The sequence below is a fragment of the Massilia sp. Bi118 genome (assembly GCF_918697865.1).
GTDB lineage: Bacteria > Pseudomonadota > Gammaproteobacteria > Burkholderiales > Burkholderiaceae_D > Telluria.
The window spans coordinates 55626-109071 of record NZ_CAKKMV010000017.1 but is presented as its reverse complement, the minus strand read 5'-3'; the positions used below and the strand labels follow the sequence as shown (position 1 = coordinate 109071).

Genomic DNA, 53446 nt, shown 5'->3' with positions numbered 1-53446 from the left:
TCACCTGGGCCTGGATGAAGATGGTCCAGACGGACGGGGCGCTGCAGCGCACGCCCACCGTCGTCTTGCCCCAGGCGCGCGCGCCCGGCTGCAGAAATGCTTCCGGCGCAGGGCAGCCCGCCAGCGCGGTGCGCGGATCGACCGCGCCGACTTTCACCGACACCTCGCCCGGCAGGCCGGCCGCCTGGGTCAGGAGGAACTGTTCGGCCACGGCGCGCAGCGCGTTCGCGTCCTGGCGTGCCGGCACGCCAGGCGCCGCCTGCGTCAGCAGCGGAATGAGCGAGAAAGCGGCAAAAAGAGTACGGATAAGGCGTTTCATAAATGGGAAATCCTGTTCGACCCTGCCATCTTAGGCTTCTTGAATCCGTACTGAAACTTGGAATAGCCCTGTTTTGGGTCCCTTTATTGCCCGATTGGAAGAGTCGGTGGGCCCGTATGATCGATCCTGTCCAATAAGACCTTAGCCTCTGGAGGCGACATGATCGGCAAACTCGACGACTACCTGCGTTTCAACGAAACCGCGCTGAGCCTGCGCTCGCAGCGCCAGGAGCTGCTCGCCTCGAACATCGCCAACGCCGACACGCCTAATTACAAGGCGCGCGACATCGACTTTTCGAATGCCCTGCAGGGCGCGCTGGCGCGCGGCACCCAGCAGCAGGGCGGCATGGCGACCACCAACCAGGGCCATATCGCCAACGGCCCGGTGGCCGCGGACGGCAAGGCGCTGGCGGACGGCACTCCGGTCCTGTACCGCAACGTGTCCCAGGGCGCGGTCGACGGCAACACGGTCGACATGGATACCGAACGCACCCAGTTCGCCGACAACGCGCTGCGCTACGAAGCCGGCATCACGATGATCAACCACCAGATTCATAACCTGCTCGCCGCCATCCAGGGAGGCCAGTAATACATGTCGCTCTTTAATGTTTTCAACGTCGCCGGCTCGGCGATGAGCGCCCAGTCGGCGCGCCTGAACACCACCGCCAGCAACCTGGCCAACGCCGACAGCGCCACCAGCGCCACGGGCGAAGCCTATCGCGCCAAGCAGGTCGTGTTCGAGGCCGTGCCGGTGACCAACGGCTCCACCGCCGTCAAGGTGCGCGAAGTGGTCGAGGACCCGTCGCCGATGAAGCAGGTGTACGACCCGAAGAACCCGCTGGCCGACGACAAGGGCTATGTGACGATGCCGAACGTGAACGTGGTCGACGAGATGGTCAACATGCTGTCGGCCTCGCGCTCCTACCAGACCAACGTCGAAACCATGAATGCGGCGAAGACCATGCTGCTCAAGACCCTGACCATCGGTCAGTAAGCACTGAAAGCCCCTAACTATGACCACTGTTAACACCAACGCCGGCTCGACCAACACCATCAACGACCTGATGTCGGTGATGAACCCGAAAGCCGCCGCCACCAGCGGCGACAGTGTGCAGGCCGACACCGACAAGTTCATGACCCTGCTGGTCACCCAGCTGAAGAACCAGGATCCGCTGAATCCGCTCGACAACGCCCAGGTCACCAGCCAGCTGGCGCAGCTGCAGACCGTGACCGGCGTGAACAAGCTGAACGAGACCCTGAACACCCTGAAGGCCAGCTACCAGAGCACGGAAGCGATGCAGGCGACCAACCTGATCGGCCGCGGCGTGCTGGTCGAGGGCAGCAACGTGACCCTGTCGGGCAGCAAGGCGATCCTGGGCGCGGAACTGGCCAGCGACGTCGACAGCCTCAAGGTCGTCATCAGCGACAAGAACGGCAAGGAAGTGCAGACCATGGACTTGGGCGCGCAGAAGGCCGGTGTGATCCCGCTGGCCTGGGACGGCGTCCCCGATGCCGACAACCTGGACAGCAACGGCAAGCCGGTCACGCTTGCGGACGGCAATTACACCTTCCAGATCGTCGCCACCAAGGGCGGCGAGAAAGTCACCGATGCCAAGGCCCTGGCCTTCGACAGCGTGGCTTCGGTCACCACCAACAGTACCGACGGCGTCAAGCTGAACCTGCCCTCGAAGGGCGGGGTCACGCTGGCAGACATCAAGCAGGTCCTGTAATCAACTATTTAGGAGCAGAACATGTCTTTCCAACAGGGCCTGAGTGGCTTGAACGGCGCCGCGAAATCGCTGGACGTCATCGGTAACAACATCGCCAACGCCAGCACCGTCGGCTTCAAGGGTTCGACCACCCAGTTCGCCGACGTTTACGCGCGTTCGCTGAACGGCGCGGGCGGCAACCAGGCAGGTATCGGCGTGGCCGTCGCCGGCATCGCCCAGCAGTTCACGCAAGGTAACATCGAGACCTCGGCGAATCCGCTCGACATCGCCATCAACGGCGCCGGCTTCTTCCGCACCGAGTCCTCGGGCCTGATCCAGTACACCCGCAACGGCCAGTTCTCGCTCGACAAGAACGGCTACATGGTGACCCCACAAGGCGCCAACCTGACCGGCTATGGCGTCGGCCCGAGCGGCAAGATCCTGGCCGGTTCGCCGACCCCGATCCAGATCAGCACCGCCGACCTGAAGCCGGTCGCCACCACCAAGGTCGATACCTCGCTGAACCTGGATTCGCGCGTCGAGCCGCCGTCGAACTACCCGTTCAACGCCAATGACCCGACCACCTACAACAAGCAGACTCCGGTCGACGTCTACGACACCCTGGGCAATGCGCACGTGATGTCGATGTACTACGTGAAGACGGGCGCCGGCAGCTGGGACGTGTACGTCGGCAGCGACGGCACCGAGCTGACCAACGTGAACGTGGCCGCGGCGGGGCAGAGCGACGCCGGCGTGAGCGCCGCGCGCGACGCCTGGCTGACCGCCACCAAGGCCGTGCCGCCGGATGCGGCCGACGTCGCCGCCAAGCTGAAGGACTACGGCGACAAATCCTCGGCCGCCGTGGTGGCCGCCGCCACAGCCGCCGGCGCCAGCGCCGCGACCATCGCCGCGATCCAGACCGCCGCCACCAGCGCGGGCGGTACCGCCGGCTACACCCCGGACCAGATCGACAAGGACATCGCCGCCGCCGTGTCCGTACCTTCGGTGCCGGTCGGCCACCTGAACTTCGACACCAACGGCGCGCTGTCGGCCACCCTGATGAGCCCGCAGACCCTGCCGCTGACGGTCAACCTGCCGATCTACCCGCCGACCGGCGCCAAGGACAGCCTGGCCATCAAGCTGAACTTTGCCGGCACCAGCCAGTACGGCGCCGACACCAGCGAAAAGAAGACCACCCAGGACGGCTACACCGCCGGCCACCTGCAGCGCTTCTCGGCCGCCGCCGACGGCACCATCCTCGGCCAGTACAGCAATGGCCAGACCAAGCCGCTGGGCCAGATCGTGCTCGCGAACTTCACCAACCCGGGCGGCCTCGAGCCGCTGGGCAACAACGCCTTCGCCGAGAGCGCGGAATCGGGCACCCCGCTGGTCGGCACGCCGGACACCGGCAGCCTGGGCGTCCTGCAATCCTCGGCCACCGAAGCCTCGAACGTCGACCTGACGGCCGAGCTGGTCAACATGATCACCGCCCAGCGCGTCTATCAGGCCAACGCACAGACCATCAAGACCCAGGACTCGGTGCTGCAGACCCTGGTGAACATGCGCTAAAAAATAATTCGGGGTCAGAGCACATTTCGCTGGAAATTCGGGGTCAGAGCACTTTTTTCAGCAATGTGCTGGTGGCAAAAATAGCGGGGCGCTCAAGGGCGCTGCACTAGGACGGCCGCTTGTTTTAATGCCCGAGAGATCTATCCAAAAAAAGTGCTCTGACCCCGAATTTCGATAAAAAAGTGCTCTGACCCCGAATTTAGGGAATACATATGGACCGGTTAATCTATACAGCAGCCAGCGGCGCCAAGCACATCATGGAGCAGCAGGCGACCACGTCGAACAATCTCGCGAACCTCAGCACCACGGGTTTCCGCGCGCAGTTCGATACTTTTCGGGCGGTGCCGGTCCAGAGCGAGGGCTTGCCGACGCGTGCGTTCGTGGTCGATAACACCACGGGCGCCGATTTCTCTGCCGGTCCGCTGCAGGTGACGGGGCGCGATCTCGATGTCGCGATCAAGGGCAGGGGCTGGATCGCGGTCCAGAACGCAGACGGCACCGAGTCGTACACGCGCAACGGTTCCCTGCAAATCAGCCCGAACGGCATCCTGCAGACCGCCAACGGCCAGACCATCGCCGGCGAGGGTGGCCCGATCACGATTCCGCCCGACGTGACCGTGGCGGTGGGCGCCGACGGCACCATTTCGACCCTGTCGACCACCACCACGCCGGCCGCGCCCACCGTGCTGGGCCGCATCAAGCTGGTGAATCCGAACGAAGCCGACCTGGTGCGCGGCGACGATGGCATGTTCCGCCTGAAGGACGGCAGCAGCAGCCAGGCCGACCCGGCCGTGACCGTGGCCGGCGGCGCCCTCGAGGGCAGCAATGTGTCGGCCGTCGACTCGATGGTGAACATGATCTCTTTGGCACGTTCCTTCGAAACACAAATGAGCCTGTTGAAGAACGCCGAGAATAACGCGACGAAAGCCACCCAGATCCTCGCTTTGACTTGATTGCTGCTGGGACATAATTTCATGGTGGGCGATGGAGTTCCGTCGCCGTCAGGAGAACTCCACCATGATCCGTTCGCTATTCATCGCCAAAACCGGTCTCGAAGCCCAGCAGACCAACCTCGACGTCATCACCAACAACCTCGCCAACGTCAGCACCAACGGCTTCAAGAAGTCGCGTGCGGTGTTCGAGGACCTGCTGTACCAGAACGTACGCCAGCCCGGCGCGCAATCCTCGCAACAGACCCAGCTGCCTTCCGGCCTGCAGATCGGCACCGGTGTGCGCACCGTCGCCACCGAGCGCATCCACACCCAGGGCAATCCCCAGCAGACCGGCAACTCGAAGGATGTGATGGTCAACGGCGCCGGCTACTTCTCGGTGCTGCTCCCCGACGGCAGCCAGGCCTACACCCGTGACGGCTCCTTCCAGTCCGACGCCAACGGCCAGCTGGTGACCTCCAGCGGCTACGTGCTGCAGCCGCCGATCACCGTGCCGAACAACGCCCTGAGCCTGACCGTGGGCCGCGACGGCACCGTCTCCGTGACCACCCCGGGCCAGACCGCGCCGACGCAGATCGGCACGATTCAGCTGAACACCTTCGTGAACCCGGCCGGCCTCGAATCGCGCGGCGAAAACCTGTACGTCGAAACCGGCGCTTCCGGCACCGCCAACGCCAACACCCCCGGTACCAACGGCGCCGGCGTCCTGATGCAGGGTTATGTCGAAACGTCGAACGTCAACGTGGTCGAGGAAATGGTCAACATGATCCAGACCCAGCGTGCCTACGAGATCAACTCGAAGGCGATCACCACTTCCGACCAGATGCTGCAGAAGCTGGCACAGTTATGAAAAAGATGGTTAAGAAAACTTGGAGCGAGGCACTGCCTCGCGCCTTCGCGGGGGCGACGGTGGTAGCGATCGCGGCCCTGATGGCCGGCTGCGCCGCCACCCCGACCTCGATCGTCAAGGGCCCGACCTCGGTGCGCCCGATGATCGCCGATGCCGGCGCCCCGACCGAAGGCGCGATCTACAATTCGAGCACCTTCCGTCCGATGTTCGAAGACCGCCGCGCGCGCCACATCGGCGACATCCTGACCGTCAGCATCGTCGAGAAGACCTCGGCCAACAAGAGCGGCGCCAGCACCGGCAACAAGTCGGGCAGCGCGGAGTTCGGCCTTCCCGGCCCGCTGCAGGGACGCCTGGGCACCGACATCAAGACCAGCACCGCCACCAAGTACGCCGACGGCGACACACAGACCGCGTCGAACGCCTTCACCGGCACGATCGGCGTCACGGTCTCGGAAGTGCTCGCCAACGGCAACCTGATCGTGGTCGGCGAGAAGCAGGTCGCGATGAACAAGGGCGTCGAATTCATCCGCTTCTCTGGCATGGTCAATCCGGACACGATCCAGCCGGGCAACGTGGTGTCCTCGACCCTGGTGGCCGACGCCCGCGTCGAATACCGCACCAACAGCCAGATCGACCGCGCCGAGATGACCTCGATGATGTCGCGTTTCTTCCAATCGATGTTGCCGTTCTAATTGCCTAAATTCGGGGTCAGACCCCGAATTTAATCAACTGACTATGAGCATGAATTTCAAACTGATCGCCTTGTGCGCCGCCCTGCTGGGTCCGCTCCTGTCGACCCCGGCCCACGCCGAGCGCCTGAAGGACATCGCCAGCTTCGGCGGCGTGCGCCAGAACCAGCTGTCCGGCTACGGCATCGTGGTCGGCCTCGACGGCACCGGCGACCAGACCACCCAGACCCCGTTCACCGTGCAGTCGATTATGGCGATGCTGCAGCAGAAGGGCATCAGCCTGCCGGCCGGCACCCAGCTGCAGCTGAAGAACGTGGCGGCCGTGATGGTCACCACCTCGCTGCCGGCCTTCGCCCAGCCCGGCCAGACCATCGACATCACGGTGTCGTCGATGGGTAACGCCAAGAGCCTGCGCGGCGGCACGCTGCTCATGACGCCGCTGCAGGGCGCCGACGGCCAGGTGTACGCCATGGCCCAGGGTAATGTGCTGGTCGGCGGGGCAGGGGCGTCTGGCGGCGGCGCATCGACCCAGGTGAACCAGCTGGCGGTCGGCCGCATCTCGGGCGGCGCCACCGTCGAACGCGCGGTCGCCTCGAACCTCGGCGCCGACAACCAGGTCAAGCTGGAACTGAACACCACCGACTTCGCCACCGCCAGCCGCGTGGTCGAAGCGGTCAACGACAAGTTCGGCCCGGGCATCGCCACCGCGCTGGACGGCCGCGTGATCCGCGTGCGCGTGCCCTCGTCGAGCGACCAGCGCGTGTCCTTCCTCGGCATGCTGGAAAACATGGACGTCAGGCCGGCCGAAGCCGCCGCCAAGGTGATCCTGAATGCGCGCACCGGCTCGATCGTGATGAACCGCGCGGTCACGCTCGACACCTGCGCCATCTCGCACGGCAACCTGACGGTGACCATCGGCGCCGATACGCAAGTCAGCCAGCCGGCCGCCGGTTCGCGCGGCGCCACCGCCGTCACCCAGACCCCGACGGCATCGGTGAAGAAGGACGCTGGCCGCGTGATCATGCTGAACAACGGCGCCTCGCTGGCCGAAGTCGTGAAGGCGATGAACGCGATCGGCGCGACCCCGCAAGACCTGCTGTCGATCCTGCAGTCGCTGAAGGCCGCCGGTTCGCTGCGCGCGGAACTCGAAATTATCTAAAGGCCCCATCATGCTCGGTTCGACCTCTGACCTGTCCGGAAAATTCGCGCTCGATACCAACAGCCTCGGCGACCTGAAACAGTCCGCCAAGGCCGGTTCGCCTGAAGCCTTGCGTGGCGCGGCGACGCAGTTCGAATCCATGTTCGTCAACATGATGATGAAGAGCATGCGCGACGCGACGCCGCAGGACGGTCCGATGGACAGCCAGGAGACCCGCACCTTCACCACCATGCTGGACCAGCAGATGAGCCAGAAGCTGGCCAAGCGCGGCATCGGCCTGGCGGATGTGCTGGTGCGCCAGCTGACGGCGCAGCAGAGCGGCGCGGCGCTGGTCAAGGAAATGCAGTCGGGCGCGCTGGGCATCGGCGGTGCGCCGGGTTCGAACGCCTCGCGCCTGAAGCTGGACGCCGACAGCATGTCGACCGACAGCGCGGCCGCCGTGTCCGGCATCAAGGGCACGGCCCGCAGCAGCACCGACAGCGGCAAGCCGGCCCACGTGCGCGCCTTCCAGGACAAGCTGGCCGACGCCGCGGAGGAAGCCGAGCAGGCCACCGGCGTGCCGGCCAAGTTCATGATGGGCCAGGCCGCGCTCGAAACCGGCTGGGGCAAGCGCGTGATCCGCAACAGCGACGGCAGCTCCAGCAACAACCTGTTCGGCATCAAGGCCGGCCCGGGCTGGAAGGGCAAGGTCGCCACCGCCGTCACCACCGAATACGTGAACGGCAAGCCGCACACCCGCGTCGAGAAATTCCGCGCCTACGCTTCGCATGCCGAGGCGTTCAAGGATTACGCGAAGCTGCTCAGCAATAATCCGCGCTACGAAAAAGTGCTGGCCCACGGCGGCGACGCCAGTGCCTTCGCCCACGGCCTGCAGCGCGCCGGCTACGCCACCGACCCGCAATACGCGGCCAAGCTGTCGCGCATCATCAAGCACTCGCTGGCGTGAGTGAAATGACAACAGTAAAGTTTTGGTGTTTTTTGCCGAAAACTACATAACAAGGGGCCTCGAAAACCGTAGCGAGCGGAAGCAATTTTGGTCGAGGAGCGGAGCTGTACGAGTAGTACAGCGAGCACCGCAGACCAAAATTGCGACGCGCAGTAGGTTTGCGAGGCCCCGGTAGACAGGAAGAAGAGAATATGTCCCTCCTCAGCATCGGCAAGTCCGGTCTTTACGCCGCCCAGGCGGCGTTGTCGACGACCGGCCACAACATCACCAACGCCAACGTGGCAGGCTATAGTCGCCAGACGGTGGTGCAGGAGTCGGCCATTGCGATGGGGAGTTCGGGCAGCGGTTTCATCGGCACCGGCACCCAGATCGCCCAGGTCAAGCGCTATTCGGACGAGTTCCTGAACGCCCAGGTGCGCACCGCGCAGGCGTCCAGCAGCGGCCTCGAAGCCTACGAAGCCCAGATCACCCAGATCGACAACCTGCTGGCCGACACCACCTCCGGCCTGTCGCCGGCGCTGCAGGACTTCTTCTCGTCGGTGCAGAACCTGACCGGCGACCGCGCAGGCGTGCCTTCGCGCGGCGCCTTGCTGACCTCGGCCGATACCCTGGCCGCGCGCTTCCAGAGCATGAACGGCCGCCTGGACGAGATTCGCAAGGGCGTGAACACCCAGATCACGTCCAGCGTCACCCTGGTCAACACCTACGCTTCCCAGATCGCCGAGCTGAACGACCAGATCGGCAAGCTGTCCGCGGGCGACAACCTGAACCTGCCGAACGACCTGCTGGACAAGCGCGACCAGCTGATCATGGACCTGAACAAGCAGGTCAAGGCGACGGTCCTGCCGGGCGATAACAACAGCCTGACGGTCTCGATCGGCAACGGCCAGCCGCTGGTGGTCGGCGCCGACCACTTCGAGCTGGCGGCCATGAATTCGCCCACCGACCAGACCCGCGTCACGGTCGGCTACGTCACCGGCAGCAAGATCTCGCCGCTGCCGGAGAGCGCGCTGTCCGGCGGCGCCCTCGGCGGCACGCTGGAATTCCGCAGCAAGTCGCTGGACCTGGCGCAGAACTCGCTGGGCCGCATCGCGCTGGGCCTGGCCCAGACCTTCAACGACCAGCACCACCTGGGCCTGGACGCGAACGGCAATCCGGGCAAGGACTTCTTCACCATGGCCGCGGCCGAGGTGACCAAGAACGTCAACAACAACCAAACCAGCACCACCAAGATCTCGGCCAGCGTCAGCGACGCGACCCAGCTGACCACCAGCGACTACAAGGTCGACTTCGACGGCAGCAACTACAACGTGACCCGCCTGTCGGACAACAAGAAGACCGTCATCTCGCCTTTCCCGCAGACCGGTCCGCAGACCATCGACGGCCTGAACTTCTCGGTCAGCGGCGCCGCCGCGGCCGGCGACAACTTCCTGGTGCGCCCGACCATCAACGGCGCCGCCGGCCTGAAGCTGGCCCTGACCGACGTCTCGCAGGTCGCGGCCGCCGCGCCGATCGCCACCAGCGTCCCGCTGACCAACAAGGGCACCGGCAAGATCAGCGAAGGCTCGGTCGACAAGAACTACCTGGCCTCGCCGCTGACCGCCAAGGTCGACATCAAGTACGACGGCGCCAGCGGCAACTTGACCGGCTTCCCGGCAGGCCAGGCGGTGACGATGACGGCGGGCGGCGTGACCACCACCATCGCGGCCGGCGGCAACGTGCCCTTCAAGGACGGCGCCAGCTACACGGTGGCCGGCATGAGCTTTACCCTGAACGGCGCGCCGGCCGACGGCGACACTTTCGGCATCGAGCGCAACACCGGCACCGGCGACACCCGCAACGCCGGCCTGCTGGGCGACCTGCAGTCGAAGAACATCCTGGACAACGGCACCGCGACCTACCAGTCGGGCTACGCCCACATCGTCAGCGCGATCGGCAACAAGACCCGCGAAGTGCAGGTCAACGGCGAGGCCGCCGCGGCCCAGCTGGAGCAGGCCGGCAAGGCGGCGGACAACGTCTCGGGCGTGAACCTGGACGAGGAAGCCGCCAACCTGCTGAAGTACCAGCAGGCCTACCAGGCGGCCAGCAAGATCATGCAGGTGGCCGACACCATCTTCAATTCGCTGCTGCAGATCGCTCACTAAGCGCTCACTAAGGACTAGACCATGGCCATCCGCATCAGCACCAACGCGACCTTCAACGCCGGCACCACGCAGCTGAACACGCTGCAGAGCCAGATCGCCAAGACCCAGATGCAGCTGTCGACCAACAAGCGCAACCTGACCGCGGCCGACGATCCGATCGCCGCCGCGCGCGCGCTCGAGGTGACGCAGTCGCAGTCGATGAACACGCAGTTCTCGACCAACCGCAGCAACGCCAACGCGTCGCTGTCGCTGGTCGACAAGACGCTGTCGGACGTGACCGGCCAGATCCAGGACATCCAGTCCCTGATCGTCACCGCCGGCAACGGCGGCTATTCGCAGAGCGACCGCGCGGCGCTGGCCACCGAGCTCGAAGGCCGCCTGACCGACATGATCTCCATGGCCAACACGGCGGACGGCACCGGCGGCTACCTGTTCTCGGGCTACAAGTCGACCACCCAGCCGTTCTCGCAGACGCCGACCGGCGCCGCCTACCAGGGCGACCAGGGCCAGCGCACGCTGCAGGTGGGCTCCTCGCGCAAGATGGCGACCAGCGAGACCGGCAGCGCCATCTTCGAAGCCATCCCGACCGGCAACGGCAAGTTCACGACCGCCGCCGCCGCCACCAACACCGGCGCCGGCATCGTCTCGCCCGGCTCGGTGGTCGACAGCACGGCCTACACGGGCCACGACTACGCGATCAAGTTTGCCGTGACCGGCACCCCGGCCGTCACCACCTACACCGTGACCGACAACACGGCCTCGCCGCCGACCGACGTGCTGGCCAACCAGCCGTATACCGAAGGCGCGACGATTGCCTTCGGCGGCATGTCGATGGATATCAAGGGCGTCCCGGCCGACGGCGACAGCTTCAGCGTCGAGCCGAGCGAAAAGCAGTCGGTGTTCACCACCATCACGGACCTGATCAAGACCCTGCGCTCCCCGGCCGACGGTTCGAGCGGCAAGGCGGCCCTGGCCAACAAGCTGAATACCGCCAGCTCGAACATGAAGAACGCGCTGGACAATGTGCTGACGGTGCAGGCCTCGGTGGGCGCGCGCATGAAGGAAATCGACAACCTGAACAGCACCGGCGACGACCTCGACGTCCAGTACCAGACCACGCTGGGTAATCTTCAGGACCTGGACGTGGTCAAGGCGATCTCGCTGTTCGCGCAGCAGCAGCAGACGCTGCAGGCCGCGCAGATGTCCTTCAAGACGATGTCAGGCCTGTCGCTGTTCAACTACATCAGCTGACGCATCAAGGTCGAGATCGAGGCCGAGCTCCGACAGGATCTCGTCCTTCATCTGCTGCAGCTGGGCGTTCGACAGCCGGCGCGGATGCGGCTGCGTGACCTGGAAAGTGCGCTGGATCGTGGTCGGGCGCTGCGACAGCACGACGATGCGGTCGGCTAGGTAGAGCGCTTCCTCGACGTCGTGGGTGATCAGGATGACAGTGTGGCGCTCTTCCTGCAGGATGCGCAGCAGCTCGTTACGGATGCGCAGGTTCATCAGCGCGTCCAGGGCCGAGAAGGGCTCGTCCATGTACAGGATCTGCGGCTTGACCACCAGCGCGCGCGCGATCTCCACGCGCTTGAGCATCCCACCCGACAGCTCGCGCGGGTAGGCGTTCTCGAAGCCCTTCAGGCCCACCATCTCCGCATAATGATCCGCCAGCGCGCGCTTTTCCGCCGGCGTGCCGCGGTTCAGGCCGAACATCAGGTTCTCGCGCACGGTCAGCCACGGGAACACCGAGCCGTGCTGGGAAATGACGATGCCTTGCGGGCCGGGCCCGCGCACCTCGACACCGTCGATGCGCACCGCGCCGCTGTCGGGCAGGGCGAAGCCGGAGATCATCTTCATCAGGGTCGACTTGCCGCAGCCCGAGGGGCCGACGATGGCGACGAATTCGCCGTCCTTCACGTTCAGCGACAGGCCGGCGATCACCTGCAGGGTCTCGCCCTTCCGGGTGAAGCCCTTCTTGATATCGTCGATGACGATCTTAGCGTCCATAGCGCCACCTTACCGAGTTGAGTCCTTCGAGCCGGCGCATGCCCACGTCCAGCAGCAGGCCGATGATGCCGATGATGACCATGGCGGCGATCACCAGGTCGTAGCGGTTGCCGGCATTGCGCGCGTCGATGATCATGAAGCCCAGGCCCGAGCTGCGCACGATCATCTCGGCCGCCACCACCACCAGCCAGGCCACGCCGAGGCTGATGCGCATGCCCACCACGATATCGGGCAGCACCGCCGGCACCACCACCTGGCGGAACATCTTGCGGCGCGAGACGCCGAAGTTGGCGGCGGCGTCCAGGTAGCGCCGCTCGATCGTGTGCACGCCGTTCGCGGTCTGCACGATGATGGGGAAGACGGCCGACAGGAAGATCAGGAAGACCGGCGAGACGTCGCCCACGCCGAACCACAGGATGGCCAGCGGAATCCAGGCGATCGGCGAGATCGGGCGCAGGATCTGGAACAGGGGATTCAGGGTGTTGTAGACCGCGCCGACGCGGCCCATCCACAAGCCGACCGGCACCGCGACCAGGGTGGCGAGGATGAAGCCGGCGGCCACGCGCTTGAGCGAGGCGCCGATGTGCTGCCACAGGGTGCCGTCGCGCGCCAGTTCGAGGGTCCCGTCCAGCACCTGCTGCGGGGTGGGGAAGATCACGGTCTGGGTCGTGACCACGGCGTAGTGCCAGAGGCCGACCAGGGCCACGATCAGCAGCAGCGGCGGCCAGGTTTTATGCAGCTTGTTTTGCGGCTTATCCATGGGCTTTCCTTAGTTTCTTTGCTAGCTGGGCCAGCCGCCATTGCAACCGGGGCAGGCCGGGTGCGGGATAGGGCTCGACGATGACCTTCATCGAGCCGCTGGCGTGCGCGGTGCAGTTGAATTCGTTGACGGACACCGTATCGAAGGGCAGGCGGAAGTCCTGGCCCGGCATGATCAGGACCGGCCCAAACACCTGCGGCACGCTGTCCTTGTTGCGCAGCAGGAGGGTGTCGTCGACGCCCAGCGTAAGGACGATCTGCTGCGGCAGGATGTCGACCAGGTCGCCGGCCATGCGGCGTGCCCAGGTGCCTTGCGGGATCTCGAACAGCGCATCGCGGCTGCCGGCGGCGAGCGGCGCGAAGGCCGCCCAGGCGAGCAGGCCGGCCACGCAGGCAGCCGGCAGGCACCACAGCAAACGCAGTCGCAGGCGTTTCATTCTTCAGGGCCCGAGCAGGATCGCCAGGTCGTGGGCGATGTCGGCGGCCGGCCGGCCAAAGGGCATCATGGCGCGCTGCCTGCCCTGGCGGTCGATGAAGTAGAGGTAGGACGAATGGCTCATCGAGTATTCGCTGCTGCCCTTGACCGGGTGTTTGGCGGCGCTGATGCCGTAGTCCTTCAGCACCTGCGCGATCTGCGCTTCGCTGCCGGTGACGCCGGCGAAGCCTGGGTCGAAGTTGGCCAGCCAGCTGCGCAGGCGTTCGGCGGTGTCGCGCGCCGGGTCGACCGTGACGAACAGCACCTGCACGTCCTTGCCGCGCGCGCCCAGCAGCTGCTTCGCCTGGGCCAGCGAGGCCAGCGAGACCGGGCACACGGCCGGGCAATGGGAAAAGCCGAATTCCAGCACCACCACCTTGCCGCGGTAGTCGGACAGCTTGAGCGGCGTGCCGGTGGAGGAGGGCAGGGCGATCTCGGGTGCGGGACGCGGCGGGTCGAAGACGCCGCCTTTGAATTGCTCGGCCGAGGCAGCGCCGGCAAAGAACAGCAAGGACAGGAGCAGTGCTTTCACAGGATCAGCTTCAGCGGTTGGAGGGACTTCACAAAACTGTCGTCCACATAGCGTTCGTAGGCGATCGGCTTCTTGAGCGTGCGCGCTTCCAGCGACAGCTGCATCAGCTCGTCGAACTCTTCGCGGATCATGCGCAGGTCGCCGTAGGTGACGCGGTCCTGCGGGTTCTCCATCACGAACTTGATGATCTTCGGGTTCTGGTTGAAGAAGGCCTTGCCGCCGGCGATGTCGGCGGCCTTGTCGCGGTTGGCCGGGCCCTGGTCGAGCCAGGTGCCGGCGGCCTGGATGTGATTCACCAGGTCCTGCACCACCGGCCTCTGGGTCCGGATCACGTCATCGCGCACCGTCAGCACGCAGCAGATGTAGTTGCGCCACTCGTCGCGCGTCATGGCCAGCGGCCGCGCATAGCCGGCGCGCTGGGCCGAGGCGCCGAAGGGCTCGCCGGTGCAATAGGCGTCGACCGCCTTCGCATACAGCGCGGCCGGCATGTCGGGCGGATTCATCTCGATGATTTCGACATCCTTCAGCGTCATGCCTTCGCGCGCCAGCATCTTGCGCAGGAAAAGGTAGTCGACGGCGAAGCGGCTCGGCACCGCGATGGCCTTGCCGCGCAGGTCGCGGAAGCGCCGGTAGCTGGAGTCAAGGCGCACCATGATCACGGCGCCGGAACGGTGGCCGAGCGAGACGATCTTCATCGGAATGCGCGAGTTCACCAGGTCCATCACCAGCGGCGCCAGCATATAGGCCGCCTGGATCCGGCCGGTCATCAGCGACTCCTTGATCTCCGGCCAGCCGCTGTACTTGTGATAGACGAAAGGCGCCGGCCCGAGCCCGGCGCGCGCGTTGGCGTTCGCCTTGGCGAGGCAGGCGATCGGCAGGGTCAGGTTGCAGGTGACGGGCAGGCCGCCCACGGCCAGCGGCGGCGCGGCATCCTGCGCGGATGCGGCGAACGCGGCGGACGATCCAAGCGGCAGGGCCGCGGCGAGTGCACCTTTCAGGAGCTGGCGGCGGCGCAGCAGGTGCACGGCAACAGGATCTGCGTGCGGCATGGTTGAGTAATGGTGGATGGAAATATTTTCCGATTGTACACCACCAGATGCGGCCCTTGGAGGTCGCGAAGGCCGAGGATAGACGCTACAATGGCATTGCAATTATGCAATATAAGTGGTCGACCTGGTCATATGAAGAATGTAAAAGCAGCAGTGGCAGAGCATCTCGGGTATGTCGGCATGACTTTCCTCGTTTTCTTGGGCCTGAACTGGCTCAACGAACTGTTCTTCCTCGGGCTCGAGCACAGCGATGGCATCAATTGGGTATTCATCCCGGCCGGCATTCGTCTGCTGGCTACCCTGCTGTTCGGGCTTGCCGGTTTTGAAGGCTTGCTGCTGGCCGGCCTTTATCTGAACTTTTACCATTTCGATTTTGCCAGCGATTTTCGCGCATGGAGCGGCGCCGTGGCTGGTGCGCTTGCACCTTACCTTGCAACGCTGTTTGCAAGACATTGGTTCGATTTGCGGGCGCGCCTGCAGGGGCTGACCGTACAGCGGCTCGTGTTCACCGGCGTCCTGTGCGGCTTCATGAGCCCGATCTTTCATCATGCGCTCATGTGGGTGCTGAGCGGCGTCGTGGACTGGCCCGGGCTTGCGGTCATGATCGCCGGAGATACCCTGGGCATCCTTGTCGTGCTGACGATCGCCAAGGGCGCATTCGCGATGGCGGATCGTTACCAGCCTGTCGATCGGCTTATCCGCCGCTGGACGTCCTGAGCGTTTTTTGCGCGAGGTCGAAGGCAGAGGCCAGACCCAGACCCGCCAGGCCCCAGACCACGGCGGCCACGATTTCGAAGGTATTGCGCAGTTCCGGATGCGGGACGGCGAGAACGGGCAGCAGCAAGGCGCGGACCAGGCACACCGTGGCCATGCCGGCCAGGGCCAGGCGCTGCAGCGGCGGCGGCCGGACCAGACCGATGGCGGAAGCGGCGTAATACCCGCACGCGCCCATGAGACCGGCGATGACAAGGCTGCCGACAGGCGCCAGCCACGTACCGGCCCTCGCCGAGGCGACGACGCTCGGCGGCGCATTGAAGAAGACGAACCAGGAATCGCCTGCAAACAGGGCGCCGACATGGATGACCACGCCCGCTGCCGCGATCAGGATGGCGGCAAGCACCGCTACGCGCTTCGAAATATTCATGACAAAAAGTCTAGCAGGGTGGGCCACCTCGAAAAAGCGCGCTTTTCCACGTGCATCGGTCAGGCGAAGTGCTCCGCATCCGCCGGCGGCACAATCCACGCATGCATCCGCTCCTCGTAGACAGAGACGGTGGGGGCCGGAAAGCCCGGGTCCGCGAACGCGCCGACGGGAATGGCGATAAACGCGGGCAGGTCCTTCGACTCGTAATACACCGTCGCGCCGCATTGCGGGCAAAAGTGAAAGGTGGCGCCGCCGCCTTCATCGCCGGGGCGGAACCAGGCGCCCGAATTCCCGGCGATCGTCACGTTCTCGCGCGGGAAGCGCGCCTGCTGCGCGAAGGGACTGCCGGTACGGCGCTGGCAAGCCAGGCAATGGCAGATCGACACACGGACCGGATCGCCGGTGACTTGCGCCGACAATTGTCCGCAGCTGCAGGATGCAAATCGCGTCGACATGTTTTCTCCATCGGATAAGAGCAGCAATGAATTTACTTGGTTTTTACACCAGCTCGAATACACTGTGGAAAATTAATCTTCTCGGCAAGCCATGACCACCGACGCCATCGCCATCCGCGCCCGCTTCAACCCGCTGATCAAACCCTTCCTGGTCATGAAGATCGGCCTCACGATGATGTGCACGGTGGTCGGCATTCCGCTGGCCATCATCTGGTTCCTGGGCGCCGGCCGCTGGTGGGCGCAGCATTATTTCGACCGGCTCGAATGCCATCTGGGCGAGCGCAATCTACGCTTCCGCAAGGGCATCCTGGTCACCACGGAAAAGACCATCCCGCTCGAGAACATCCAGGACGTCACCTTCGTCGAAGGGCCGATCCTGAAGCATTTCAATCTCAGCACCCTGAAATTCGAAACCGCGGGCCACAGCGTGGGGCAGGCCTCGGACATGCACCTGACCGGCATCATCGACGCCCAGGCCTTCCGCGCGCAGATCATGCGGGCGCGTGAAACCTTGCGTCATCCGCCGCAGGAAAAAGGGAGCGACGAGCAGCTGCTGGTGCTGCGCTCGATCGAAGCGAAACTCGGCGAGATTGCGGACCTGCTGCGCGCGAAACCTTGAGGGATCAGGGAGCAGGCACGATCGAAGCCGGCGGCGCGGCCGGTGCCGGCTGGCCCGGCCGCTCGCCACCGCTGCGCGGGATCCTGCGGCTGGCTTCGATGCCCTGGTTGAACAGGTTCTGCAAGGGCGTGTTCAGGTAGGGCAGGGTCAGGCTGATGATCAGAAAGCCCGCGCCCAGGGTGATCGGGAAGCCGATGCCGAACAGGTTCAGCTGCGGCGCGGCGCGGGTCAGGATCGCCAGCGCGATGTTCGTGATCAGCATGGCCGCGACGATCGGCATGGCGATCTGCAGGCCGGCGGAGAAGATGCGGCCGCCCCAGCGCACCATTTCGAGCGGCGCCGCCAGCGACATCGGGGTGCCGGAGATCGGCAGCGTGAAGAAGCTCTCGACCAGCGCCTGGATCAGCACCAGGTGGGCGTTCATGGCCAGGAAGGCCATGGTTGCAACCAGCGCCAGGAACTGGCTGATGGCCGAGTTGCGGCCGGCCGAACTGGGGTCGTAGAAGGTGGCGAAACCGAAGCCCATGGTGTTGCTGGCGACTTCACCCGCGAATTCAACGGCGGCGAACACCAGGCGCAGCGCAAAGCCCATCGCCGCGCCGATCAGCATTTCCTGCGCCAGGATCAGGATGCCGGCCCAGGAGGTCGGATCGACCGCGGGCAAGCTGGGAATGACGGGCGCCACGATGGCCGCCAGCAGCACGCCCAGGCTCAGCTTGATCAGCATGGGCACGCCGGTATTGCCGAACACCGGCGCCGCCGCAATCAGACCGAGGATGCGCGTCAGAGGCCACAGCAGGCCCCCGATCCAGGCGTACAGTTCCGTTGTCGTGAATGAGATCAACCGATCATGCCGGGAATGCCGGTGAAGATATTCCGCATATAGTCCGTCATCACGGTCAGCATCCACGGACCGGCCAGCACCAGGGCGACGAACACGCCGACCAGCTTGGGAATGAAGGACAGGGTCTGTTCGTTGATCGAGGTGGCGGCCTGGAAGATGCTGACCACCAGGCCGATGATCAGGGCCACCAGCAGCAGCGGCGCCGACACCATCAGGGTGACTTCCATGGCCGTGCGGCCCATCGCGATGACGCTTTCCGGAGTCATGCTTCCATCCTTAATTGAAACTTTGGGACAAGGAGCCCAGCAGAAGCTGCCAGCCGTCGACCAGCACGAACAGCATCAGCTTCATCGGCAGCGAGATCACCGCCGGCGACATCATCATCATACCCATCGACATCAGCACCGAGGCCACTACCATGTCGATGATGAGGAAGGGGATGAAGATCGCGAAGCCGATCTGGAAGGCGGTCTTCAATTCGCTGGTGATGAAGGCCGGGATCAGGACCCGCAGCGGTACTTCTTCAGGGCCCTGCAGCGCGGGCGTGCGCGAGATCTTGACGAACAGCGCCAGGTCCGACTGGCGGGTCTGCTTCAGCATGAAGCCTTTCAGCGGCGCGGCGGCCTTGTCCATTGCCTCGCCCATCTGGATTCTGTTTTCCTGCAGCGGCACGTAGGCTTCGGTGTAGATGCGGTCGAAAGTCGGGCCCATCACGAACAGGGTCAGGAACAGGGCCAGGCCCACCATCACCTGGTTCGGCGGCGCGGTCTGGGTGCCGAGCGCCTGGCGCAGCAGGGACAGCACGATGATGATGCGGGTGAAGCTGGTCATCATCAGCAGCGCCGCCGGGATGAAGGTCAGCGCCGTCATCAGGAGCAGGGTCTGGACCGGCAGCGAATACGCGGTGCCGCCGCCCGGCGCCGGGCTGGTGGTGAAGGCGGGAATGGCTGGCGCCGCGATGGCGGCTGCGGCCGCGGCCAGCGACAGGACGATCAGGCCGGCCGCCAGCAGGATTCTTGGTTTGCGCATTTACTTACGTTTGTCGATGGTCTGCTTCAGCCAGTCGGCGAAGCTGTTCGCTGGCTGCGTCGCAGTTGTTTCTCCTTGCGCCAGCGTAGCACCGGTCCCGGGGATGTCGGCGCTCTCTTGTTTCGGCATGGTCGCCAGCGCGTTGACGCGGCCGGGCGAGGCGCCCACCACGATCCACTGGTTGCCGATTTCGACCACCAGCAGGCGCTCGCGCCCGCCCAGGCTGAGCGAGCCGACCACGCGCAGGCCGGCAGCGCCGCCCATCGCCTTCGGGCCGTAGCGCTTCAGGAACCAGGCGAGGGCGCCCAGCACGCCCAGCACGACGATGAGCGCGAACAGGGTCTGCAGCAGGCTGCCCGTGGCCGAGCCGGACGGCATCGTCACCGGCGTGGGTGCGGGAGCAGGACGGTTGGCCGCGCCGCCGCCGACGGTGGTCTCGGGCGCAGTCGGGCTGGCCGGGTTCAGGACCGGGGCGTTGGCGCCTGGGGCGGGGACGGTGGCCACGGGAGCCGCCGTATCGGCGGCCGCGGGTGCCGGCGCAGCAGCGGCCGGCGTGCTTGCGGTACTTGCGGCGCTGGCCGGGGACGTGGCCGCAGCAGGCGCCTGCGCGCTCGCCGCCAGCGGCAGCGAAAGGAAGAGGAGGGTCAGCAGGCGCGCGCTTGTCGTCATTTATTCAGTTTGCGGATACGCTCGGATGGCGTGATGATGTCGGTGAGGCGGATACCGAACTTGTCGTTCACGACCACCACCTCGCCCTGGGCGATCAGGCAGCCGTTCACGAGCACGTCCATCGGTTCGCCGGCCAGGCCGTCCAGTTCCACCACCGAGCCCTGCGCGAGCTGCAGCAGGTTCTTGATGGCGATCTTGGTGCGGCCCAGTTCCACCGTCAACTGTACCGGGATATCGAGAATGAAGTCGATATCGTTGGGCGTGTCCGGGCGCGCGCCCTTGTTCGAAAAGTCCTGGAATACGGCGGCGCTGGCCGCCTGCTGCTGGCTGGCAAGCGCAGCGGCTTCCGCGGCGGCCTGCTCGGCAATCGCCGCGCCCCAGTCGTCGTCGAGTGCGCTCTGGTCGTCTTGGGTGTCGGACATGGAAGTTCTCCGGTATGCGGTGTACGTGTTACTTGTTGAAGGTTTCGCTGTTGGCGATCAGGCGCTCGACCTTGAGCGCGTACTGGCCGTTGGACACGCCGTAGGTGCAGTCCATGACCGGCACGCCGTCGACGGTCGCCTGCAGGGTTTCCGGAACCGAGATCGGGATCACGTCGCCGACTTTCATGTTCAGGATTTCGTCGAAGTTCGCCTTGCCGTTGCCGAGCACCGCCACCAGTTCAACTTCGGCCACCTGGATCTGCTGCGTCAGCAGGCGGATCCAGCGCTTGTCCACTTCCAGGGCCTCGCCCTGGATGCTGGAGGTCAGCGCGTCGCGGATCGGTTCGATCATCGAGTAGGGCATGCAGAAATGAATCTGGCCCGACACCGAGCCGAGCTCGATGGTGAAGGTGGACGATACCACGACTTCGTTCGGGGTGGCGATGTTCGCGAATTGCGTGTTCATCTCCGAGCGGATGTACTCGAATTCGATCGGGTAGACCGGTTCCCAGGACTTGGCATAGGCCTCGAACACGATGTCGAGGATGCGCATGATGATGCGCTGTTCGGTCTGGGTAAAGTCGCGGCCTTCCACACGGGTGTGGAAACGGCCGTCGCCGCCAAAAAGGTTGTCGACCAGCAGGAACACCAAGCCCGGATCGAAGACCATCAGCGCGGTTCCGCGCAGCGGCTTCATGTGGATCAGGTTCAGGTTGGTCGGCACCACCAGGTTGCGGATGAATTCGCTGTACTTCGAGACCCGCACCGATCCAACCGACACTTCGGCGCTGCGGCGCAGGAAGTTGAACAGACCGACCCGCAGATACCTGGCGAAACGCTCGTTGATGATCTCGAGCGTCGGCATGCGGCCGCGGACGATCCGCTCCTGCGTTGCCAGGTTGTATGTGCGGACTCCCGAGGTGTCTTCAGGAGCCGCGACATCGTCCTGATCGCCGTTGACCCCTTTTAGGAGGGCATCGACTTCTTCCTGTGAGAGAAAATTATCGGCCATGCTGCTTTACTGGTAGATAAGGCTGCTTACTGAATGATGAACTCGGTAAACAGGACGTCCGAGACTTCCTGCTCGTCGCCGTGTTCGTCGAACGGTGTTTTTACCACGGCCAGGATTTCACCGGCCAGCTGTTGCTTGCCTTCGACCGTGTTGATCTCCGAAGCTTTCTTGCCGGACAGGAGCAGCAGCACGCGGCTGCGCACCTTGGCCATGTTAGCCTTGATCAGCTCGGCCTGCTCGGCGCCGTCGACCTGCAGCGTGAAGGCGACGCGCAGGTACTGGTCGCCGTTTTCCGGCTGCAGGTTGACGGTAAAGGGCTCGATCGGCAGGTACTCGGGCGGATGCTCTTCCTTTTTCTTCTTCTTGCTGCTGCCGTGGTCCTTCTTGGCCGGCTCGGATGCTTCCGCATCGCCGCTGCCATGCATGAAATACCAGCCGGCGCCGCCGCCCAGGCCGAGCACGAGCACGGCCGCGCCGATCAACATGAACAGTTTGCCCTTGCCGCCTGCCGCCGGCGCCGCTGCTGCTGCGTCCGCTTTCGGATCAGCTTTCATTTTTGGATTCGCTTTCAAGATACCTCGGTCCCGCTGTGGATCGTCCCGTCATTATGTCATTATCGGGAAAAAGTGAGCAGAAGCAATTGTGGAAAAGAGGGAGGAACGGGCGCTATCTCGTTGTTTCTTGACGGTTTTGATGGCGATGTGATCATGATTGGCGCCGATTCGGTGCGTGGGGTTTTGAGGCCGGGGGCCTCAAAACGAAGGTGCCCACCCTGCGGCGACATGCTCGTATCACGTTCGCATTACGTAGGGTGGGCACTCCGTGCCCACGCAAACATTACGCAAACGTATCGACCATGCCGCGATCGCCCAAGGTTGCCGTGCGCGTTACCGTACGTGGTGCTGCGTCATCGTTGGCATTGCCGCCATCGCCACGGCCGCGATTATTGCCGCCAAAGCCGCCGCTGTTGCGCGCAGCCTGTTCCTGCGCCTGGCGGTTGTCCGGCATGCCGGCATTGACGCTGGCGTTGTTCAGCGCGATGCCGCTTTCGCTCATCATTTCGCGCAGGCGCGGCAGGGCGTCTTCGAGGGCCTGGCGGACTTCTTCCTGGTTGGCCGAGAAGGTCACGCTGGCCTGGTCGTTGCTCACCGACAGCACCACCTGCAGCGGGCCCAGGTCCGGCGGGTTCAGGGTCAGCGAGGCGGTCTGCTCGTCGTTGCCGACCATGTAGACGACTTTCTGGCCGACCTGGTTTTCCCAGGCTTCGGTGCCGACCCGTGCGCTCAGCTCGTCGGCAGCGGCGGCGGCGGCCTGCACGGCTTCCAGCACGGCCGGCTGGGCCTGGGCGAGGGCGCTGACGGCGGCGGCCGGCTCGCGCGCGGCGGCGCTTTCGCGGGCCTGCTGCAGGGCCAGTGCGGCGCTCAGTTCGCTTGGACTGAGTTGCGATTCCGCCTGTCCCTGGCCCGGCGCTGCGGCGAGTGCCGCGCGCAGGTCGGCGCCCAGCTTCGCGCCCGCATCCGTGGCGGCCTTGTCGTCCGCGACGATGCCGGCGCCGGCGGCGGCCAGGGCCGGGTTGCGCAGGGCCGCGGTGTCGCTGAAGGCCTTGCCGGCGGTGGTGGCGATGCCGGAACCATCCTTGGCCACAGCCTTCATCGCTGCCTGCAGGGCCGCCAGCTGGGCGGTCTCGCCGCGCTTGCCCTTGCCGCCGGCGCCGTTCAGCGCGTCGAAGGCCTGGCTGGCGGCGCCCTTGGCGGCATCGGTTTTCGTGTCCTCGGCCGGCTTTTGCAAGCTGGCCATCAGGGCCAGCATGGCGCTGGCCGGGTCGGACGCCTCGCCGGACTGCTCGTCGGCGGCGTCCTTGTCGCTGTCGGCCTTGTCCGCGTCCTGCGCATCGTCGGCCTTGCCGGCGGCGGCCGGCTTCGTCGCATCGTCCGGTTTGGCCGCCTGCTGCGGCGCGGCGTCGTCGGGCTGGGCCGGCTTGTCGGCGGCCTGCGGCTTCGGCGCTTCCGCTTTCGGGGCGGCCGGCGCCGGGGCAGGCTGGCGCATTTCCATTTCGTTCGACAGCATGGCGCCGAACTGCGCGGCGTCGCTGTTGGCGGCGGCGCCGTTGCGCTGGGCCGGGGCCGCGGCGTTGGCGTTCAGCTGGATATTCAGGGCATTGGTTTGCATCGTCGTCTCGTCAACGTTTCGTTCAGCTTTGCGCGCGGCGTGCCGAGCGGGCAGCGAAATCGTCCATCATCTTCTGGTCGCGCTTGGTCTCGATCGCCAGGGCCTGGGCCGCCGCGCGTTCGCTCAGGGTGCGGTAGGAGAGGCGCTTGCGCTCGCTCTCCTGCAGGGCCGTGCGTTCGGTGTCGGCCTTGTACTGCGCATGCTTGATCACTTCCTTCTGGCCATTCACCGCGTTGTCCAGCTTGCCCATGAAGGCCACGAAGTTCGCATAGGCGAAGGGCGTGATGCCGTTCATCTGGGCCTGGTCCAGCTTGTCCGCATAATCCTGGCGGTAACCTTGCAGCATTTGCAGCTTCTGCTCCGCTTCCTCGACCGCCTTCAGGGCGGCGCCAAGACGCTTGGCGCGGTCGTCGGACTCGCGTTGTGCGAGGTCGATCAGGGTTTCGAGTGCGGATTTGATGGCCATGGTGACTCGCAGTATAGCTGTCGTTGCCGCCAATCAATCAGCCGAACAGAGAGGTCAATTCCCCCAAACTCTGCAGCATGTTGGTGTTTTCGTGGATTTCCTGGCAAAGGAATTTCTCGATGCGCTCGTGCAGGACGATCGCCTTGTCCAGCGTCGGGTCGGTGCCGGCCACGTAGGCGCCCACGCTGATCAGGTCGCGCGAGCGCTCGTAGCGCGAGTACAGCTGCTTGAGCGTGCGCGCCGCCTGCTGGTGCTCGCGCGAGGTAATGCCGTGCATCGCACGTGAAATCGACTGTTCGATGTCGATGGCCGGGTAGTGGCCCGCTTCGGCCAGGCGGCGGTTGAGGACGATGTGGCCGTCCAGGATACCGCGCGCGGCGTCGGCGATCGGGTCCTGCTGGTCGTCGCCCTCGGACAGCACGGTGTAGAAGGCGGTGATCGAGCCGCCGCCTTCGTGGCCGTTGCCGGCGCGCTCCACCAGCACCGGCAGCTTGGCGAACACCGAGGGCGGATAACCCTTGGTGGCCGGCGGTTCGCCGATCGCGAGGGCGATCTCGCGCTGCGCCTGGGCGTAGCGGGTCAGCGAATCCATGATCAGCATGACATTCTTGCCTTCGTCGCGGAAGTGCTCGGCGATGGCGGTGGCGTAGGCGGCGCCCTGCATGCGCAGCAGCGGCGGCGAGTCGGCCGGCGCCGCCACCACACAGGAGCGCGCCAGGCCTTCTTCGCCGAGGATCTGCTCGATGAATTCCTTCACCTCGCGGCCCCGTTCGCCGATCAACCCGACCACGATCACGTCGGCGGTGGTGTAGCGCGCGATCATCCCCAGCAGCACGGATTTGCCGACGCCGGTGCCGGCGAACAGGCCGAGACGCTGGCCGCGGCCGACGGTGAGCATGGAATTGATGGCGCGGACGCCCACGTCCAGGGTTTCCGAGATCGGCGAGCGCTCGAGCGGGTTGATGGGGCGCGCGTTCAGCGGGCCCATCTCAAGGGTGGCCAGCGGGCCCTTGCCGTCCAGCGGGCGGCCGGCGCCGTCGACCACGCGGCCCAGCAGGCCCCAGCCCACCGGGAGGTGGCGCGCACGGTCCATCGGGCGGCGGCGCGGGTGATCCACGCTGCCGGGCTTCGGCACGCTGGGCTCGACCGGGAACACGCGCGAGCCGGGAATGACGCCTTCGACGTCGGATTGCGGCATCAGGAACAGGCGCTCGCCTTCGAAGCCGACCACTTCGGCCTCGATGCGCGCGCCGCTCGCCACCGGGATGGTACAGGCGCTGCCCACGGCCAGCTTCAGGCCCACGCACTCCATCACCAGGCCGGCCACGCGCGTGACGCGGCCCGAGACCTGCATCGGCTCGACGAAATCGAGCACGTTGCCGCAGTCCTTCAGGTAGGACTTCCAGCGCGCGGTGTGGCGGTCAGTCACCCAGCCACTCCACGTTTCGGCCCAGCGCATGCGCCAGGCGCTGCCAGCGCGAGGCGATCTGGGCGTCGATCTGGTTGCTGGCGGTGTCGATGCGGCAGCCGCCGCGCGCGATATTCGTGTCCTCGACGATGCGCCAGCCGGTCTTTTCGAGTTCGTGGCCGATGCTGCCGCGGACGATCAGGGCGTCTTCCGGATTCAGGATCAGCAGGGCAGGCTGCTGCAGGGTCGGCAAGTAGTCGACCGCTTCGCGCACCACCGGCAGGATCAGTTCGGGGCGCACCTCGAAGGCGGTGCGCACCATATTTTTTGCCAAGTGCAGCGCCAGTTCCAGCACGTCCGCGGCGATGGCTTCGTCGGCCTCGGTGACGGCGTGGCCGAAGCTGACGGCCATCTCCTGCAAATGGGTCAGTTCGGATGCGGCTTCTGCACGGCCCAGGGCCAGGCCGTCTTCATAGCCGCTGGCGTGGCCGGTGGCCAGGCCGGCTTCATGGCCTTCGGTATAGCCCTGCTGGCGCGCCGCTTCGCGGATCGCTTCCAGCTCTTCCTCGCTGATCATGGGGGCGGGCGGCGCTTCCATTGCGCGCTGCGCCATGCGGTGGGCTTCGGCTTGCGCGCGGGCCTGCGCGGCCGCTGCTTCGGCGGCCTGGCGCTCGGCCACGGCGCTGGCGCGCTCGTCGCCGAAGGAGGTCATTTCCCAGCGCTTGAACATGGGCTGGAAGTCTTTCGAGTTCACCATCAGACGAACGAGTCCTCACCTTTGCCGCCCAGGACGATCTGGCCTTCGTCGGCCAGGCGGCGGACGATCTGCAGGATCTGCTTCTGCTGGGATTCCACTTCGGACAGGCGCACCGGCCCTTTCGATTCGAGGTCTTCGCGCATCATCTCGGCCGCACGCTGCGACATGTTCTTGAATACCTTCTCGCGCAGATCCTGCGAAGCGCCTTTCAGCGCGATGATCAGCATCTCGGACTGCACTTCGCGCAGCAGCAGCTGGATGCCGCGGTCGTCGATGTCGATGATGTTATCGAACACGAACATCTCGTCCATGATCTTCTGCGCCATGTCGTTGTCGTAGTTCTTGATGTTCTCCATGACCGAATTTTCCTGCTCGCCGCTCATGAAGTTCAGGATTTCGGCCGCGGTGCGCACACCGCCCAGCGAGGACTTCTTGATGTTCTCGTTACCCGACAGGAGCTTGGTCAGCACGTCGTTCAGCTCGCGCAGCGCGGCCGGCTGGACGCCGTCCAGGGTCGCGATACGCAGCACCACGTCGTTGCGCAGGCGGTCGGTGAAGTATGCCAGGATCTCGCAGGCCTGGTCGCGCTCGAGGTGGACCAGGATGGTGGCGATGATCTGCGGATGCTCGTTGCGGATCAGTTCCGCCACCGAGGGCGAGTCCATCCACTTCAGGCTTTCGATGCCGGAGGCGTCCTTGCCGCCCAGGATACGGTTCAGCAGCACGGCGGCCTTGTCGTCGCCCAGCGCCTTGGTCAGCACCTGGCGGATGTACTCGTCCGAGTCCAGGCCGACGGTCGACTGCAGGTCGACGCGCTCGCGGAAGTCGGTCAGCACCGCCGTCACTTCTTCGTGCTGCACCGCCTTCATCTGCGCCATCGCCGCGCCCAGCTTGAGCACTTCGCGCGGGCCCAGGAAGCGCATCACTTCCGCCGCTTCCGATTCGCCCAGGGCCAGCATCAGGATGGCCGCCTTGTTGATGTTGTCTTTGTCCTTGTCGCTCATGTCTTATTCGGCGCCCAGCCATTCCTTGATCACGTTTGCCACGATGCGCGGGTCGTTCTGCGCAAGGGTCTTGGCCATCTCCAGGTTGCTCTTGTAGACGATGACCTGCTTCTGTTCTTCCGCTTCGCGGGCGATGCGGGCGATTTCCTCGTAGTCCGGTTCCGGTTCCGGCTCCGGCTCTTCCGGTTCCGGTTCCGGCGGCATCTCGACCGCCTCGTCGAATTTCTTCATCACCGGCTTCAGGACCGGGCGCAGGATGCGGTACCAGAGGAACAGCAGCACCAGCGCGATGAACACCCACTTTGCCACGTCCTTGGCCAGCGGCAGGTTGTTCTTGTCCTTCCACCAGTCGACGGTTTCCTCGGCCGGCTTGTCGACGCCGTCGAACGGGGCGTTGGCCACGTTCAGGGTGTCGCCGCGCGCCTGGTTGTAGCCCATGGCCTGCTTGACCAGCTCATTGATCTGCGCGACTTCGGCGGCGGTGAGCGGCTTGACCACGACCTTGCCGGTCTTCGGATCGATGCTGCGGCGGTAGTTGACCACCACGCCCACGGTCAGGCGCTTGATGCCGCCCATCGGCTTCTGCTCGAAGCGCAGGGTCTTGTCGACTTCGTAATTGGTGGTGGCGTTCTTGCTGGACGGGCCAGTCGTGGTTTGCTGCTGGCCCGCTGCCGGGGCGCCGCCTTCGATCGGTGCCGTCGCCACGCCCGGCGGCTGGTTCGACAGCGCGCCCGGGATGCCCGACGGGTTCTGCGAGCCGGGGCCGGTCTGCTCGGAAGTCTGCTGGCTGCGGATCGCCTGCGGCTCCGGCGGCGAATTCGGCTTGTACATCTCGGCGGCGGTATCGACCTGGGCGAAATCCACTTCAGCGGTCGCCTCGGCGCGCACATTGGTCTGGCCGACGATAGGCGCGATCATCGACTCGACCTGCTTGACGATGTTGGCCTGCAGGGCTTCGACGTACTTCAGCTGGTTCGGATCGAGCTGCTTGCCGTTTTTGGCGCTGGTGTCGGAGAGCAGGGTGCCGTTCTGGTCGACCACGGTCACGTTGGACGGGGTCAGTTCCGGCACCGAGGAGGCCACCAGGTGCACGATGGCGCTGACTTGCGCCTGGTCGAGCGCGCGGCCCGGCTGCAGGTTGAGCAGCACCGAAGCGGTGGGCTTCTGCTGGTCGCGCACGAACACGGAGGGCTTCGGCATCGCCAGGTGCACGCGCGCCGACGCCACCGCCGACACGGCCTGGATCGAGTTCGCCAGCTCGCCTTCGAGCGAGCGCTGGTAGTTGACCTGTTCGACGAACTGCGAGGTGCCCAGCTTCTGGTTCTCGAGCAGTTCGAAGCCGACGTTGCCGGCGCGCGGCAGGCCCTGGGACGCCAGCTTCAGGCGCACGCTGGGCACCTGCTCGGCCGGGATCAGGATCGCGGTGCCGCCTTCGGAGAACTTGTACTTGACCCCCATCTGGTCGAGCGAAGCGGTGATCGCGCCGCCGTCGCGGTCGCTGAAGTTCGAGAACAGCACCTTGTAGTCGGGCGCCGAGCTCCACAGCCAGATCGCGGCAACGACCGCCAGCGCCAGGGCAACGGCGGCGCCGGCCACGACTTTCTTGCCCATCGGAGTTTCCCAATACTTCGGCCTGGGTTCGGCGTGGGCGCCGAGGTCATCGTCGAGGAGTGGTTCCGCTGCTGTTGCCATGGTGGTTGGTCGGGGGTGTAGGGTAGTTGAACGCCATTATGAAGCCGTAGGGCAACATTCAATACCGGGAAAAGGAGGGTGTTTACGGCGCTGCTCGACGCCAGTCCTTGCCGGGGCACTGCTATTCTGACAGCCTGAATGAATGTTTTCATTTGGGGTCAGAGCCCGGTTCACGCGAATGGGCTCTGACCCCAACTGACTAGAAAGAGGCGGACATGAATATCGGCGGAATCGACAGCAGCCGCATCGAAGCGATGATGGCGCAACTGAAGGCGGCGGCCAGCAAGCCGGCCATGCCTTCGGGCGGGTCTGCGGCGTCGGCGCTGTCATCTGGCGGTATTGGCGGCATCGGCGGGATCGGCAGCCTGGGCAAGCCGGGCGGCGCGGAAGGCGTCGAGTCCTCGTCCAAGGTCAGCTTCTCGGACGCGCTGAAGGCCCAGCTGGACAACGTCAGCAAAGCCCAGGACAACGCGGAAGACATGGGCAAGAAATTCGCATCGGGCGACGATTCGGTCAGCCTGTCGGACACCATGATCGCCATGCAGAAAGCCAGCATCACCTTCCAGGCCACGGTGCAGGTGCGCAACAAGCTGGTGTCGGCCTACCACGACATCATGAACATGCAAGTCTAAAAATTCGGGGTCAGAGCACTTTTTGTGGCAACTAACCCTAGGTAACAAAAAACAAGCCGCCTTCGCTGCTCCCACCGGGACGCATGCGAAGGCGGCTTTGTTTATTGCCGAGGCAGAATTGATCAGAAAAGTGGTCTGACCCCGAATTCATGACCCCGAATTTAGACCAAACCGGCCAGGCGGGCGTTGCGTTCGCGTTCCAGCTTGGTGATGTAGCGCTGCACCGCGGCCAGGTTGCCGCGCGAAATGTCGACGAACTGGCAGCCGAGGCGGCGGTTGGTTTTGTTGTTCAGCAGCGTCATGTCGAGCGAATTGCGGATCTGCAGCGAGGTCATGACCGGGCCGATTTCCGGCAGGTCGAGGCGGCAGCCGGCGAAGGTCTCGCCGATGGTCGTGCCCAGGATCTGCTTGTTGTCCAGGATCGCAATGCCGCCGCAGCTGATGTCGGCCAGCGGGAAGGTCTCCAGCTTGCCGCCCAGTTCGGCGGGCATCGGAATGGTCACGCGCACCGGGTTGCTGACCGGGGTCGCCATGCGGTAGAACTCGCGGCGCTGCAGGCGGATCAGGTGAGCCGGGATGTCGGCCCGGATCGCGGTGCCGCCGTCGTAGCTGATCTCGCGCAGCGCGCTGGCGCCGAACAGGATGCGGATCTTGTCGAGCGAGGTCTCGCAGCGGACCTCGCCGGCGGCGACGATGCGCTCGATCTGGTCGCGGCTGACCGGACGGTCCAGCACCACGGTATTGGTATCCGCGTCGACGTCTAGGATCGAGGTGACGCAGACGTCGGCCTCGCCCTTGATCAGCACGCGGACCAGCTGGTTCTTTTCGGAGATCTGGCGCAGCAGCGCGACAATTTCCCTGCGCGACTCGACTTCGTAGTCGTGCCAGGCTTCAAGTTCGGCTTCAGTGATTGCTTGCATCTGTTCCAACCGGTGATTCTTCTGGTTGCAGGAGTCGCGTCGTGTCCGGAGGCGGGGGTAGGGCCTGGCCAGGAGCTTGCGCTGACTCAATATAATAAAGCCATGCCAACAGTTCGGCAATGGCGCGATACAGGGCGGGTGGAATTTGCCGGTCGAGGTCGACTTCCATCAGCAGCGACACCAGTTCTTTCGACTCGTGCACGAACACGCCGGCATCCCGCGCGCGCCCGATGATCTGCTCGGCGACCAGGCCCTGGCCCTTGGCCACGACTTTCGGCGCCGCGTCGCCGGCGCCATAGGCCAACGCGACCGCGTGCTGACGCCGCGTATTGACGTCCTTAGCCATGGCCGTGGATCGCCAGGGTGTTCAGAGGCGTGCCGGCCGCATCCAGCGCATCCGCGAGGCGCCCGCGCCCGGCCTCCAGCAGGTCGCGCGCGGACGCGGGCGCATCCAGGCGAATGTGCAGCTGGCCGCCGGACAGCACCACCTTCGCCGCCACTTCGCCCAGTTGGCCGAAGCGCAAGGTCAGGCTGCTCTGCCAGCTCGACGGCGCGTCGCCACCCTCATGCGAGCCAGGCTCCGGCTGCGCCGAATCCCGCTCGATCTCCCAGCGCATTTCCTGCCCCGGCCAAAGCTGTCCTTGCCAGGCCATGCGCGCCTGCTCGTGCGCGTTCAGCTGCAGATTGATCAGCTGGGCGGTGTTCGGGTCCGAAGGCGGCGCCATCCCGCGCGCCTGCGGCTCGGCCGCGAGCTCGGCCTGGGTGCGCGTTCCCTGCGCCCATTCGGCCACATGGGATTCGTAGAACAGGCCACTCTTTTCGATCCCCTGCCGCAAGGCCGCGGCGATCTGGCCGGCGTCCGCGCCGGGCGCACCCAGCAGCGGCGTGCGGCCGATGGCGGCGGTCTGCGGCGTGTCGCTCGCCAGGGCCGCGGCGATCACATCGCCCAGCGCCTTGCCGGCCTTGCTGAGCGAGGCCCCGGCGCCGCTCTCCGCGCCCAGCGCGGCCGCAGGCAGCTGGGCGCGCGCGAGCAGGGCGGCGGCGCGCGTCAAGGCGGCCGCCTCCTTGCCTTCCACCCAGGCGAGCGGCGATCCCTGCAAATGAGCGCCTTCCGGCAGCGCCGGCCCGGCTTCGGCAAAGGCCTGCTCGCCCTGGGCGGTGCTCAGCTGGAAGGTGGGACGCGGATGCACGGCGACCAGGGTCAGCGGCACCTGGGCGCCGACCTGCACGTTGGCGGGCAGCGGCATGCGGGCCGCCATGTCGGCCACCCGCACCACGAAACTGCCGTCGGAGAGCTTGCCGAGGACCTCGGCCTGCAGCGACTGGCCGAGCTGGGTCGCCATGGCGCGCTGGAAGGCCTGCTGGCGCGGGTCGGCAATCGTCTGGACCGGCCCGGTGCGCGCGACGGGGCTCAAGGAAAGCTGGTCGCGCGGAATCATGGCAGGTCTTAGACGCCGTAAGCGCGCGCAATGCGGCGCTCGGTGGCGTTATTGTTCATCAGTGCCGACAGCTTCGCCATCCACGGCTGGGTCAGGTCGCGGATCTGGCGGTCGCTGGCCAGCATCTTGCGGATCGCGTTCACTTTGCGCACGCGTTCCGGCGCGGCGAGCGGCTGGCCGTCGCCGCTGGCCTTCAGCTGGCGCACGCAGGCATTGCACTGCTGCTCGAGCTGGACCACGCGGTCCCAGTCGTTGGCGGTGGCGGCAAGCAGCATCTGGTCGCTGATGCCGGCCATCGCTTCATAGACCGATACGATGTCTTGTCCGGTCATCATGGTTCAGGCACCCGCGAAGGCAGGCGCCGGCTGGGCTGCCGGGGCGGCCGTGGCGGCCGGCTGGGCGACCTTGTCGCCGATCGCGACCCAGGCTTCGCGCAGGTCGGAGAGCAGGCGGTGCACTTCCTCGATGGCCGGCACGTCGTTCTTCAGGTTGGCGTGCAGCAGGCGGCGGCTCATGTAGTCGTACAGGGCGTCCAGGTTGGCCGCGATTTCGCCGCCGGCGTCCTTGTCCAGCGAAGCGCGCAGGCCGTTGTCGATGATCGTGATCGCCTTCGAGATCGCCGTGCCCTTCGCCGCGATATTGTTCGCGGCGATGTTGGTCTTGGCGCTCAGCAGCGCCACCAGCGCGCCGTCGTACAGCATGACGATCAGCTTGTGCGGCGAGGCCGAGGCGATGCCGGTCTCCAGGCCCACGTTGGCATAGGCGTTGACGCCGCGTTTCATGGTTCCAAACATCTTGGTTCTCCGATAAATCAGTGATTAGCCCGCATTGGCCGAGATGGCCGCGAGCTGCTGGGTCAGGTAGCTCTGGGTCGTCTGCATCGAGGAGAGCATCGAGTCCAGGGCGGTAAATTGGGCGCGGTAGCGGGCTTCGATCGCGGTCAGGCGCGTGTTGAAGGTGTCCGTCTGCTTCTGGATCGACTTCACGGTGGCGTTCAGGCCGTTGGTCTTGCCGGTCACCATGCCGTCGGTGCCGATGAAGCCTGCCGCCAGCGTATTCAGCTGGAAGGCGTAGCCCTGCGAGAAGCTGATGCTGCCGCGGTCGCCGGTGGCGCCGCCGTTGACCTTCAGCTGCAAGCCTTCGACAGCCGAGCCGGCCATCGCGGTCAGGGTCTGGCCGTTGCCGGTGGCGGCCAGGCCGCCGATGGTGCCGGCCACGTTCAGGCCCTTGGCCGGGGTGGCGGCGCCGAACAGGTCCTCGACCTTGGTCCCGGTGACGCTGGCGATCGCGATGTTCGAGGTGTCGCCGTATTTGCTGGATGAGATCGACAGCTTGCCGTCGGCGTCGACCGAGGTCTCGACCGTGTCGCCGGTGCCGGCGAAATCGCTGTCGCCGTTGATGGCCGAGCGCAGCATCGCAGCCAGCTCTTTCTGGTTATAAGTGCCGGCCGGGATCGCGATGTTCTGCACCTTGCTGGCGGTAACCGGATCGGTCTGGTTCAGGGTGACGGTCCAGGTGGTGTTGGCGGCGATCGTGGTGCTCGCCGCCAGCGCGTTTTCGGATTTCAGCGCGCCCTGGGTCGCCATCTGCGATATGTTGACCGCGTAGTTGCCGGCCTGGGTCTTGGTCGAGTTGCTGGAGACCGAGATCAGGCCGTCGGTGGCCTTGCCGACCGCCGCGAAGACGCCGGCGATGTCGTCGTACTTCTCCGTCATTGCCTTGCTCAACTTGCCGGAGTCGAGCGCCAGGCTGCCGTCCTTCTGGAAGGCGATGCCAACCTGGCTCAGGGTGGTCAGGCCGCCTCCCAGGCCCTGCACGGCCTTGCCCAGCGCGGCGCGCAACTGACTCTGGATGCCGCGCGCGGTGGCGTCGCCCTGCAGCGGACCGGCGGTCTTGGTATCGGCGTTATAGGCGGTCAGGCTCGAGATCGTCGAGTTCAGCGTGTTGTAGGCCTTGACGAAGCTGTCGATCGCGGTGCGCACCGAGGCGGTGTCGCGGGTCACGTTCAGGGTGCTGGTGCCGATGTCCTTGACGCTGATGGTCAGGCCCTCGACGGCGCCAGTGACGTCCATGCTGTTGCTGCTGACTTCGATGCCATTGACGTTCAGCTTGGTGCTTTGGGCCGCGCTGGTCTGGGTCAGGCCCTGGGCGCCGGCCGGATCGTAGCCCAGCAGGCTGGCAATGGCCGGGTCGGGATCGAGGCCGTCGGCGCCGGCCACGCCGATCTTCATCGACGAGCTGGCGCCGGTCTTGTTCGAAGTAACGACCAGGTGGTAGGGCGAATCGCTGCCGTCCGAGATGATGCTGGCGGTGACGCCCACATTCGCCTTGTTGATGGCGTCGCGGATGCCGGCCAGGCTCTGGTCGCCGGCTTCAAGGGTGACGGTGCCGCTGGCCTGGGCGCCATCCTGGGTGAAGCTCGAGCCGACGTAGCTGCCCTGGGTGCCGGCAGTGAGGCCCGCCAGCGACGGGTTGCTGCCGCCGACCAGGATCGAGGTGCCCGAGGACGAGCTGAGGCTGACGCCAGCGGTGGCGGTGAAGGTGGAACCGTCGTTCGCGGCGGTGGCGGCGGTCTGCAGGCCGCCCTTCACACCGGCCCCGGTGACGGTTTCGGTCACGGCGATGTCGGCGCCGTCGGCGGCCGAGAAGCGCAGGGTGCCATCCGAGGCCTTGCCGGTGAAGGTGATGCCGGCCGCCGCCAGCGCCTGGGTGGTCGGGTTGGTGCCGGTGAGGGCAGTGTCGATGTCGCCCGCGGCCAGCGGGCCGCCGGTGCCGGTATCGTCCAGGGACGCGAGCTGGACCCCGCCGACGGTCAGGGAGTAACTACTGCCCGCCGTGGCCGTGACGGTGCCGAAGCTGGTCGCGCCTGCGCTGCCGAACATGTCGGCGGCGGTGCTGGTGGCGCTTGCCGTGGCGGTGACGCCGGTCTTGTCGGTCTTTGCATTGATGGCCGCCGCCAGTTGCTTGGCGCTGCGGGTATTGCCGTCGGTGGCGATGGCGGTGCCGTTCAGGGTCAGCGAACCGGCCGCGATGCCGCCGCTGGACACCCCCGCGCCGAGCGCGGTGCCGCTCACGCCGAAGCTGCCGCCGCCGACGCTGCCGAACTGGAAAGTCAGCACGGTCTTGGCGCCGGCGCCGATCATGGCGCTGGTGCTGGCCCGTCCGGTCGTGGTCAGGCTTTGTGCCGAGGCCAGCTGGGAGACGTTGATCTTGTAGTTGCCCGGCACGGCCGTGCCCGAGGCCGAGCCGCTCAGTACATCGGTATCGCCGGCCGTGACGCCGAGGGCGCGGAAGGTCGAAACGTTGCTGAGGGAGGACAAGGAGCCCTGGAAGCTGCCGATTGCGGCGCTGAGCTTGCCATAGGCGGTGATTTCGGACTGTACCGCAGCCGACTTCTTGGCGTAATTGGCCAGCGGCGCCGACTCGGCCTGCATCAGCTTGCTGACGAGCCCGTCGACGTCAAGACCTGATCCGATACCTGATGAACTGAGTCCCACGTGGCCTCCTCGAGAAAGGGATAATGTAAGTCATTAACGGCCGCGCCAATTCGTACTTGAGAGTGGGAAATACTGCTTTATTCCAATTCAGAACGCTTGAGCAGTGTTTCGACGCTTGATTCGATATAAAAAAGAAAAGACCGCTGCGCCTTGCGGCGGAAGCGGTCTTGTCATGAATGCACGGGGCCGGTGCAGCCCCTGCGTTCAAGCGGTCTGCCGGATCAGCAGGCCGCGCATCTTGTCCAGCGATTTGGCGATTTCGAGCGCCTCTTCCGTGGGAATCTGGCGCACGACTTCCTTGGTGCTCTGGTCGATGACCTTGACCACGATGTCCTTGCTGTCTTCGTCGATCGAAAATTGCAGGCTCTGTGCCGAGGCCGGCATGGAGTCGTTGATCTTCTTGACGGCGGCGTCCAGGTCTTCGCGCGAGGCCTTGGCGCCGGTTGCCGGGGCCGGTTTGGCCACGGCAGACACGGCGCTTGCCTGCTCGGCCTGCGCTACCTGGCGCTCTTCGAGCTTCGTGGTGACGGGTGTACCAACTGGCGGAATATTCATGGTGAATTATCTTCCCTAGCGAAAATTCCTCGGCTGAATTTCTTCAGCCGAGGAATCGGTTACACCACTACGGTGAGTTCAGCGATTAGCCACGCAGCAGCGACAGGACACCGTTCGGCAGCGAGTTCGCCTGGGCCAGCATCGAGGTACCAGCTTGCTGCAGGATCTGGCCGCGGGTCATGTTGGCGGTTTCCGAAGCGAAGTCGGTGTCGGTGATGCGGGACTTCGATGCCGACAGGTTCTCGGTGGTCGATTGCAGGTTCGAGATTGCCGAATCGAAGCGCGACTGCAGTGCGCCGTACTGAGCGCGCTGGCCGTTCACTTTCGACAGAGCCGCGTCAGCGATCTTGATCGCTTTCTGGGCGCCTTCGAAGGTGGTGATGTCCAGCTTGGCAACCGAATCCAGCGACGATGCCTTGGTGGTGTTGGTGCCGCCACTCAGGTTGAAGCCGGTCGTCGCGGTCTCTTTCAGCGAGAAGCTGCTGTCCGAGTCGAAGGTCACGCGGCCTTGTGCGACGGCTGCGGTGTTGGTCGAGTTCAGCTGGAACGCGGCGGCGGTCTGCTTGGTGCCGTCAGCCTTGTAGTTCTTCATGTCGACGTCGCCGCCGCTCTTGTAGCCGAGCTTGATGTCCGAACCGTTCGAGTTGGTCAGCTTGATGCCGCCTTCTTTCGAGTCGTACTGGGCGGTCACGCCGGTCTTGGCCGACTGGGCGTTGATGGCGTTGACTGCCGACGCGTAGTCGGTAGCGCCGCTGCCGCTGGTGCCGACCGAGAACGACACGGTGACTGCATCGGCCGACGCATTGTCCGAAGCCAGGGTGAACGAGTACGAACCACCGGTCATCGACAGGTTGACGTCCGACTGGGCGCTGGCGGTCACGCCGGTCTTCGCGGTGTTGTTGTTGATGTCGGCAACGATCGACTTGGCCGACGACGAGGTCGTGGTGCTGATGTCGACCGAACCGAGCGAACCCGAAACGGTCACCGAGCCTGCGGCGGCGGCCGAGCTGGCGGCGACGTTCGCGCCATCCACTGCCACGGTGTTGTTGCCGTAGGTGTTGGTCTGGAAGTTCGAGCCGGTCATCGAGATCAGCTGGTTGGCGTTGGCGCCGACCTGGAAGTTCGCGGTGCCCATCGTGCCGTCCAGCAGCTTCTGGCCGTTGAATTCGGTGGTGTTGGCAATGCGGCCCAGTTCCGAACCCAGTTGGGTGACTTCAGTTTGCAGAGCCTGGCGGTCGCTGGCCGAGTTCGACGAGTTCGACGACTGCACTGCCAGTTCGCGGATACGCTGCAGGATGTTGCCCGAGCTCGACAGAGCGCCTTCGGCGGTCTGTGCCATCGACACGCCGTCGTTGGCGTTGCGGGTCGCCTGATTCATGCCGCGGATTTGCGAGCTCATACGATCCGAGATCGCGAGGCCGGCAGCGTCGTCCTTGGCGCTGTTGATACGCAGACCCGAGGACAGGCGCTGGATCGAGGTGTTCAGGGAAGCGGACGAGGAAGCCAGGTTACGCTGCGAGTTCAGGGATGCAACGTTGGTATTGATTACGGATGCCATGGTGTTTCTCCAGACTTGGTCTTGCAATTGTGTGGCGACGTGCCACTCGATCACTTTGGTGTGCCACGCTGTTCCGTGACATTCACACCGCTGTTGAAGCAGGTAACGTACTGCTGTGGGAAAACTTTATGGTGGGAAAGCGAAAAATTTGCGTGTGGCAATGTCCGAAAGATGTATGGACGTGTTCTTGGCGGCGTTGATCGCGGGAACTTTAGGGTCAAAAAAAATAATTTATTTTCCTAAATGACGTCGTCCCCGCGGAGGCGGGGACCCAAGTTTGTTTGCGTTTCGATAACACACGCAGAACTTGGGTCCCCGCCTGCGCGGGGACGACGGTCTTACGGCTAACTACGACGATTTACAGCCAGCTGATTATTCGGCGACCACCACCCGGTTCTTGCCGCTGGTCTTGGCCTGGTACATCGCGCGGTCGGCGCGCAGCATCAGCGCCTGCTGGTCCTCGTTCTGGTGGCGCAGCGCCACGCCGCAGGAGAAGGTGATCAGCATCTTCTCGTTATCGTGCAGGAAGAAATGCCTGGTGAGCTCGCGTTGCACCCGCACCATCGCCGCGGCGGCCGCTTCCACATTGGTCTCGGGCAGCAGGATCAGGAATTCCTCGCCGCCGAAGCGCGCGATCACGTCCATCGAGCGCAGCGTGTCCTTGACCACTTTGACCAGGTGGCGCAGGGCCTTGTCGCCGGCCAGGTGGCCGTAGGTGTCGTTGAGCTTCTTGAAATTGTCGAGGTCGAGCAGGGCGACGCACAGCGGCGTGCCGCGGCGGTCGGCGCGCGCGCTTTCGCGTTCGAACACATCGTCCAGGCCGCGCCGGTTCAGGCTGCCGGTCAGCTGGTCTTCGCGCACCAGCTCGCTCATATGCTGCAGCTTGGCTTCCAGTTCCTTGATGCGCGACTCCGCTTCCTGCACCTCCTGGTGCGCGGCCACCATGCGGTCGCGCGAGGCGAGGGCCTCGGCCTGCACCGAGCGGGTCTCGCGCAGCACCTCTTCCAGCACCACGTTCAATTCTTCGATGTTGGCGGCGCCGCGGATGCGCTCCGAGAAGCCGCCGATCTTTTCCTGGTAGTCGCCGGTGGAGGCCGCCACCGAGCCGAGTCGGTCGATGAAGGTCATCATCATGTTCTTCATGGTCAGCTTGACATCGGCAATGCCGTGCTTCAGCTGGCCCTGCTTGTAGATGACGTCCTTCAGGCTGCGCGTCGCGTCTTCCAGCGCGCGCTGGTCGAGCGGGCCTGCAATCAGGTCCTGGACGGCGGCGATCTGGCCGCGCATCCAGCTGTCGTCGTCGAGCAGCTCGCTGACGTTCTCCAGCAGCAGTTTGAACAGGCGCAGCAGCAGCTCCTGCTGCTCCGCCGTGCCGCCGCTCTTCAGTTCGATCTGGTAGCAGAGTTCCTTCAGGCGCGCGCCGATGTCATGCAGCGCCGCCTCGTCGTGCGCGCCCTTGACGGCCACGCCCAGCGATTCGGCCTCGCCCGCCAGCGGCGACCCGGCCGGCAGCAGGGTGGCGACCGCGAAGGCGAGGGTGCGGCTGAGGAGGTCGCGCAGCTGCCGGGTATCGTCGGGTTCGACGCCCAGCGCCATCACCGGATGGGTGTGGCGGCGCAGGTGCTTTTCGGTCAGTTGCGACAGCGTCTTCGAGTAGCCGTCCCAGTCGCGCTGCTTGACCGCGCGGTTCAGGCGCGAGCCGATCTCCGCCAGTTCGCCGGGTGTGTCGGCCAGGCGGAAAGCGAAGCCGGACAGCACGAGTTCCGCGCCCGGATCGACCCCGGGCGCCGCCGCGGCGGCAGGCGCGATCAGGCCGGCGATTTCGTTATAGATTTCGCGGTAAGCGTCGGGCGTGGGCGCGATGCGCCGGGTAGCGAGCCGGCGAAAGGCCTCGCGGGCGATTTCCGCCGGGTTCTGTGACGAGCTGGACATGTTTGGACATTGCTACTTCGATTTTTATGTTCGCCATGTTATCGCTCTTCCTTGACTTTGATCGATAGAAAAAGCGCCATAAAACCGCTTAGTTATTCGGAACGTATTGACGCTGCAACAACTCAATCGATTAATTGATTGCGGATGGCGTAATGGGTGAGTTCCGCGCTGGTTTTCAGGTTCATTTTTGACAACAGGCGCGAGCGGTATTCGCTGATGGTCTTGACCGACAGCGACAGCTCCCTGGCGATCTCGCTGACCGTCTTGCCCGAGGCGATCATCATCAGCGTCTGGTATTCGCGGTCCGACAGGTTTTCGTGGGCCGGCTTGTCGTGGTCTTCGCCGATCTGGGCCGCCAGCACCTGGGCCAGCTGGGCGCTCACGTAGCGCTGGCCGCTTGCCACCTGGCGGATCGCGTTGACGAGCTCGCGCGGCGCGCTCTGCTTGGTCAGGTAGCCGGAGGCGCCGGCCTTCAGCGAGCGGATCGCGTACTGGTCCTCCCTGTGCATCGACAGCATCAGCACGGACAGTTCCGGCTTGTCGTCCTTGATCTGCTTGAGCACTTCGATGCCGTTGCGGTCGGGCAGGGAGATGTCGAGCAGCAGCACGTTGCAGCGGGACTTGCGGAACAGCTTGATGGCGTCCAGGCCCGTTTCCGCCTCGCCGACGACGCTGATGTCGCGCTCCTCGGCAAGGATCTGTTTCAGTCCTGCACGCACGATGGCGTGGTCGTCGGCAATAAAAACGCGGATGCTGGCTTTTTCGGTCATGCTCGGGTGGTTTCGGGTTGCCGGGACGCCAAGGGTGACGCCGCCAAGCGGATCTTGACGGCCACCATCGTGCCACCTCCCGGTGCCGGCGACAAGCTCAGCGTGCCGCCCAGGGCCTTGGCGCGCTCCTTCATGCCGCGCAGCCCGAAGGATTGCGGCTTGAGGCGGTCGGCCGGGGTGATGCCGCGGCCATTATCGCAGATGGTGAGGCTCAGGTGCTGGCGCTGGCGGCGCAGGGTGACGCTCACCCGGGTCGCGCCGGCGTGCTTGGCGATATTCGTCAGCGATTCCTGGAAGATGCGGAACAGGGCGCTGGCATGGTCCGGGTCGAGCTCGCTCTCGATGTCCTCGATATCGTCGCCGTCCGCACGAAAGACGCAGGCGATACCCATCCGCGTTTCGAACTCGCGCGCCTGCCATTCCAGCGCGGCGACGATACCCAGGTCCAGGGTCGACGGCCGCAGGTCCAGCGAAATCCGGTGCACCGCCTCGATGGTGCGGTCGACCAGGCTGTCCAGGTAATCGGCTTTTTCCTGCAGGGCCGATTCTTGCGGCAGGCGCGCCGCCAGCATCGCCAGCGCCATCTTGATGGCCGTGAGGTTGCCGCCGAGGTCGTCGTGGATCTCGCGCGCGATGCGGGTGCGCTCCTGCTCCTTGACCTGGGCGCTGTGCTCGGTCAGCTCGGCCAGGCGTGCGCGCGAACGCTTGATTTCTTCCTGCTCCAGCTTGCTGGCGGTGATGTTGGTCATGATGCCGTCCCACTGCATGCCGCCGCCATCGAGCGGGATCGGGGTCGCGCGCAGGTTGATCCACTTGACGTCGTTCCAGGTATCCTCGATGCGGATCCGGCCTTCCCAGTTCCACACGCAGGCGCAATCGATCGAGGCCTGCATCGTCTCCTGGTAGCCCTTGCGGTCCTCGAGCAGGATCAGGTGCTGGAAGCGGGCCGGGTCCTGCTGCAGCTCGCTCACCGACAGCCCCAGCAGGGCGGTGCAGCCTTCGCTCAGGTAAGGAAAGGCGGTGCTGCCGTCGGCGTTCAGCACGAACTGGTAGACCAGGCCAGGCGTATGGTCGACCACGGCGTTGAAGCGCGCCTGGTATTCCTGCAGCGCGGCGCTGGCGGCGTGCGCCAGGGACTGGTCGTCGCCGATGGCCAGGAACAGGGTGCGGCCGTCGCGCACGATGCGCAGGAAGCACAGCTTTACGGGATAGCGGCTGCCGTCGGCGCGTACGAAGCGGGTCGATACGCTGACCTGGGCGCCGATCTCCGGGCCCAGCGAGGCCAGCAGCTCTTTCAGCCCGGCGGCATCGAGTCCCGGCGCGAGGTCGAGCGGCGTCATGCCGTTCAGCCGGGCCAGTTCATAGCCGAGATTCTGGCGCGCCGCCTGGTTGACGTCGACCAGTTGCAGGGTGTCGGCGTCGACCAGGTAGATCTCGGTGGTGGCGGCCTGCATGGCCGGCGCTAGTTTGGTCTCATTGTTCATGTTATTGATCCATCAGCGGCGCCTTGCGCGCCATTGGACGACGAAGCGGCGCAGCACCCGCGACACACGGCTGGCGTGGCGGTTGCCGAAGGGCGCCGCGGAACGCTTGCCTGCTACGCGCCGCACGAATCGAAAACGCCACTGGCGCAGTGTGCGCCGCGCAGCGCGCAGCGCTTCACCGGCCTGCAAAAAAGCCCGGCTGGCGCGCAGCCGGCCGACCCAGCGGTTCTTCAGCGTCATGAACCAGCCGTGGCAGCGCGCAAACCAGCCCAACGCCAGCAGGGTCGGGAGGGTCAGCGCGTAGATCCGGGCCACCACCAGGGCGCCGCCCAGCTTGGCGATCACGATGGTGGCGATGCCGGACAGGGCGTGGCCATGCGCGATCGCCATCAGCGCCAGCAGCTTGACCGGCAGGAGCAGCAGCCCGGGCAGCACGAACAGGCACAGCGCGCCCCAGGGCGGCAGCAGGCGCACGCGGCTTTCCAGCGCCGCCAGCAGCGGCCACCGCGCCAGGCCTGCGCCCAGCCGCGCGCCCACATCCCAGCACCACTCTTCGAGCAGCAGGAGCAGGGCGGCCAGGTGCACCAGCGGCGCGAACAGGCGGGTGCGCGCATTCGTCGTGGCTCGTGTCATGGCTGAATGATACGGGAAAAGGAGACGCTCGCCGCCGCAGCCGTGCCGCATATGCATCACGTTTGTGCGCTTGGAGATACAATAAGACCCATGAACAAGGCGTTTGTAAAAGAGTCCGACAACGAGGACGATGATGAAGCCCTGGCGCTGGCCCAGCAGATCCCGGCCGGCTCCAAGAACTACATCACCCCGGCCGGGCACAAGGCCATCAAGGATGAGCTGCTGCAGCTGATCGACGTCGACCGGCCGGAAGTCGTGCGCGTGGTGCACTGGGCCGCCTCGAACGGCGACCGCTCGGAGAACGGCGACTACATCTACGGCAAGCGCCGCCTGCGCGAAATCGACCGCCGCATCCGCTTTCTCACCAAGCGCCTGGACTCGGCCTTCGTGGTCGATCCGTCCGTCCATTACGGCAACGACCAGGTCTTCTTCGGCGCCACGGTCGCCTACCTGAACAAGGCGGGCGAGGAGCACACCGTCACCATCGTCGGCATCGACGAATTCGATCCCTTGAAGGGCAAGATCAGCTGGGTGTCGCCGGTGGCGCGCGCGCTGACCAAGGCGCGCGAAGGCGAGGTCGTCATCCTCCAGACGCCGCTGGGCACGGACGAGCTGGAAATCCTCAGCGTCGACTATCCCGAACCGATTACGGACTGATTGTCATGAAACACCCCACCGAGACCGCGCGCGAGGCGGATGCGCTCGCTGCGTTGCGCGCGGCCACGGCCAGCCGGCACGAGGCGCTCGACAGCGGCTTGCCGATCGGCGCGCTTGATGCCTCGCTGGGCGATTACGCCTCCCACCTCGCCATGCTGCGCGCCTGGCTGGCGCCGCTGCAGGTCTGGCTCAGCGGTTTTACCGACGGCCCCCAGTTCGACCCGCATTTCGACCTCCCTGGCCGGCTGGACCTGATCGCGCAGGACCTGGCCGAGCAGGGCATGCCGACCGCGCCCGCTGCGGCGGCGCTTGCCGGCGACTGGCCGGCCGCCGCCAGCCCCGCCTGGCGCTGGGGCGTGTGCTACGTGATCGAAGGTTCGCAGCTGGGCGGCGCCGTCCTCTACCAGCGCCTCCATGAGCAGCTGGCCCCGCATCCGCTGCGCTACCTGAAGGGCCTTGATGCCGGCCCCGGTCCGCGCTGGCGCGCCTTCATGCAGGCGCTGCGCGAGCACGTGCGCAGCCCGGAGGAGATTGCCGAGGCCAGCGCCGGCGCCTGCGCGGCTTTCGACAGCATCCTCGCCCTGGGCCTGCACAAACGCCAGCAATGCAATAAAGCGTGAAAATCTTTCCTATCGGCATGACATAGAATGTCCTGACAGGGCCGCAGCCGTGGCCGGATTCCGGGAAGGACGCTTCATGAATATCGTCGACGTGCCGCAGGATCACCTGCACTGGCCGGCGCGCTGCTGCCGCTGCGCGGGCGGCCACCTGCTGTGGTACGGCCTGGCGATCGTGTTCGGCGCCATCGCCTGGCTGCTGCTGTCAAAGAACAATGGTTCGGCGGCGGCGGCGGCGGCGAACCGCGAACTGCTGCTGATGCTTGCCGCGATCGCCTGCGCCGTCGTCGGCGTGCGCAAGAAGCCGATCAAGGTGCTGCGTCTCGACGACGAAAAGGGCACTATGCGCATCAAGCTGTACAACGAGACCATCGCCACCGAGTTGCGGCGCAAGTCGGTACTGGCCAGGCATGGTGCGGCGCAGGAGGCGGCGAAGCGCTAGGGCGGGGGACTATACTGCCTTCATGCACCTGTACCGCGAATTCCCGCCGCATCCGGCCCTGGCCGGCCACGTTGCCTGCCTGTGGACCAGCCATGCCGTCCCGAGCGGCGCGCCGGTGCGCCACCGCGTGCTGCCCGATAACTGCATCGATATCCTGTGGCAGGACCGCGCGCCGCTCGGCTTGGTGGCCGGCATGATGTCGCGCCCGCACCGGGTCGAGGTGGCGGCGCCGGTGCTGACGGTGGCGGTGCGTTTCCTGCCCGGTGCGGCGCGTGCGTTTTTCGATGTGCCGCTGGATGTGCTGCAGGATGGGCATCCTGGACTGTCCGAGCTGTGGCCGCGCGACGAGGCCGAGGCGCTGGCGGCGGCGTTGTGGGAGCGCTCCTTATCGCTTGAGCAGCGCCTGGCGGTGATCGAGGACGCGCTGCTGAGGCGCTTGCGTTTCGATGACGCGGAGCGTGCCGGCCGGCTGGTGCGCACGGCCGTCGGCTTGATCGAACGTGCCGGCGGCGTGTTGAAGGTCGAGGCGCTGGCGAGCACGCTGGGCGTCTCGCGCCAGCACCTGGCGCTGCACTTCCGCGAGCGGGTCGGCCTGAACGCCAAGACCTTTGCCATGGTGTGCCGCTTCAGGCGCGCCAGCGCGGCCCTGCGTGTTGCATCCGGCGCGATCGACTGGGCCGGGCTGGCGGGCGAGTGCGGCTACTACGACCAGTCGCACCTGATCCACGAGTTCCAGCAGTTTGCCGGCGAGACGCCGGAAGCGTTTGCGCGGCCACAGTCCAGCCGGCCCGGCTAGAATGCCGGCATGGCCAAGAAAACCCCCATCTTCCCCGGTCCGCGCACAGGGCGCGGCCAAGTCCTCGCGATCCTGCTGTCCAACGCCGACCAGGCCGGCGCCGAGCCCCTGCGCGGGCGCGTGACCCTCGCCGCCATCGTGCGCTCGCTGAAACGCAAATACCACTGGCCGATCGAGACCAGCAGCTTCCCGTCGAATGCAGCGGATGGGCGGGCGACCTGGGCCACCGTGTACAGCCTGCCGGCCGAGGTGATCGCGAAGGCGCTGGACGGGCGCGGGCGGGACTGGTTGCGGAGCAGCCTGGGATCGGCTACACCGGATCTTTGAACAGCTTGTCTGCGTAGCACCAACCCCAGGTTTCTCCCGGCTCGTCGGAGCGGATCACCGGATGTCCGGTGACGTGGTAATGCCTGGTCGCGTGCTTGTTTTTCGAATCGTCGCAGCAGCCGACGTGACCGCAAGTCAGGCAGACGCGCAGGTGCACCCAGCTGTCGCCGGTTTGCAGGCATTCTTCGCAGCCCTCGGTATTGCCCTTGCGGGTGGCGATTTGATGGAAGTGGGCGCAGTCCTGGCTCATAGAGGCTCCTGATCGAAAGTAGTCACTGCAGAACTTGGCGCAACACAGCCAGGACTTGAAGCCCTGGATAGTGATTGCGGTCGGGATAAGCCCCCCGATGATAGTAGCTCCAATAACTTGTCGCGCGGCGCTCGAGTGTCGCCAGATAGTCCGGATTTTCCAACGCAAATGCGCCAAGCGTGGCAGCGTCGCGCGTGACGATGCCCCTGGCGACATCGTCCGCAATCTCGACAACATATTCGCCGGCCACTTGAAGGAGATAGGGCGTCACCCAGGCCTCGTCGCTGGCAAGAAGCTCCTTCAGACAATCCTGGCGCAAGTAGCCGTCGTAGTGCCGCGTTCCAAGGCACGCAATGATGAGCCTGGAGACCCCGTGGGAATTGCCTAGTTCGCGGCGCAATACCTCAGGCCTGTAATAAAGCCGATATGGGATGAGGAGGATTTCTCGATCCAGGTTGACCATGAACGCCTGGCGTAATGAACGCATTTCTCCCGCATCGAGCAATGCGACGGCTTCCCGAACGGCGGGACGCAGCCTGGACGGAAAGGCCAGGGATTCGTCGCATCTCGTTTCGCAAGTAAAGAGAAACATCGAAAACCTCGGGTCGAATAAGGGCGAACGAAAGCCAGTGTACGAGTGCTATTGCTGAAAAAGCAAACAATCTGCGCCAGGCCGTGACAGCCAACTTCGCATTTCCCGCACCAGATCATCCAAATTTCCTGATGTTTTTATAAATTCCACCGCTATACACTTTGTTGGTCGTTCATAAACACAACGGCCTGCCAAGACAGTGTGCCTGGGCAGAACTCATGGAAAGGGAATTGAAATGAACAGGTTGCCATTGAAGGTGATCGGTATCGTCGTCGCACTGATCCTCGTGGTATCGCTCGCGCCATTCGGCACCGTGCCGGCGGGACACCGGGGCGTGATGACGACGTTCGGCAGCCCGAGCAGCGAGGTGCTGAGCGAAGGCATCCACTTCCGCATTCCGCTGGCGCAGAAGCTCAACCTGGTCAACGTCTCGATCCAGAAGGGTGAGGGCGACGGCGACGCCGCTTCGCGCGACCTGCAGATCGTGCACACCCGCGTGGCGCTGAACTACCACGTGCAGCCATCGGCCGCCGTGACGGTGTTCCGCGACCTGGGCAACGAGCCGGGCACCCGTATCATCATCCCGTCGGTGCAGGAAGCCGTGAAGGCCGTCACCGCGCGCTTTACCGCCGAGGAGCTGATCGCCAAGCGCACCGACGTGCGCGACCAGATCGTGGCCCAGCTGCGCGAACGCCTCGGGCGCCACGGCATCGTGGTCGACGAGTTCTCTATCGTGAACTTCAACTTCTCGCGCTCCTTCAATGAAGCGATCGAAGCCAAGACCACGGCCGAGCAGCTGAAACTGAAGGCGGAACGCGACCTGCTGCGCATCGAAGTGGAAGCCAAGCAGCGCGTTGCCCAGGCCCGGGCCGAAGCCGAATCGCTGGCCATCCAGCGCCAGCAGGTGACGCCGGAACTGATTCGCCTGCGCGAAATGGAAAACCAGCGCCATGCCATCGATAAGTGGGACGGCAAGCTGCCCAATGTGTCGGGCGGTGCAATCCCCTTCATTAACGTCAACGGCGCGAAGTAAGCGATGGGAGCGGTCATGAAATTCGATATTTATGGCCGCTTCCGGGTCGAAGTCCGGCGCGAAAACGAAGAATGGATCGTTTATCGCGCCGAACTGGGGAAGCGCACAAGACTGATCGATGTGATGATTCCGCCGGATGTGGCGGCGCCGGAAATCGCCACCTGGCTCGACGACGTATTCCATGAATACGCCGGCATCGGCCAGATGGTGGACCAGCTGGCCGATTAATGCGCCGAGAGCTTCATCAGCACAAGCCCGCTGACAATCAACACCGCGGCACAGATGCGCATCGGGCCGATCTGTTCGCCCAAAAACACGATGCCGACGATGAAGGCGCCGATCGCGCCGATGCCGGTCCAGACCGTATAAGCCGTACCCAAAGGCAGGCTGCGCATGGCGACGGACAGCAAGCCGAAGCTCGCCATCATCATGACGACGGTAATGAGGGAATAAGTGAGATGGGTGAAGCCATTCGACAGTTTCATCGAATACGCCCACACGACTTCGAACAGTCCGGCGACGATTAACAAGATCCAGGCCATGGCGGCTCCCTTGAAAAACGGGCCGTCCCGAATGTGTTCCCGGATGGGGGCGGTCGTCCGCCTGGTCCCGCATTGTAGCCCACCTTCCATTTTTCCAATACTGCGCCCCGGCGGGATGGCATGATGTCGCTTTGACAGGGATATCAGGAGACCATCATCATGATCAAGGGATTGCGTACCGTGAAGTACCCCGTGGCCGACCTCGACAAGGCCAAGGCCTGGTTCACCGAGGTGTTCGGCGCGGCGCCTTATTTCGACCAGCCGTTCTACGTCGGCTTCGCCATCGGCGGCTTCGAGCTCGGCCTGGTGCCGGACGGGACGCCGGGCACGGCGGGCTCGGTGGTGTACTGGGGTGTGGACGATATCGAGGCCGAGGTCGCGCGCATCGTCGGGCTGGGCGCGACGGAGCACGAGGCGATTCAGGAGGTGGGGGAGGGGATCAAGGTGGCGGAGTTGAAGGATCCGTTTGGGAATGTGCTGGGTTTGATCTACAACCCGGTGTTCGATCTGGCTGCGGTGCGGTGAGTGATACCGTCGTTCCCGCGGAGGCGGGGACCCAAGTTCTGTCCGCGTTTCGGTAGCGCTTGCAAACTTGGGTTCCCGCCTTCGCGGGAACGACGATCAGGTCCGCTCGCGCTCGACCCGGTTCACCCCCGCCACGCGCCGCAGGTTGCGGATCAGGTGGGCCAGGTGCACGCGGTCCTTCACCTGGATGGTGAAGCGCAGCTGGGTCATCATGTGTTCGTCGTCCTCGTCCATGCCCACATAGGTGATGTTGGCGTCGGACTCGCCGATCTCGGCGGCGACTCTGGCGAGGATGCCCTTCTCGTTGTTGATCAGAAGACGGATGCGGCAGTCGAAGCGGCGGTTCAGCTCATTGCCCCACTCGACGGGGATCCAGCGGTCCGGTTCCTTGTTGCGCAGGCGCTTGGCTTGAGAGCAGTCGCCGGTGTGGACCACCAGGCCCTGGTCGCGGCGCAGCTGGCCCATGATCTGGTCGCCGGGGATCGGCAGGCAGCAGGGCGCCAGCTGCACCGACACGCCTTCGCTGCCGTAGATCGTGACCGGATTGAGCTCGGGGCCGCCCGGGCTGTCCTGGGCCGGCACGGTGTCGACCGCGCCATCCATCAGGCCGAAGATGTGGCGCGCCACCAGCGCCGGCATGCGCTTGCCGATGCCGACGTCGGCGTACAGCTCGTCCATCGACTTGGCCGAGGACTCGGCCAGCAGCTTCTCGATGGTCGATTGCTGCAGCTCGCCCTTGATGCCCAGTTGCGCCAGCGCCTGCGACAGCAGTTCCTGACCCAGCTCCACCGATTCGTTCAGGTTGATGGTGCGCAGGTAGTGGCGGATCGCGGAGCGCGCCTTGCCGGTGCGGACAAAGGACAGCCAGGTCGGGCTGGGCCTCGAATCCGGGTCGGTCTCGATCTCGACGATGTCGCCATTGCGCAGCTCGGTGCGCAGCTGGGCCGGCTCGTGGTTGATCTTGACCGACACGGTATGGTCGCCGATGCCGGTGTGGATCGAGTACGCGAAGTCCAGCGGGGTGGCGCCGCGCGGCAGGGCGATGATCTTCGACTTCGGCGTGAACACATACACCGAATCCGGGAACAGGTCGACCTTGACGTGCTCGAGGAACTCGGCCGAGTCGCCGGTCTGCTGCTGGATGTCGAGCAGCGACTGCAGCCAGGCGTGGGTACGCTGCTGCAGGTCCGACATGTTCTGGTCGCCGGTCTTGTACAGCCAGTGCGCCGCCACGCCGCTTTCCGCGGTGCGGTGCATTTCCTGGGTGCGGATCTGGAATTCGACCGGGGTGCCGTAGGGGCCGATCAGGGAGGTGTGCAGCGACTGGTAGCCGTTGATCTTGCGGATCGCGATGTAGTCCTTGAACTTGCCGGGCATCGGCTTGTACAGGGCGTGCAGGGTGCCGAGCGCCACATAACAGTTCGGGACGGTGTCGACGACCACGCGGAAGCCGTACACGTCCAGCACCTGCGAGAACGACAGGTGCTTGTTGCGCATCTTCTTGTAGATGCCAAACAGGGTCTTCTCGCGGCCGTAGACTTCGGCCTGGATGCCGGCCGCGGCGAGCGTGTTCTTGACCGCGTCGAGGATCTTCTTGACCACTTCGCGGCGGTTGCCGCGCGCGGCCTTGATCGCCTTCGCCAGGGTCTGGTAGCGCAGCGGGTACAGGTGCGAGAAGGACAGGTCCTGCAGCTCGCGGTAGATGTCGTTCAGGCCGAGCCGGTGCGCGATCGGCACGTAGACTTCCATGGTCTCGCCGGCGATGCGGCGCTTCTTGGCGGGCGCCATCACGCCCAGCGTGCGCATGTTGTGCAGGCGGTCGGCCAGCTTGATCAGGATGACGCGCACGTCGGACGCCATGGCCAGCAGCATCTTGCGGAAGTTCTCGGCCTGGGCCTCGACCACGCTCTGGAATTCGATCTTCTCCAGCTTGGACAGGCCGTCGACCAGGTTCGCGACCTGCGGGCCGAAGCGCTCGAGCAGCTCTTCCTTCTTGACGTCCTGGTCCTCGATCACGTCGTGCAGCAGCGCGGCCATGATGGCCTGGGCGTCCAGCTTCCAGTCGGCGCAGATCTCGGCGACGGCGATCGGGTGGGAGATATAGGGTTCGCCCGACTTGCGTACCTGGCCGAGGTGCATCTCGTCGGAGAAGCGGTAGGCTTCCTTGACCTTCTTGAGTTCGGCGGGCGTGAGGTATTCGGCCAGCTTGCTGGCGAGGTGGGAAATCGACGCGACGCCTGGAGCAGGCGCCGGTTCGGCTTCGTGCGGCTTGCTTGCGGACCGGCTGGGCCGGCCCTTGGTGGTGCCTGAGTGGATGGAATCCGGTGGGGACAAGGTCATACTCTAAGAAATCAGCCGCTGTATGGGGACAGCATAACAGATTGGACCAAGGGAGGAACCGAGCTCAGGCACTAGAAATCAGTTGGGGTCAGATCCTACCCGTAAAGTGCGGGATCTGACCCCAAAAATTACATCGGGACCTTTTTCAGCATTTCCAGGCCAACCTTACCCGCAGCGATTTCACGCAGGGCGACGACGGTCGGCTTGTCCTTGGCTTCGACTTTCGGGGTGTGGCCCTGCAGCAGCTGGCGGGCGCGGTAGGTGGCGGCCAGGGTCAGCTGGAAACGGTTCGGGACGTTTTTCAGGCAATCTTCGATGGTAATGCGGGCCATGGTCTACTCCAAAATGATAATCGGTCGCTAACCCGGGAGGATCAGCTTTGCGGTTGATGCGCGTGGATTCCTAACTGTGCAAACAGCGAAGCATTGCGGGCCGCCTGCTGGGCGAAACGTGCTCGTGTCGCTTTGACAATCGCCTGCAGCTCGGACAGGGCGACGTTGAACTCTTCGTTGATGATAGCATATTCGAACTCGGGAGCGTGAGCGATCTCGCCGCCCGCAGCCAGCAAACGACGGGTGATGATGTGCGGTTCGTCGGTGCCGCGCTTGTGCAGGCGCTCTTCCAGTGCCGCGATCGACGGCGGCAGGATGAAGATGCCGGCCGCATCCGGGAACAGCTTCTTCACCTGGCGCGCACCCTGCCAGTCGATCTCCAGCAGGATGTCGGTGCCGTTCTTCATTTCCTGTTCGACGATCAGGCGGCTGGTCCCGTAGTAATTGCCGTGCACCTCGGCCCATTCCAGGAACTCGCCGCGGTCGGCGCGCGCGACGAAATCCTCGGCGGTGGTGAACTGGTAATGGACGCCGTCCTGCTCGCCCGGGCGCGGCGGGCGCGTGGTGGTCGAGATCGACAGCTTGATGCCCGGCTCCTGCGCCAGCAGGGCATTCACCAGGGTCGATTTACCGGCGCCGGACGGGGCGGCGACAATGAACAGGCTGCCGGAGAAGGCGTTGGTGATCATGGTTGTTCCTTTGTTACGTGTATTCGATATTTACAATGCCCGTGGGCACGGGGTGCCCACCCTACACGTCCGTAGGGTGGGCACCCCGTGCCCACGTGTGCCAAGCATTAAAGCCAGGCATATAGTCAGTCGGGTCGTTAATTCGGGGTCAGAGCCCGGTGTTCACGGGTGGGCTCTGACCCCGAATTAAGGACCCTCGATTATTCGAGGTTTTGTACCTGCTCCCGCATCTGCTCGATCAGCAGCTTGAGCTCCATCGATGCATCCGCCAGTTCCTTGACCGAAGCCTTGGCGCCCAGCGTGTTCGCTTCGCGGTTCAGCTCCTGCATCATGAAGTCGAGGCGCTTGCCGACCTGGCCGCCTTTTTTCAGGATGTGGCGGGTCTCGTTCAAATGCGCGGTCAGGCGCGACAGCTCTTCGGAAACGTCGATGCGGATGCCATACAAGGTGACTTCCTGGCGAATCCGTTCGAAGACTTCCTGTCGTGTCAGTACCTGCGGATTGCCGTGGCCAGCCAGGCCCAGCGCATCCTGCATGCGTTCGACCGCCTTCTGCTGGAACTGCGAGATCACCTGCGGGATCAGCGGCGTGATGCGCTTGACGATGGCTTCCATCGATTCGATGCGCGACAGCAGCATCGCTTCCAGGGCTGCGCCTTCGCGCTTGCGGCTGTCGACGAAGGAGGCGACCACCTGCCTGGTGAGCTCGGCGACGTCGGCCTGCAGCGATTCCTGGCCCACTTGCGCTTCTTCGATCACGCCCGGCCAGCGCAGCAGTTCGGCCACCGTCATCTGGGGCGCGGAGGCGAAGTGGCGCGAGACTTCTTCCTGCAGCCGCGCGAGGTCGGCCAGCAGTTCCTGGTTCAGCGCCTGGGAGCCGCTCGCGGCCTTGCGGCCGAAGGAGAGGCGGACTTCTACCTTGCCGCGCGTGATCGCAGCCATGATCGCCGAGCGCAAGTCCGGTTCGAGCGCACGCAGCTCGTCGTTGATGCGGAACTGCAGATCGAGGAAGCGCGAGTTGACGCTCTTGATTTCGATCGTGAGGGTGCCAGCAGCGCCTTCGCTGGTGGCGACCGCATAACCTGTCATGCTAGAAATGCTCAATGGAGTCCCCGGCTAATCTGGGATCTGGTCGATCCCTTTATTCTTTACAAAGCGGTGATTTATCCACACAATCGCCGTGTTACGCAAGGAATATTCCCAAATGGCTGCACAAAATAACGCTCCCCTGCCCGAAGGGCTGGAAATTGGCGGATATCGCATTGTAAAGAAAATTGCGTCCGGCGGGTTCAGTATTGTTTATCTTGCATATGACGGCGACGGCAATGCGGTCGCGATCAAGGAATACCTGCCCAGCGCCCTCGCGCTGCGCCAGCCAGGCCAGCTGATTCCCATCATCTCGAAAGCCAATCTGCCGGTATTCCGTATCGGCCTGAAGTGCTTCTTCGAGGAGGGCAGGGCGCTTGCGAAAATCGTCCATCCCAACGTGGTGCGGGTCCTGAACTTCTTCCGCGCCAACGACACCGTGTATATGGTGATGGCCTACGAATCCGGTCACTCGCTGCAGGAGCAGATCTCGCGCCTGATGGCCAGGAGCCAGCGCGCCAGCGAAGGCTTCATCCGCCAGGCCTTCAAGGGCGTCTGCGGCGGCCTGCGCGAGGTCCATGCCAACAAGCTGCTGCACCTGGACCTGAAGCCGGCCAATATCTACCTGCGTACCGACGGCACGCCGCTGCTGCTGGACTTCGGCGCCGCGCGCCAGACCATCAACACCGATTCGCCGACCCTGGCGCCGATGTACACCCCCGGCTTTGCCGCCCCCGAGCTGTATGCCAAGGGCGCCACGCTCGGCCCCTGGACCGACATCTACAGCATCGGCGCCGCGATCTACGCCTGCATGGCCGCCGCGCCGCCGCAGCCGGCCGACCAGCGCAAGGCACGCGACGACATGGCGGAGCGCTTCGCCAAACTGGATGGCGCCTGGTCGCCCGAGTTGCTGGCGATGGTGAAGTCCTGCCTGGCGATGGACCCGCTGGCGC

The 53446-nt window shown here is 64.9% G+C and carries 63 protein-coding genes (2 of these 63 only partly in view); 23 read left to right on the top strand and 40 right to left on the bottom strand.

All coding sequences use genetic code 11. The features are described 5' to 3' along the window. A protein-coding gene (flgA, locus tag LQV39_RS22115; protein WP_230029331.1) for a flagellar basal body P-ring formation chaperone FlgA crosses the window boundary here: on the bottom strand, positions 1–319 show its beginning. The gene continues 386 nt to the left of window position 1, outside the view; only the first 319 of its 705 coding nucleotides appear in the window; it begins with the start codon at positions 317–319; its stop codon lies beyond the left edge, outside the window. A 159-nt stretch (positions 320–478) separates the two neighbouring features. On the opposite strand from flgA, the gene flgB reads away from it, so the two are divergent. From flgB to flgL, 11 genes are all read left to right on the top strand, one after another. Next, complete coding sequence (gene flgB / locus LQV39_RS22110) at positions 479–907, top strand: flagellar basal body rod protein FlgB (protein WP_230029330.1); 429 nt, start codon at positions 479–481, stop codon at positions 905–907. 3 nt (positions 908–910) lie between these two features. Next, complete coding sequence (gene flgC, locus LQV39_RS22105; protein ID WP_230029329.1) at positions 911–1312, top strand: flagellar basal body rod protein FlgC; 402 nt, start codon at positions 911–913, stop codon at positions 1310–1312. A 19-nt stretch (positions 1313–1331) separates the two neighbouring features. Then, complete coding sequence (locus LQV39_RS22100) at positions 1332–2048, top strand: flagellar hook assembly protein FlgD (protein WP_230029328.1); 717 nt, start codon at positions 1332–1334, stop codon at positions 2046–2048. A gap of 21 nt (positions 2049–2069) precedes the next feature. After that, positions 2070–3596 (top strand): flagellar hook protein FlgE, encoded by a 1527-nt coding sequence (locus LQV39_RS22095; RefSeq protein WP_230029327.1) that lies wholly within the window; start codon positions 2070–2072, stop codon positions 3594–3596. A 212-nt stretch (positions 3597–3808) separates the two neighbouring features. Beyond that, on the top strand, positions 3809–4549 hold the full coding sequence (gene flgF, locus LQV39_RS22090; RefSeq protein ID WP_230029326.1) for a flagellar basal-body rod protein FlgF: 741 nt from the start codon (positions 3809–3811) through the stop codon (positions 4547–4549). A gap of 64 nt (positions 4550–4613) precedes the next feature. Further along, complete coding sequence (gene flgG, locus LQV39_RS22085) at positions 4614–5396, top strand: flagellar basal-body rod protein FlgG (protein WP_230029325.1); 783 nt, start codon at positions 4614–4616, stop codon at positions 5394–5396. Between the two features lie 5 nt (positions 5397–5401). Continuing rightward, a complete protein-coding gene (locus tag LQV39_RS22080) occupies positions 5402–6088 on the top strand; it encodes a flagellar basal body L-ring protein FlgH (RefSeq protein WP_230029324.1) in 687 nt (228 codons plus the stop codon). Between the two features lie 43 nt (positions 6089–6131). After that, positions 6132–7244: a flagellar basal body P-ring protein FlgI gene (locus LQV39_RS22075; protein WP_374199459.1), complete on the top strand. Its 1113-nt coding sequence runs from the start codon at positions 6132–6134 to the stop codon at positions 7242–7244. Positions 7245–7254: 10 nt separating this feature from the next. Next, a complete protein-coding gene (gene flgJ / locus LQV39_RS22070) occupies positions 7255–8190 on the top strand; it encodes a flagellar assembly peptidoglycan hydrolase FlgJ (RefSeq protein WP_230029323.1) in 936 nt (311 codons plus the stop codon). 191 nt (positions 8191–8381) lie between these two features. Beyond that, positions 8382–10334, top strand: coding sequence for a flagellar hook-associated protein FlgK (gene flgK, locus LQV39_RS22065; protein WP_230029322.1), 1953 nt, complete (start codon positions 8382–8384; stop codon positions 10332–10334). A 21-nt stretch (positions 10335–10355) separates the two neighbouring features. Next, a complete protein-coding gene (gene flgL / locus LQV39_RS22060) occupies positions 10356–11585 on the top strand; it encodes a flagellar hook-associated protein FlgL (RefSeq protein ID WP_230029321.1) in 1230 nt (409 codons plus the stop codon). On the opposite strand, the gene LQV39_RS22055 is transcribed toward flgL, so the two are convergent. The 5 genes from LQV39_RS22055 to LQV39_RS22035 are packed head-to-tail and all read right to left on the bottom strand — an operon-like array spanning position 11553 to position 15156. Further along, entirely contained in the window at positions 11553–12341 is a 789-nt protein-coding gene (locus LQV39_RS22055; RefSeq protein WP_230029320.1) for an ABC transporter ATP-binding protein, read from the bottom strand. The genes flgL and LQV39_RS22055 overlap by 33 nt on opposite strands. After that, the gene (locus tag LQV39_RS22050; protein WP_230029319.1) at positions 12331–13101 is read right to left on the bottom strand and encodes an ABC transporter permease; all 771 of its coding nucleotides are present in this window, start codon (positions 13099–13101) and stop codon (positions 12331–12333) included. The genes LQV39_RS22055 and LQV39_RS22050 overlap by 11 nt, the downstream gene beginning before the upstream one ends. After that, the gene (locus LQV39_RS22045; RefSeq protein WP_230029318.1) at positions 13094–13537 is read right to left on the bottom strand and encodes a hypothetical protein; all 444 of its coding nucleotides are present in this window, start codon (positions 13535–13537) and stop codon (positions 13094–13096) included. Before LQV39_RS22045 ends, LQV39_RS22050 begins: the two co-directional genes overlap by 8 nt. A 3-nt stretch (positions 13538–13540) precedes the next feature. After that, positions 13541–14107: an SCO family protein gene (locus tag LQV39_RS22040; RefSeq protein ID WP_230029317.1), complete on the bottom strand. Its 567-nt coding sequence runs from the start codon at positions 14105–14107 to the stop codon at positions 13541–13543. After that, positions 14104–15156, bottom strand: coding sequence for an ABC transporter substrate-binding protein (locus LQV39_RS22035; RefSeq protein WP_230029316.1), 1053 nt, complete (start codon positions 15154–15156; stop codon positions 14104–14106). Before LQV39_RS22035 ends, LQV39_RS22040 begins: the two co-directional genes overlap by 4 nt. Positions 15157–15288: 132 nt before the next feature. Between LQV39_RS22035 and LQV39_RS22030 the strand changes: the two genes are divergently transcribed. Further along, complete coding sequence (locus LQV39_RS22030) at positions 15289–15873, top strand: hypothetical protein (protein ID WP_230029315.1); 585 nt, start codon at positions 15289–15291, stop codon at positions 15871–15873. Here LQV39_RS22030 and LQV39_RS22025 read toward each other — a convergent pair. Beyond that, positions 15851–16300: a hypothetical protein gene (locus LQV39_RS22025; protein ID WP_230029314.1), complete on the bottom strand. Its 450-nt coding sequence runs from the start codon at positions 16298–16300 to the stop codon at positions 15851–15853. The genes LQV39_RS22030 and LQV39_RS22025 overlap by 23 nt on opposite strands. Positions 16301–16359: 59 nt before the next feature. Then, complete coding sequence (locus LQV39_RS22020) at positions 16360–16755, bottom strand: GFA family protein (RefSeq protein WP_230029313.1); 396 nt, start codon at positions 16753–16755, stop codon at positions 16360–16362. 91 nt (positions 16756–16846) lie between these two features. On the opposite strand from LQV39_RS22020, the gene LQV39_RS22015 reads away from it, so the two are divergent. Beyond that, positions 16847–17374 carry a PH domain-containing protein gene (locus LQV39_RS22015; RefSeq protein ID WP_230029312.1) on the top strand — a complete coding sequence of 176 codons (528 nt, stop codon included), beginning with the start codon at positions 16847–16849 and terminating at the stop codon, positions 17372–17374. Positions 17375–17378: 4 nt separating this feature from the next. On the opposite strand, the gene fliR is transcribed toward LQV39_RS22015, so the two are convergent. The 13 genes from fliR to fliF form a co-directional block, all read right to left on the bottom strand. Next, entirely contained in the window at positions 17379–18218 is an 840-nt protein-coding gene (gene fliR / locus LQV39_RS22010; RefSeq protein ID WP_230029311.1) for a flagellar biosynthetic protein FliR, read from the bottom strand. After that, the gene (gene fliQ, locus LQV39_RS22005) at positions 18215–18484 is read right to left on the bottom strand and encodes a flagellar biosynthesis protein FliQ (RefSeq protein WP_230029310.1); all 270 of its coding nucleotides are present in this window, start codon (positions 18482–18484) and stop codon (positions 18215–18217) included. Before fliQ ends, fliR begins: the two co-directional genes overlap by 4 nt. Before the next feature lie 10 nt (positions 18485–18494). After that, entirely contained in the window at positions 18495–19247 is a 753-nt protein-coding gene (gene fliP / locus LQV39_RS22000) for a flagellar type III secretion system pore protein FliP (protein ID WP_230029309.1), read from the bottom strand. After that, the gene (gene fliO, locus LQV39_RS21995) at positions 19248–19916 is read right to left on the bottom strand and encodes a flagellar biosynthetic protein FliO (protein ID WP_230029307.1); all 669 of its coding nucleotides are present in this window, start codon (positions 19914–19916) and stop codon (positions 19248–19250) included. Beyond that, a complete protein-coding gene (gene fliN, locus LQV39_RS21990; RefSeq protein WP_230029306.1) occupies positions 19913–20338 on the bottom strand; it encodes a flagellar motor switch protein FliN in 426 nt (141 codons plus the stop codon). The genes fliO and fliN overlap by 4 nt, the downstream gene beginning before the upstream one ends. 28 nt (positions 20339–20366) lie before the next feature. Further along, positions 20367–21350 (bottom strand): flagellar motor switch protein FliM, encoded by a 984-nt coding sequence (fliM, locus tag LQV39_RS21985; protein WP_230029304.1) that lies wholly within the window; start codon positions 21348–21350, stop codon positions 20367–20369. A 26-nt stretch (positions 21351–21376) separates the two neighbouring features. Continuing rightward, the gene (gene fliL / locus LQV39_RS21980; protein ID WP_230029302.1) at positions 21377–21904 is read right to left on the bottom strand and encodes a flagellar basal body-associated protein FliL; all 528 of its coding nucleotides are present in this window, start codon (positions 21902–21904) and stop codon (positions 21377–21379) included. Positions 21905–22187: 283 nt separating this feature from the next. Next, positions 22188–23519 (bottom strand): flagellar hook-length control protein FliK, encoded by a 1332-nt coding sequence (locus LQV39_RS21975; RefSeq protein WP_230029300.1) that lies wholly within the window; start codon positions 23517–23519, stop codon positions 22188–22190. Positions 23520–23541: 22 nt separating this feature from the next. After that, positions 23542–23985: a flagellar export protein FliJ gene (gene fliJ / locus LQV39_RS21970; protein ID WP_230029298.1), complete on the bottom strand. Its 444-nt coding sequence runs from the start codon at positions 23983–23985 to the stop codon at positions 23542–23544. 37 nt (positions 23986–24022) lie between these two features. Further along, positions 24023–25444: a flagellar protein export ATPase FliI gene (fliI, locus tag LQV39_RS21965; RefSeq protein WP_374199457.1), complete on the bottom strand. Its 1422-nt coding sequence runs from the start codon at positions 25442–25444 to the stop codon at positions 24023–24025. Then, entirely contained in the window at positions 25407–26150 is a 744-nt protein-coding gene (gene fliH / locus LQV39_RS21960) for a flagellar assembly protein FliH (RefSeq protein WP_230029296.1), read from the bottom strand. Before fliH ends, fliI begins: the two co-directional genes overlap by 38 nt. Beyond that, on the bottom strand, positions 26150–27154 hold the full coding sequence (gene fliG / locus LQV39_RS21955) for a flagellar motor switch protein FliG (protein ID WP_230029294.1): 1005 nt from the start codon (positions 27152–27154) through the stop codon (positions 26150–26152). Before fliG ends, fliH begins: the two co-directional genes overlap by 1 nt. A gap of 3 nt (positions 27155–27157) precedes the next feature. Continuing rightward, a complete protein-coding gene (fliF, locus tag LQV39_RS21950; protein ID WP_230029292.1) occupies positions 27158–28765 on the bottom strand; it encodes a flagellar basal-body MS-ring/collar protein FliF in 1608 nt (535 codons plus the stop codon). Between the two features lie 296 nt (positions 28766–29061). On the opposite strand from fliF, the gene fliE reads away from it, so the two are divergent. Further along, positions 29062–29478 carry a flagellar hook-basal body complex protein FliE gene (gene fliE, locus LQV39_RS21945; RefSeq protein WP_230029290.1) on the top strand — a complete coding sequence of 139 codons (417 nt, stop codon included), beginning with the start codon at positions 29062–29064 and terminating at the stop codon, positions 29476–29478. Between the two features lie 161 nt (positions 29479–29639). Here the strand turns inward: fliE and LQV39_RS21940 are convergent, their stop codons facing one another. From LQV39_RS21940 to LQV39_RS21885, 12 genes are all read right to left on the bottom strand, one after another. Next, entirely contained in the window at positions 29640–30398 is a 759-nt protein-coding gene (locus LQV39_RS21940; RefSeq protein ID WP_230029288.1) for a flagellar brake protein, read from the bottom strand. Then, positions 30382–30744, bottom strand: a complete 363-nt coding sequence (locus tag LQV39_RS21935; RefSeq protein ID WP_230029286.1) for an EscU/YscU/HrcU family type III secretion system export apparatus switch protein — start codon at positions 30742–30744, stop codon at positions 30382–30384. Before LQV39_RS21935 ends, LQV39_RS21940 begins: the two co-directional genes overlap by 17 nt. Then, the gene (locus tag LQV39_RS21930; RefSeq protein ID WP_230029284.1) at positions 30737–31837 is read right to left on the bottom strand and encodes a flagellar hook-length control protein FliK; all 1101 of its coding nucleotides are present in this window, start codon (positions 31835–31837) and stop codon (positions 30737–30739) included. Before LQV39_RS21930 ends, LQV39_RS21935 begins: the two co-directional genes overlap by 8 nt. Positions 31838–31845: 8 nt before the next feature. Then, complete coding sequence (locus LQV39_RS21925; protein ID WP_230029282.1) at positions 31846–32172, bottom strand: flagellar protein FliT; 327 nt, start codon at positions 32170–32172, stop codon at positions 31846–31848. 3 nt (positions 32173–32175) lie between these two features. Continuing rightward, positions 32176–32631 carry a flagellar export chaperone FliS gene (fliS, locus tag LQV39_RS21920; protein WP_230029280.1) on the bottom strand — a complete coding sequence of 152 codons (456 nt, stop codon included), beginning with the start codon at positions 32629–32631 and terminating at the stop codon, positions 32176–32178. Between the two features lie 24 nt (positions 32632–32655). Next, a complete protein-coding gene (gene fliD / locus LQV39_RS21915; RefSeq protein ID WP_230029278.1) occupies positions 32656–35334 on the bottom strand; it encodes a flagellar filament capping protein FliD in 2679 nt (892 codons plus the stop codon). Between the two features lie 204 nt (positions 35335–35538). Beyond that, positions 35539–35889, bottom strand: coding sequence for a flagellar protein FlaG (locus tag LQV39_RS21910; RefSeq protein ID WP_230029276.1), 351 nt, complete (start codon positions 35887–35889; stop codon positions 35539–35541). 85 nt (positions 35890–35974) lie between these two features. Beyond that, positions 35975–37447 (bottom strand): flagellin, encoded by a 1473-nt coding sequence (locus tag LQV39_RS21905; RefSeq protein WP_230029274.1) that lies wholly within the window; start codon positions 37445–37447, stop codon positions 35975–35977. Positions 37448–37819: 372 nt separating this feature from the next. Next, positions 37820–39379 (bottom strand): GGDEF domain-containing protein, encoded by a 1560-nt coding sequence (locus LQV39_RS21900; RefSeq protein WP_230029269.1) that lies wholly within the window; start codon positions 39377–39379, stop codon positions 37820–37822. A 122-nt stretch (positions 39380–39501) separates the two neighbouring features. After that, positions 39502–40149 (bottom strand): response regulator transcription factor, encoded by a 648-nt coding sequence (locus tag LQV39_RS21895; RefSeq protein ID WP_230029262.1) that lies wholly within the window; start codon positions 40147–40149, stop codon positions 39502–39504. Beyond that, the gene (locus tag LQV39_RS21890) at positions 40146–41633 is read right to left on the bottom strand and encodes an ATP-binding protein (RefSeq protein ID WP_230029260.1); all 1488 of its coding nucleotides are present in this window, start codon (positions 41631–41633) and stop codon (positions 40146–40148) included. Before LQV39_RS21890 ends, LQV39_RS21895 begins: the two co-directional genes overlap by 4 nt. A 12-nt stretch (positions 41634–41645) precedes the next feature. Further along, positions 41646–42266, bottom strand: coding sequence for a hypothetical protein (locus LQV39_RS21885; protein ID WP_230029258.1), 621 nt, complete (start codon positions 42264–42266; stop codon positions 41646–41648). Positions 42267–42356: 90 nt separating this feature from the next. Between LQV39_RS21885 and greB the strand changes: the two genes are divergently transcribed. The 5 genes from greB (at position 42357) to LQV39_RS21860 (ending at position 45105) form a co-directional block, all read left to right on the top strand. Continuing rightward, entirely contained in the window at positions 42357–42923 is a 567-nt protein-coding gene (gene greB, locus LQV39_RS21880) for a transcription elongation factor GreB (RefSeq protein WP_230029256.1), read from the top strand. Between the two features lie 5 nt (positions 42924–42928). Further along, positions 42929–43543, top strand: a complete 615-nt coding sequence (locus LQV39_RS21875) for a biliverdin-producing heme oxygenase (RefSeq protein WP_230029254.1) — start codon at positions 42929–42931, stop codon at positions 43541–43543. 76 nt (positions 43544–43619) lie between these two features. After that, a complete protein-coding gene (locus LQV39_RS21870; protein WP_230029252.1) occupies positions 43620–43982 on the top strand; it encodes a hypothetical protein in 363 nt (120 codons plus the stop codon). A 22-nt stretch (positions 43983–44004) separates the two neighbouring features. After that, positions 44005–44778, top strand: a complete 774-nt coding sequence (locus LQV39_RS21865) for an AraC family transcriptional regulator (RefSeq protein ID WP_230029250.1) — start codon at positions 44005–44007, stop codon at positions 44776–44778. A 9-nt stretch (positions 44779–44787) separates the two neighbouring features. Continuing rightward, positions 44788–45105 (top strand): hypothetical protein, encoded by a 318-nt coding sequence (locus LQV39_RS21860; protein ID WP_230029248.1) that lies wholly within the window; start codon positions 44788–44790, stop codon positions 45103–45105. Here LQV39_RS21860 and LQV39_RS21855 read toward each other — a convergent pair. Together LQV39_RS21855 and LQV39_RS21850 are read right to left on the bottom strand one after the other, a co-directional pair. Beyond that, positions 45089–45355, bottom strand: coding sequence for a UBP-type zinc finger domain-containing protein (locus LQV39_RS21855; RefSeq protein ID WP_230029246.1), 267 nt, complete (start codon positions 45353–45355; stop codon positions 45089–45091). The two genes, LQV39_RS21860 and LQV39_RS21855, sit on opposite strands and share 17 nt — an antisense overlap. Positions 45356–45377: 22 nt before the next feature. Then, entirely contained in the window at positions 45378–45947 is a 570-nt protein-coding gene (locus LQV39_RS21850) for a hypothetical protein (protein WP_230029244.1), read from the bottom strand. A 235-nt stretch (positions 45948–46182) separates the two neighbouring features. Here LQV39_RS21850 and LQV39_RS21845 point away from each other — a divergent pair, with 235 nt between their 5' ends. Together LQV39_RS21845 and LQV39_RS21840 are read left to right on the top strand one after the other, a co-directional pair. Then, positions 46183–46980, top strand: coding sequence for a prohibitin family protein (locus LQV39_RS21845; protein ID WP_230029242.1), 798 nt, complete (start codon positions 46183–46185; stop codon positions 46978–46980). 15 nt (positions 46981–46995) lie between these two features. Next, entirely contained in the window at positions 46996–47208 is a 213-nt protein-coding gene (locus tag LQV39_RS21840) for a hypothetical protein (RefSeq protein WP_230029240.1), read from the top strand. Here LQV39_RS21840 and LQV39_RS21835 read toward each other — a convergent pair. Then, entirely contained in the window at positions 47205–47522 is a 318-nt protein-coding gene (locus LQV39_RS21835) for a multidrug efflux SMR transporter (protein WP_230029238.1), read from the bottom strand. The two genes, LQV39_RS21840 and LQV39_RS21835, sit on opposite strands and share 4 nt — an antisense overlap. Before the next feature lie 159 nt (positions 47523–47681). Between LQV39_RS21835 and LQV39_RS21830 the strand changes: the two genes are divergently transcribed. Then, the gene (locus LQV39_RS21830) at positions 47682–48047 is read left to right on the top strand and encodes a VOC family protein (RefSeq protein ID WP_230029357.1); all 366 of its coding nucleotides are present in this window, start codon (positions 47682–47684) and stop codon (positions 48045–48047) included. A gap of 96 nt (positions 48048–48143) precedes the next feature. Here LQV39_RS21830 and LQV39_RS21825 read toward each other — a convergent pair whose 3' ends face one another. The 4 genes from LQV39_RS21825 to LQV39_RS21810 form a co-directional block, all read right to left on the bottom strand. Next, positions 48144–50387 carry a bifunctional (p)ppGpp synthetase/guanosine-3',5'-bis(diphosphate) 3'-pyrophosphohydrolase gene (locus tag LQV39_RS21825; protein ID WP_230029235.1) on the bottom strand — a complete coding sequence of 748 codons (2244 nt, stop codon included), beginning with the start codon at positions 50385–50387 and terminating at the stop codon, positions 48144–48146. 128 nt (positions 50388–50515) lie between these two features. Beyond that, positions 50516–50719, bottom strand: a complete 204-nt coding sequence (rpoZ, locus tag LQV39_RS21820; protein WP_005665923.1) for a DNA-directed RNA polymerase subunit omega — start codon at positions 50717–50719, stop codon at positions 50516–50518. Between the two features lie 41 nt (positions 50720–50760). Continuing rightward, complete coding sequence (gmk, locus tag LQV39_RS21815; protein ID WP_230029233.1) at positions 50761–51408, bottom strand: guanylate kinase; 648 nt, start codon at positions 51406–51408, stop codon at positions 50761–50763. Positions 51409–51608: 200 nt separating this feature from the next. Continuing rightward, positions 51609–52496 (bottom strand): YicC/YloC family endoribonuclease, encoded by an 888-nt coding sequence (locus tag LQV39_RS21810; protein WP_230029231.1) that lies wholly within the window; start codon positions 52494–52496, stop codon positions 51609–51611. Between the two features lie 115 nt (positions 52497–52611). On the opposite strand from LQV39_RS21810, the gene LQV39_RS21805 reads away from it, so the two are divergent. Beyond that, positions 52612–53446, top strand: the 5' portion of a protein-coding gene (locus LQV39_RS21805) for a serine/threonine-protein kinase (RefSeq protein ID WP_230029229.1). 128 nt of this gene lie beyond the right edge of the window; only the first 835 of its 963 coding nucleotides appear in the window; the start codon lies at positions 52612–52614; the stop codon falls past the right edge of the window.

What these genes read in the sequence shown, in the direction of transcription:
- flgB (WP_230029330.1), top strand. Translation starts at nt 479, where the DNA reads ATGATCGGCAAACTCGACGACTACCTGCGTTTCAACGAAACCGCGCTG.
- flgC (WP_230029329.1), top strand. Translation starts at nt 911, where the DNA reads ATGTCGCTCTTTAATGTTTTCAACGTCGCCGGCTCGGCGATGAGCGCC.
- LQV39_RS22100 (WP_230029328.1), top strand. Translation starts at nt 1,332, where the DNA reads ATGACCACTGTTAACACCAACGCCGGCTCGACCAACACCATCAACGAC.
- LQV39_RS22095 (WP_230029327.1), top strand. Translation starts at nt 2,070, where the DNA reads ATGTCTTTCCAACAGGGCCTGAGTGGCTTGAACGGCGCCGCGAAATCG.
- flgF (WP_230029326.1), top strand. Translation starts at nt 3,809, where the DNA reads ATGGACCGGTTAATCTATACAGCAGCCAGCGGCGCCAAGCACATCATG.
- flgG (WP_230029325.1), top strand. Translation starts at nt 4,614, where the DNA reads ATGATCCGTTCGCTATTCATCGCCAAAACCGGTCTCGAAGCCCAGCAG.
- LQV39_RS22080 (WP_230029324.1), top strand. Translation starts at nt 5,402, where the DNA reads ATGGTTAAGAAAACTTGGAGCGAGGCACTGCCTCGCGCCTTCGCGGGG.
- LQV39_RS22075 (WP_374199459.1), top strand. Translation starts at nt 6,132, where the DNA reads ATGAGCATGAATTTCAAACTGATCGCCTTGTGCGCCGCCCTGCTGGGT.
- flgJ (WP_230029323.1), top strand. Translation starts at nt 7,255, where the DNA reads ATGCTCGGTTCGACCTCTGACCTGTCCGGAAAATTCGCGCTCGATACC.
- flgK (WP_230029322.1), top strand. Translation starts at nt 8,382, where the DNA reads ATGTCCCTCCTCAGCATCGGCAAGTCCGGTCTTTACGCCGCCCAGGCG.
- flgL (WP_230029321.1), top strand. Translation starts at nt 10,356, where the DNA reads ATGGCCATCCGCATCAGCACCAACGCGACCTTCAACGCCGGCACCACG.
- LQV39_RS22055 (WP_230029320.1), bottom strand. Translation starts at nt 12,341, where the DNA reads ATGGACGCTAAGATCGTCATCGACGATATCAAGAAGGGCTTCACCCGG.
- LQV39_RS22050 (WP_230029319.1), bottom strand. Translation starts at nt 13,101, where the DNA reads ATGGATAAGCCGCAAAACAAGCTGCATAAAACCTGGCCGCCGCTGCTG.
- LQV39_RS22045 (WP_230029318.1), bottom strand. Translation starts at nt 13,537, where the DNA reads ATGAAACGCCTGCGACTGCGTTTGCTGTGGTGCCTGCCGGCTGCCTGC.
- LQV39_RS22035 (WP_230029316.1), bottom strand. Translation starts at nt 15,156, where the DNA reads ATGCCGCACGCAGATCCTGTTGCCGTGCACCTGCTGCGCCGCCGCCAG.
- LQV39_RS22030 (WP_230029315.1), top strand. Translation starts at nt 15,289, where the DNA reads ATGAAGAATGTAAAAGCAGCAGTGGCAGAGCATCTCGGGTATGTCGGC.
- LQV39_RS22025 (WP_230029314.1), bottom strand. Translation starts at nt 16,300, where the DNA reads ATGAATATTTCGAAGCGCGTAGCGGTGCTTGCCGCCATCCTGATCGCG.
- LQV39_RS22020 (WP_230029313.1), bottom strand. Translation starts at nt 16,755, where the DNA reads ATGTCGACGCGATTTGCATCCTGCAGCTGCGGACAATTGTCGGCGCAA.
- LQV39_RS22015 (WP_230029312.1), top strand. Translation starts at nt 16,847, where the DNA reads ATGACCACCGACGCCATCGCCATCCGCGCCCGCTTCAACCCGCTGATC.
- fliQ (WP_230029310.1), bottom strand. Translation starts at nt 18,484, where the DNA reads ATGACTCCGGAAAGCGTCATCGCGATGGGCCGCACGGCCATGGAAGTC.
- fliP (WP_230029309.1), bottom strand. Translation starts at nt 19,247, where the DNA reads ATGCGCAAACCAAGAATCCTGCTGGCGGCCGGCCTGATCGTCCTGTCG.
- fliO (WP_230029307.1), bottom strand. Translation starts at nt 19,916, where the DNA reads ATGACGACAAGCGCGCGCCTGCTGACCCTCCTCTTCCTTTCGCTGCCG.
- fliN (WP_230029306.1), bottom strand. Translation starts at nt 20,338, where the DNA reads ATGTCCGACACCCAAGACGACCAGAGCGCACTCGACGACGACTGGGGC.
- fliM (WP_230029304.1), bottom strand. Translation starts at nt 21,350, where the DNA reads ATGGCCGATAATTTTCTCTCACAGGAAGAAGTCGATGCCCTCCTAAAA.
- fliL (WP_230029302.1), bottom strand. Translation starts at nt 21,904, where the DNA reads ATGAAAGCTGATCCGAAAGCGGACGCAGCAGCAGCGGCGCCGGCGGCA.
- LQV39_RS21975 (WP_230029300.1), bottom strand. Translation starts at nt 23,519, where the DNA reads ATGCAAACCAATGCCCTGAATATCCAGCTGAACGCCAACGCCGCGGCC.
- fliJ (WP_230029298.1), bottom strand. Translation starts at nt 23,985, where the DNA reads ATGGCCATCAAATCCGCACTCGAAACCCTGATCGACCTCGCACAACGC.
- fliI (WP_374199457.1), bottom strand. Translation starts at nt 25,444, where the DNA reads ATGCGCTGGGCCGAAACGTGGAGTGGCTGGGTGACTGACCGCCACACC.
- fliH (WP_230029296.1), bottom strand. Translation starts at nt 26,150, where the DNA reads ATGGTGAACTCGAAAGACTTCCAGCCCATGTTCAAGCGCTGGGAAATG.
- fliG (WP_230029294.1), bottom strand. Translation starts at nt 27,154, where the DNA reads ATGAGCGACAAGGACAAAGACAACATCAACAAGGCGGCCATCCTGATG.
- fliF (WP_230029292.1), bottom strand. Translation starts at nt 28,765, where the DNA reads ATGGGCAAGAAAGTCGTGGCCGGCGCCGCCGTTGCCCTGGCGCTGGCG.
- fliE (WP_230029290.1), top strand. Translation starts at nt 29,062, where the DNA reads ATGAATATCGGCGGAATCGACAGCAGCCGCATCGAAGCGATGATGGCG.
- LQV39_RS21940 (WP_230029288.1), bottom strand. Translation starts at nt 30,398, where the DNA reads ATGCAAGCAATCACTGAAGCCGAACTTGAAGCCTGGCACGACTACGAA.
- LQV39_RS21935 (WP_230029286.1), bottom strand. Translation starts at nt 30,744, where the DNA reads ATGGCTAAGGACGTCAATACGCGGCGTCAGCACGCGGTCGCGTTGGCC.
- LQV39_RS21930 (WP_230029284.1), bottom strand. Translation starts at nt 31,837, where the DNA reads ATGATTCCGCGCGACCAGCTTTCCTTGAGCCCCGTCGCGCGCACCGGG.
- LQV39_RS21925 (WP_230029282.1), bottom strand. Translation starts at nt 32,172, where the DNA reads ATGATGACCGGACAAGACATCGTATCGGTCTATGAAGCGATGGCCGGC.
- fliS (WP_230029280.1), bottom strand. Translation starts at nt 32,631, where the DNA reads ATGTTTGGAACCATGAAACGCGGCGTCAACGCCTATGCCAACGTGGGC.
- LQV39_RS21910 (WP_230029276.1), bottom strand. Translation starts at nt 35,889, where the DNA reads ATGAATATTCCGCCAGTTGGTACACCCGTCACCACGAAGCTCGAAGAG.
- LQV39_RS21905 (WP_230029274.1), bottom strand. Translation starts at nt 37,447, where the DNA reads ATGGCATCCGTAATCAATACCAACGTTGCATCCCTGAACTCGCAGCGT.
- LQV39_RS21900 (WP_230029269.1), bottom strand. Translation starts at nt 39,379, where the DNA reads ATGTCCAGCTCGTCACAGAACCCGGCGGAAATCGCCCGCGAGGCCTTT.
- LQV39_RS21895 (WP_230029262.1), bottom strand. Translation starts at nt 40,149, where the DNA reads ATGACCGAAAAAGCCAGCATCCGCGTTTTTATTGCCGACGACCACGCC.
- LQV39_RS21890 (WP_230029260.1), bottom strand. Translation starts at nt 41,633, where the DNA reads ATGAACAATGAGACCAAACTAGCGCCGGCCATGCAGGCCGCCACCACC.
- LQV39_RS21885 (WP_230029258.1), bottom strand. Translation starts at nt 42,266, where the DNA reads ATGACACGAGCCACGACGAATGCGCGCACCCGCCTGTTCGCGCCGCTG.
- greB (WP_230029256.1), top strand. Translation starts at nt 42,357, where the DNA reads ATGAACAAGGCGTTTGTAAAAGAGTCCGACAACGAGGACGATGATGAA.
- LQV39_RS21875 (WP_230029254.1), top strand. Translation starts at nt 42,929, where the DNA reads ATGAAACACCCCACCGAGACCGCGCGCGAGGCGGATGCGCTCGCTGCG.
- LQV39_RS21870 (WP_230029252.1), top strand. Translation starts at nt 43,620, where the DNA reads ATGAATATCGTCGACGTGCCGCAGGATCACCTGCACTGGCCGGCGCGC.
- LQV39_RS21865 (WP_230029250.1), top strand. Translation starts at nt 44,005, where the DNA reads ATGCACCTGTACCGCGAATTCCCGCCGCATCCGGCCCTGGCCGGCCAC.
- LQV39_RS21860 (WP_230029248.1), top strand. Translation starts at nt 44,788, where the DNA reads ATGGCCAAGAAAACCCCCATCTTCCCCGGTCCGCGCACAGGGCGCGGC.
- LQV39_RS21855 (WP_230029246.1), bottom strand. Translation starts at nt 45,355, where the DNA reads ATGAGCCAGGACTGCGCCCACTTCCATCAAATCGCCACCCGCAAGGGC.
- LQV39_RS21850 (WP_230029244.1), bottom strand. Translation starts at nt 45,947, where the DNA reads ATGTTTCTCTTTACTTGCGAAACGAGATGCGACGAATCCCTGGCCTTT.
- LQV39_RS21845 (WP_230029242.1), top strand. Translation starts at nt 46,183, where the DNA reads ATGAACAGGTTGCCATTGAAGGTGATCGGTATCGTCGTCGCACTGATC.
- LQV39_RS21840 (WP_230029240.1), top strand. Translation starts at nt 46,996, where the DNA reads ATGAAATTCGATATTTATGGCCGCTTCCGGGTCGAAGTCCGGCGCGAA.
- LQV39_RS21835 (WP_230029238.1), bottom strand. Translation starts at nt 47,522, where the DNA reads ATGGCCTGGATCTTGTTAATCGTCGCCGGACTGTTCGAAGTCGTGTGG.
- LQV39_RS21830 (WP_230029357.1), top strand. Translation starts at nt 47,682, where the DNA reads ATGATCAAGGGATTGCGTACCGTGAAGTACCCCGTGGCCGACCTCGAC.
- LQV39_RS21825 (WP_230029235.1), bottom strand. Translation starts at nt 50,387, where the DNA reads ATGACCTTGTCCCCACCGGATTCCATCCACTCAGGCACCACCAAGGGC.
- rpoZ (WP_005665923.1), bottom strand. Translation starts at nt 50,719, where the DNA reads ATGGCCCGCATTACCATCGAAGATTGCCTGAAAAACGTCCCGAACCGT.
- gmk (WP_230029233.1), bottom strand. Translation starts at nt 51,408, where the DNA reads ATGATCACCAACGCCTTCTCCGGCAGCCTGTTCATTGTCGCCGCCCCG.
- LQV39_RS21810 (WP_230029231.1), bottom strand. Translation starts at nt 52,496, where the DNA reads ATGACAGGTTATGCGGTCGCCACCAGCGAAGGCGCTGCTGGCACCCTC.